This is a genomic window from Erythrobacter sp. F6033, assembly GCF_023016005.1.
Lineage (GTDB): Bacteria > Pseudomonadota > Alphaproteobacteria > Sphingomonadales > Sphingomonadaceae > Erythrobacter.
The window spans coordinates 2,000,361-2,055,922 of record NZ_JALKAZ010000001.1; the positions used below are offsets into that span (position 1 = coordinate 2,000,361).

Here is a 55,562-nt window from a genome sequence, read left to right on the forward strand (position 1 = left end):
GACACTGGCGCTCACAAGGCACCGCTGCCCGCCAATCTTCTGGCCGAGCGCGAAGGCAAATGGACCGTCAACGCGACCAAGGCACAGATCGATGGTATGATGGCTGCACAAAAAGCCGAAGCTGATGCGAAACGTGACGCCGCTCTTGTCGAAGGCGCGGCAGTTGTCAGCGCAGACGGCCAGCCTGCTGGTACCGTTTACACCGTCGACAGCGAAGGCACCGTAATCATTAGGCGCGAAGGCGGCATTATGACGCTGACCAAAGACACTATGGCCGTCGACGCGAATGGCGCTCTTATGGCGCTCTACTCGCTCGAACAGATCGCAGCGAACACTGTCGAAGTGCCCGAAGGCGCCGAAATCCTGACACCAGCGCAAGCCGCTGAAAAGCAGGCCGCCGCCGCTGCAGAGCGTGACAACGGACCGACTGGCCGTCTCAACATGTAATCCGATCGCTCAATGAGCGAACAAACAGGGCCGCGATCTCATGCTAGAGATCGCGGCCCTTTTGTATTCGGTTCACTCGAAGCGGTTGTTCTTTGGGAAGCCTTGCGGCGGCAAACGTCCGGCTGCGCTGCGCGCGACTTTCCATTGCCATATCTCGTTCTCGGTACGGGTACGGTCGCCCGAACCGCCCATTTTCCAGCTTAGACCATCTTCCAGCTTGAACGTTGTTGCGTCCGACAACCCGCCATCGCGGTACCGCTGCAGCATAACGCCCTGACCCCGCGCCATGACTGGCATTTCTTCGAGATTGAACACGATCAGTTTGCGGTTGTCTCCAACACACGCAACGTGATCATCCTCTGCGCCGATTTCGCGGATAACGCGGAGTTCCGCATTGCCTTTGAGGTTCACGACCTGCCGCCCTTTTCGGGTCTCGGCCATCAGCTCGTTGGTTTCCGCGACAAAGCCTTTGCCGATGGTCGAAGCCAGCAGCAGCTTTCCGCCGGGCTTGTGCACCAGCATTTTGACGATGCCCGTGTCCGCTTCGAGGTCGATCATCGTCCGCACCGGCTCGCCAAAGCCGCGAGCGCCGGGCAATTTGTCACAGCCCAGCGTGTAGAACCGGCCATTGCCCGCTGCGATAAGCAGCTTGTCGGTCGTCTGTGCGTGCAGGATAAAGGCAAGCGCGTCGCCTTCTTTATATTTGAATTCCTGCTCCAGATCGACGTGACCTTTGGCGGCGCGGATCCAGCCTTTTTGGCTCAGAATGATCGTGGCCGGCTCTTTTTCGATCATCGCATCCATGCTGAATTCGACAACCGCTTCGGCCTCTTCAATCCGTGTCCGGCGAGCGCCGATCTTGGTGTCCTCGGCGTAATCCTTGCGAAGTCCGCGCAAGTCTTTCTTCAAACGGGTGCGCTGACGAGCCGGACTATCGAGCAGTTTTTGAAGGTCGTCCTGCTCGGCGAGCAGCGTGTCTTTCTCAGTGCGCAGCTCCATCTCTTCCAGCTTGCGCAAAGACCGCAGCCGCATGTTGAGGATCGCCTCAGCCTGACGATCGGTGAGGCTGAATTCCTTCATCATCACCGCTTTGGGCTCATCCTCATACCGGATGATTTCGATCACCCGGTCGAGATTGAGGAAGGCCGTGATGTAGCCTTCAACCAGTTCCAGCCGCCGCGCGATCTGATCGAGCCGAAATTGCGTGCGGCGCTGCAAAATCTCAATCTGAGCCGCCGTCCAGTTTTGCAGCAGCTCTTTCAGCCCCATCACCATCGGCGTGCGCGTTGCGTCGAGCACGTTGAGGTTCAGGCCAAACCGCGTTTCCATATCCGTGAGCTTGAAAATGCTTTCCTTGAGCAATTCAGGATCAACATTGCGGCTCTTCGGCACGAGCACGATGCGGATTGTCTCATCGCTTTCATCGCGCACATCTTCGAGGATCGGCAGTTTCTTATCCGCAATCGCCTGAGCGATCTGCTCTATCAGTTTGCCCTTCGCGACCTGATACGGGATTTCGGAGATGACCAGCTGCCACTGTCCGCCGCCCAGCCGCTCGATACCCGTCTTCTGATCTTCCGCTTTCTCAGCTTCCGGCGCTTCGAACACGCCGCGCACCCGGAAGGAGCCGCGACCCGTTTCGTAAGCGTTGGAGATCACTTCTTTGCTGTCGATGATCTGGCCGCCGGTCGGCAAATCTGGCCCATGAAACAGCTCCATCAGCCGCTCATGTTCAACATGCGGATTGTCGATCAGTTCAAGCGTGGCATCAATAATCTCGGCAACGTTGTGCGACGGGATATTGGTCGCCATGCCCACCGCAATCCCGCTTGCGCCATTGGCCAACAGGTTAGGGAACAGGCCCGGCATCAATTCCGGCTCTTCTTCCTCACCATTATAGGTCGGGATGAAATCAACCGTGCCCGCGTCCAGACCGTCCATCAGATGCATTGCCGTCTTCGTCAGGCGGGCTTCCGTGTAACGATAGGCGGCGGCATTATCGCCATCGATATTGCCGAAATTCCCCTGCCCCTCGACCAGAGGATAACGCAGCGAGAAATCCTGAGCGAGGCGCACCATCGCATCGTAAGCGGCGGTGTCGCCATGCGGGTGATATTTACCGATCACCTCACCCACAACGCGGGCGGATTTCTTAAAGGTGTTGGACGGGTCCAGCTTTAGCTGGCGCATAGTCCACAGCAGCCGCCGGTGAACCGGCTTCAACCCGTCGCGAAGGTCCGGCAGAGAGCGCGCCGTGATCGTGGATAGCGCATAGACCAGATATCGCTCGGACAGCGCGGCATCGAACGGCGCATCAACAATCGCGTCGAACGGATCAGAATCGTCGGTAGTCGTAGGATCAGCCATCGCGCTGACTTAGCAACGCATCTCCTCAGGGGGGAGAGGCATTTCCACAGGAATAGCGCAGAGAGATCGAGAGGCCGGACAGCTGTAGGGAACACATGACACATTCTCCAACATGTCATACGGTGCCTACAGAGTTAGTGATTTGTTTTTATTGACGAAATGCACTGTAGGACACGGGTGACAAATGTCCAACTTGAACGGCATAGATGCGCGCGAGCCTTTGGCACAGAAGAGAGCATCGACGATTGGAAAGAGCCAGTGCGGTCTTAGGGGCCTATGCTGGTGTAGGAAATGTGTGATGCTCCTGGTCCCGCTGTTCTGACAAGAGGAAATTGCCGATCGCAAAAGGCGCATGATGCGAGGCCATTGAGATGCCCGGACGGTTAGAATAATTCTGATTAACAAAATGAAATTATTATTTCACAATAAAAACATGTTGCATTTCGAGAAATCTGGGCATAGTACGATTCGCGCAGTCACATTTGGAGCTCGATACTAAGAAGACCCCCGCAAGACCGGTTTGAACCCATTCCTTTTCGCAAGGCATGCGTCAGCCCAAACAGCAGCTCTCATCCGAAAATGTGGATCCAGCGCGCACCGATTTGCGCGGCGGATTTCTGCGTCCAAATCAAATCCAAGGAAAACAAAATGAAAATTCACAAACACCCCCTGTTGCTCGCTATGGCTGCCGTTACCGCAGTCACTGTACCCCATGCTGCGCATGCGAATGACGACGACGAGAATTTTGAAGGCGTCAGTGTCGGCGTACAAGGCGGCTATTCCCGCCAACGCATCGACGAAACCGTCCTTACAGGCGCCGATGCCGTCACAATAGATGCACGGCAAAGCGGCGTCACGTATGGCGGTTACATCGGCTATGACGCACAATTTGAAAACTTCGTCATCGGTGTCGAAGCGGGTTTCAACCCCAGCGAGCGCAAGCTTACCGACACCGTCACGAGCGGCGGCTCTGTTGAGCTGAACCCTCAATGGTCAGCTGATGCGTCTGTTCGTGCCGGGATCGTCCTGAATGATAGAATCCTTGCCTATGGCCGGGTTGGCTACAGTCGCTCGCGCTATAAACTCAGTCGGTTCGATGGCGTCAATACAGCGGCGACCGTTTCCGAACGTGAAAACGGAGACGGGGTCATGTTCGGCGGAGGAGCTGAATTTGCCGTGACACACTACGCTGCGCTGCGGGTCGAATATCGCCGCAACAATTTCGGTGACACATTCCGGTCCGACCAAGTCTTGGCAGGTGCGACACTGCGATTCTGACTTGGCCATTGTCGCTGGGAGGGCTCTTCTTCCCCCAGTCTTGGTCCCTCCCAGCGGCATAGCGGAGAGCATGGTGCATCAATCTGTGACGCGCCGCCCATCCCAACAAACTTGCCTTTTCTATGGCCCCTCAGCCTCGCCTGAATTGGCCCAGAGAATGGAGATTCAAATGAAAATTATTCTTAGCGCGCTGCCGATGGCAGCTCTTCTTACAGGCTGCGTCAGCCTGAGCGACAAACAGATTTCCCGATTTGATCGCATGTCGTGCAGCCAGCTGGCAGTGGCGCTCGACTATGAGCAACGCGGGCAGCGCGACGCAGAAACCAGCGGTGCCCTCAATTCGTTATCCGGCCTCTTGAGCAAAGGAGAGGCGTCGGATCGCGCGGAACTCGATGCATTCGCAGATGACCTCGACGCGGATGAGCACCGCGCCGCGAAAGATTACATTCGGGACCGTCAGGACTATCTTGATTGCTAGCGTTTTTCCTCGACATGACATCGCCCTGCCATGCGCGGCCTAGTTCCAGGCACGGCAGGGTCGTCACAAGGACATTTGAAAAATGGGAAACCATCCGGAAGCGGAAAAGATTACACAAACGAGAAACGCGATGTATGCCGAAGCCGAGTTTATGTGAGAAGGGTTGAGATGGAAGATAACCGGACAGTCCCAAGCCGTCTGTTGTACCGTTTGCTGCGGGCATTCGCTGGTATCATGACGACGATTGCCGGACTGGTTATTTCCTATGCCTGTATCACGGCATTGTTCGGTGAGCAGGAACTGCTGATCGAATTTATCGATGAAGATGTAGCGTCGTTGTCCATGAATGCACCCACCATTCTGTCAATCGCTGTGACGAATGTATTGGCCGTCAGCTCTCTTGGCCTATTGTTCTTTTCGACAAACCGATTTCTCAAACACGCAGAGCGAGGCGAACTGCTGCTCGAATCCGCACGTAACGCTTTGAAGCGCCTGGGTATCGCAATGGTGATGCTATATCTGACAACGCGATCTATCGCCGTGCTCGTACCAGTGCTTGGCATTCCGGGCTTTTGGGACGAAAACAAGTTCGTCTTGCCTTTGTATTTTCTTGACTTGGACTTCCTGTATCTTGTGGTCGGCGTTGTTTTGATGGCATTGGGACGGGCATTGCGTGAAGGGCAAGCTGCCAAAGAAGAGGCGAAGCAATACGTCTGATGGCTATCGAAGTAACTCTGGACATCATGCTGGTCACGCGGAAGGTTAAGTCAAAGGATTTGGCTGCTCACGTCGGCATCACGGACGCGAACTTATCGCTTCTGAAATCTGGCAAGGTCAAAGGCGTGAAGTTCGAAACGCTTTCGAAAATTTGCGACTATCTCGAATGCGAGACGGGCGACATTTTGCGCCATGTGCCCGATACAGATGCGGCGGATACCGACAAGTAGCTCGCCGATATTGGCTCTTGGCTCGGTGGCTTTGCGATCTCACATTCTCGCGACTAGCCTTATCGATCCCGCAATTTCGCAATCTCGCTCCTGAGCGCCCGCAGCTCATCGATAATCATCTCGCGCTCGCTGTGCGCGTCGTCTTCGGTGGCTTCGGCCATCGCGTTGACGATCACACCGATAAACAGGTTCAGCACGATAAAGCTGGTGAGCAGGATAAAGGGCACAAAGAACGCCCATGCCCACGGGAACACCTCCATTACTGGGCGCACGATGCCCATGGACCAGCTTTCCAGCGTCATGATTTGGAATAGCGAATAGAGCGATGCACCAAGCGATCCGAACCAGTCCGGGAAGGCTCCGCCGAACAGCTTCGTTGCCATCACCGCGCTGATATAAAACAGCAGGAGCAGCATCACGATGACGGTCCCGATACTGGGGATTGCGCTGAACAGCCCTACGATCACCTTGCGCATGCTCGGCACGACAGAGACGAGCCTAAGCGCCCGCAAAATGCGCAGAGCGCGCAAGACCGAAAATTGATCGCCCGCAGGCACCAGAGCCGCGCTGACGATTGCAAGGTCGAAGATGTTCCAGCCATTGCGGAAGAATGCGAGCCGGTACGCGAACAGTTTCAACAGCAGCTCGACGACAAAGATCGCAATTGCGATCCGGTCCAGTTGCTCAACAACTCCGCCAACCGCATTCATCACGGTCGGCGATGTTTCCATGCCCAGACCAACCGCGTTGATCACGATCACCGTGATGATGAAACGTTCGAACCAGCGCGCCTCAACGAGGGCTTTCGCGCGTGCTTGCAATGTCATTTATTGAAAACTCCGGAGACTGTCGCAGGCTTTAAAGGCGTCAAAACAGCTCGCCTTACCATTGCAACGGCTCGCCGACCACAGCGGAACGCGTTGCCCGTCCATCCATTCGAATTACATAGCAAATACAAAAACATATAAGGAGACACCGCGCAATGAAACGCATCCTCATTATCGCCACCGACGGATTTGAACAGTCAGAATTGATGGAACCGAAGGCACGTCTGGAAGAAGATGGAGCCGATATCACCATTGCCAGCTTGGAAGACGGTGAGATTACCGGCTGGAAAGACAGCAATTGGGGCGAAAGCGTCCCGGTCGACATTACCGTCGAAGAAGTTTCGAGCGGCGATTATGACGCGCTCCTTCTGCCCGGCGGACAGATCAACCCCGATATTCTGCGCATGAACGAAACCGTGATCAATCTGATCAAGGATTTCGACAAGGCAGACAAACCCATCGCCGCGATTTGCCACGCCCCATGGCTGCTTGCCGAAGCCGATATCGTAAAGGGCAAGGTCGTCACCAGTTGGCCATCCTTGCGCACCGATTTGCGCAACGCAGGTGCCGATGTTGTCGACCGCGAGGTAGCCGTTGATGGCAACCTCATCACAAGCCGCAATCCGGAAGACATCCCCGCATTCACCGCCGCGCTGAAAGACGCAATGGCGATGGAACGCATCCCGGAAAACGCATAATCCGTATCTATAAGTGAAGCCGGTCATGGCCTCCCGTCATTTGTCCGGTTCCGAACCCCGTCGTGCGACTGCGCGGCGGGGTTTTTGTTACGCTGCCGCAGCATCCCCACCTTTGGCTTTGCAATGACCAACCAGCCGGTTAGAAATCCCACTCTATCGGGAGGGGGGCCAATGCGCACTTTATCAGCAATCATATGCGGAACATCGATCTTGCTGGCAGGTTGCTCGGAATCGCAGCAGTTGTCGGAGCCACCGTCGCAATCGCGCGAGTTGATCGAAACGATGCAGACAGCCAGCGCTGACGCGCCTCAAAACGAATTCGGTTTCTGGAAGGCTCAGGAATCCAGCTTCGACCTGTTGGGCAGTGACGCCCCGAGCGCCCGATCCGTAGCGATGAACGCTGGGGCGAATGCGGCATCGCCGGAGCGCAGTGCAGAGCAATCTCAGCCATCACCGCAGGACCTTGACAGGATTGCTTACACATACGGTTTCGGTTTCCAGATCACCGGCGATGCAATCGAGAAACTACAATCCCAACACATCGCAATGTGCGACGCGATGGGAAAGGACTGCCGCGTCATCAGGTCCTCTCAGGCCCGTACAGATGACTGGGATGCCTACGGCTCAGTAGAAATGCAGATTGCGGCAAGCAAAACGGGCTCACTTGCCGAAGACCTCTCACAATCGGCCGAAGAGCTGGGCGGCACGTTGATTTCGTCAGTGCGCGATGGCGAGGACCTCTCTGAGAAAATCATCGATAGCGAAGCACGGTTGCAGTCGCGATTGATACTGCGCGACCGTTTGACCGAGGTGTTGAAAACCAATGGCGGATCAGTTGCGGAACTGGTCGCTGCGGAAAAAGCCGTGGCGGACGTCAATCAAGAAATCGACGCAACGCGTTCAAAATTGCAGGAATTCCGGATCCGCATTCAATACAGCGAAGTGCGCCTCGAATACCAACCGGCCTATGGAGAGAGCCAGATTGGTTTCCTTCGCCCGGTGACCACATCTTTGCGCTCGATTGGCTCCACTCTAGGTGTGAGTGTGGCGGCTATGGTTTATGTGCTCACGGCTCTCCTACCGTTTTTGCTTTTGCTGTTTGCTTTTCGCTGGTTGCTTCACCGCTTTGGCCTGCGGCTGCAGTTCTGGAAACGAAAGAACAGCGGTGCTTCTCTTGAGGCAACCTCTCTCGAGACTGGGACCGCGACGGAAGAAGACTGATCGCGGCTATCGCTTGACCCGAAGGAAGGCTTGCCTGAGAGACTACGCTGACCTCAAAGCGATGGTGAAGGATTTGATTGATGCGCAGTAGCTGGTTGGCACGATTTTGGGCATTGCTTGCTGTGGTCGCGTTTGCCGCTCCGGTCGCCCACGCCCAGTCCTTTCTCGAAGGCAATTTTGACGCTTCGATCCCGACGCTGACAGAGACTGTCGGGCATGAACCCGGCACGCGGATCACTTCGCCTGAGGAAACTTTGCGGTATCTGCGCGCCTTGGCCGACGCTGCGCCCGACCGGATGCGGATGGTCGAATATGCGAAAAGCTGGGAAGGCCGCTCGCTCAACTATGTAATCCTCACCGCGCCCGAAAATATGGCCCGCATTGACGCGATCAAAGCGGACTTGGCGAACATCGCCGCAGGCCGGACGAGCAACGGCGATGCCCTGCCGGTCACGTGGCTGACCTATGGCGTCCACGGCAACGAAATTTCCTCCACCGACGCATCGCTGATGATGGCCTATCACCTGCTGGCTGCCCAAGGAGACGAACGCGCGGCTCAGATCATGCGCGAGACCGTCGTCATCCTCGATCCAATGCAGAATCCCGACGGGCGCGCGCGCTTCGTCAACCATTTCCGCACCGCGCGCGGTATTGAGCCTGCTGGTGACCGTCAGGCGGCCGAGCATGACGAGCCTTGGCCCAGCGGACGGGTCAATCACTACATGTTCGATCTCAACCGCGACTGGTTCACGTTGAGCCAGCCGGAAACACGCGGCAAAGTCGCGGCGATCCGCCAGTGGAGCCCGGTTGTGGTGGTCGATGTTCACGAGATGAGCGGCGATGACACTTATTTCTTCAGCCCCGCCGCACGTCCGGTGAACCCGAACATCACCTCGCAGCAGCGCCAGTCATACGAGCTGATCGGGCGGAACAACGCTGCGTGGTTTGACCGGATGGGTGAGCCGTATTTCACGCGCGAAGTCTATGACCTGTTCTATCCCGGCTATGGCGACACATGGAACGCGCATCAGGGCGCGATTGGCAGCACATACGAGCAAGGATCATCGCGCGGCCTCGTATGGGATCGCCGCGATGGCACCACCCTCACCTACGCCGACACCGTGCGAAATCACTTCATCGCCAGCTTCTCGACATCCGAAGCGGTGGCGATGAATGCGGGCCGCTTCCTGTCGAACTATGCGCAATACCGATCCAGCAACGCCAATGGCGCAGCAGGCCGAGGCGCCTATGTGATCGATCTGGCCTCGCGCCGCTGGAATGCCGAAGCGTTGGGCCGTCGCCTAGCCGCGCAGGGGATCGCTGTTGTTCGGCGCGATGGTCCAGCCAATGCCTGCGGGCGCAGCTATCCGTCAGGCTATCTCGCCATTTCACAGGCGCAGCCCGCAGCGCGCCTAATCCGCAGCCTGCTCGATAAAGACACGCCGCTGGCCAGCGACTTTCTGGAAGAGCAGGAAAACCGCCGTACGCGTGATCTTCGTCATGAGCTTTATGACGTGACCGCATGGTCGGTCGGATACATGTCTGGCGTCGAAGTCCAACTGTGCAGCGGCGCGGTTTCCGGCGAAGCACTCTCCGAAAATGCGCCGATCGCGGCCAAAGCCGAAGGGTCAGGCGATTTCGCTGTCGCCGTTCCGTGGAGCGATAGCGGCCAAGCGCGGCTCGTCACCCTCGCCCTGCGCGAAGGGATTGAAGGCCGCGTTACCGACACCGCCTTCACCAAAGATGGCCGCGAATATCCGCGCGGTTCGGTGATCTTCCCCGCTGCTGCTAACGACGCCGATGCCATGGCGCGGCTCGCTGAACTGGCGCGGGAAATAGGTGCGCACACCGTCGCATTCGATTCCAGCTGGGTCGAAGACGGGCCGAACCTCGGCAGCGAGAGTTTCGTTCGCCTGACCCTGCCCAAGGTCGCGATTGCATGGGATGATGGCATCTCGCAACTAAGCGCAGGCGCCACCCGTTATGTGCTGGAGCAACGCCTTGGCCTGCCAGTTGTCCCCATCCGCACAAACCGTTTCGCACAGGCGGATCTGTCCGACTATGATGTGCTGATAGTACCAAACGGAAACCCGGCAGGAACGCTGGGCAAAGGCGGCCTCGCGACGATCAGTGACTTTGTGAAGGGCGGCGGTGTCCTCGTGACGTTCGAGCAATCGATGAATGCCTTCGCCACCGGCAAATCACCGCTCCTTGCGATCAAACGCGAAGCCGCATTGGGTCTCGACCCGTCTGAAAGCTCGGACGGCGATGACGAAGACGCACCGAAGCTCGCCGAGGGCCGCGAGTTTGGCAGCGAAAGCGAATATCGTGAGGCGATCCAAAACCAGCAGGCCCTGCCCGACACTTTGCCGGGCGCATTGCTCAATACCGTGGCCGATCCTGATCACTTCCTGTCTGCGGGATACGATAATGGTGCTGTCGTTATGGCCAGCGGATCGCAAATCTTCACTCCGCTGGACCGCGCGACAGGCACCAATGTGATGCGCTTTGCCGCTGCCGATGATCTGATCGCGAGTGGTTATGTCTGGGACGAAAACCGCCGTCAGATGGCTTTCAAACCCTATCTGATGGCGCAGCCCAGCGGGGATGGTCTGACAATCGGCTTTGCCAACGATCCAACCAGCCGTGCCTATCTCGACGGGCTTGATCTGATGCTGGCCAACGCCGTGCTGATCGCGCCGTCACGGGTGCGATAAGCCAACTTTACATTTTTCGGGCGTCGTTGCTTTCGGAAGGAACGCTGACGGTCATTCCGTCCAACTCGGGTGTCAGATCAATCTGGCACGACAGGCGGCTCGTCCGGCGCGCTCCTGCGGCGAAATCGAGCATGTCTTCTTCCTCTTCAGTAGCCTCGGTCAGCTTGTCGAACCATTCGGCTCCGACGATGACATGGCAAGTCGAACACGCCATTTGCCCCTCGCATGTCCCCTCCAGCGGGAGGCCGGCGGCCTGACCGACGCGCAGCAAGTTGTCGCCTACCTCACCGCTCGCCTCGACCGCATTTCCGCGCGGATCGATGAAAGTGACTTTCACGCTCATAGGCCCTGATCCTTCACCGCAGCATTGATCGCAGCTGCGCCTTTTTCGAGTTGCTCCATCGTCGTGTAGCGACCGAAACCGATGCGGATCGAACTTTTCGCCTGTGCATCGGTCAGCCCGATGGCTTTGAGCACATGGCTGGTCTTGCCAGAGCCGCTCGCGCAGGCGCTGCCCGCCGAGAACATCACATTGCGGCATTCGGACATCAGGCGGTTCACGTCCAGCCCATCGCGCCGCATATTGAGATTACCCTGCCAGCGCGCGTCCTCGCTGCCATTCAACTCCCACTCGCTGAACAATTCGCGGGCGCGGTTCCACAGATTGAGAATATGCTCGCCGTCGCGCTGGCGTTGTTCTTTCGCGAGATGCGCCGCTGCGCCCATTCCGGCAACAAGCGCCGGAGAAAGCGTGCCGGACCGGTCGCCCTCTTGCAGTCCGCCGGTAATCTGCGGATCAAGCTCAACCCCGTCCCGCACCCACAGCGCGCCGATACCTTTCGGTCCGTGAAATTTATGCGCGCTGATCGCGATCATATCGGCTTGGGTGATTTCCATTTTGCCGTAAGCTTGCACCGCGTCGATCAGGAACAGGGCATTGTTCTGCTTTGCCTTGCGGTGCCAATCGATGGTTGGCTGGATCGTGCCGATCTCGTTATTCACCTGCATCACCGCGATCAGACGGCAATCATCGGGCACGTCCTGCGCGGTGTTGCACTGCCCCTCTTTCGAGACATTGAGGATATGCGCTCCTCCCAAAGCCTTGGCCGTGTCATAAACAGCGGCGTGTTCAATCGCAGATATGGAAATGGAGCCGCCGCTGCCGGAACCGCGCATCGCAAGGTTCAGCGCCTCGCACGCATTTCCGGTAAAGATCACACGCCCGCCAGGAGGTAGCAAAGCCGCGACACGTTCCCGCGCAAGCTCAACGGAAGCCTTTGCCTGACGCCCCATTTTGTGCGCCGAATGCGGGTTGCCGAACGCCGAGCCATCCGGCCCATCAAGCCAGCGCAGCATCGCATCGCGCGCTTCGGGCGCGAGCGGCGTGGTCGATTGGTAATCGAGATAGATCATGAAAGCGAACCCCACGCATCGGCAAATCGTTCCAGATCTTCCGGGGTTGTGTTCCAGCCGATGCTCACCCGGATTGTGCGCGCGGCGACATCGTCCGAAACGCCAAACGCATCAAGCACCCGGCTCTTTTTGAGAGTACCGGACGAACACGCGCTGCCTGCGGAAACTGCGAAACCCTGCCCGTCGAGCCGGATCAGGAGCGCCTGTGCGCTGTTGGATGGATGGGTGATTGCGAAGATGTAGTCGGCTTGGTCACCGATAGAGAGCGTATCTGCGGCCATCCGCTCGGCGAACTTGGCCCGATCGTCTGGCGTCGTCGCCCACGCTCCGGCTTCGAGCGCAGCGGCCATCCCCATCGCGCCGGGCAGGTTTTCCGTGCCCTGACGGTATCCGCGCTCATGCCCGCCAATCGGCTCAAGCATGTTGAAATCGCGCACCAGCAAGGCACCGATCCCGATGGGACCGCCGAATTTGTGCGCCGAGATCACCAGCATGTCCGCATCAGGCAGATCAAGCTTCCCTGCGGATTGCGAACAATCCGAGAGAACCAGCGCGCCAGTCGGGCGGATAGTTTGGGCCAATTGATCGACCGGGTTGATAACGCCAGTTTCGGAATTGACGTGCTGCACGGCAAGGACGGTGCGATCATCGAAGACAGTGTCGTCCGATGAAATCTCAGAATCGGGTGCCGCGCGGAACACCGCGTCATGCTCAACCGCGCTGACAATGCGCCTGTCCACCTTGGCCTGTTGCAGACCAATGGCCAGAGCCTCGCTTGCGCCGCTTGTAAAGATCAGCTCGCCTGACCACCCGAGCGCCGCTTTGATACGGTCGCGCGCATCCTCCAGCGCGGCCTTTGCCTTACGCCCTTCCCCATGCGGAGAAGACGGGTTTGCCCACAGCGCGAAGCCATCTTCCATCGCCGCGCGCGCCTCAGGGCGCAGCGGCGATGTAGCGGCATGATCGAGATAGATGCGAGTGCTCAAGAATACCCTTATTGCGAACGATTCTTAAAAAATTGCGTAATGCGATGCGACTCGTATATAGAGCTCTCAACCGCAGGTGCCAGCCGGCACTTCGCGCACTCCATTTCTGCAAGGATTCCGATGCCCTCAGTCATCTTTCCCGGCCCTGAAGGCCGCCTCGAAGGTCGTTTTTCGCCTCCACCGCGCCCACGCGCACCAGTCGCCATGATCCTGCATCCGCATCCGGAAGGCGGGGGAACCATGAATGATCGCATTGTTCAGCGGCTCTATAAGACGTTCGCTGATCGCGGATTCGCGACCTTGCGCTTCAACTTTCGCGGCGTTGGCCGCAGCCAGGGCAGCTTTGATAACGGCATCGGCGAATTGTCCGATGCCGCCAGCGCGCTCGATTGGGTGCAGTCAATCCACCCGGAAGCGCAGACCACTTGGGTCGCGGGCTATTCGTTCGGCGCGCTTATCGGGATGCAATTGCTGATGCGCCGCCCCGAAGTGCGCGGATTTATCTCGATTGCGCCGCCTGCGAACATGTATGATTTCAGCTTCCTCGCACCGTGCCCCGCATCGGGCATCTTTGTGCAGGGTGCGGCTGACACAGTGGTTCAGCCGAATGCCGTGCAAAAGCTGGTCGATAAGCTGCGCACGCAAAAGCACATCACGATCCACCACGACGAGATCCCGCGCGCCAATCACTTCTTCGAAAACGAAACCGAAGACATGATGAAGTCGGTCGACAACTATCTCGACTTCCGCCTCTCGCCGGATTGTCCGATTAAATAGCGACAAGCTATTTAGTCGTTTTTTGTTTGGCGCCCTCAAGCGCCGGGCGCGGGCCATCCGGCCCGCTTGGCTACGCCGCATAAGCGGCGACGCGCAGTCGCGCTTGCGACGCCTGTGGCATCGAACCGTGCGCATCTCAACAACATAGCTGAGGGGCTCGGTCAGCATAGCTGACCGCAAGCCCGACCGGGCGCCCGCAGCGCCGTAGGCGCGAGGAAATCGCACGCCGGATGGCGTGCGGAATATAAAAAGGTCCCAAATAACAACGCGAAAGTTCTTGTCTTGCAAATGTAATGTTGTAACATTGCAAATGAGAGGTGCCTGTAGCGTCCTCCATTGTTCTACGCTGCTGGCGCCTTCTCACACAAAAAAGTGAGAGAGAGGAACAACGCCATGAGCTACGCAAACACAGCCAACCGGGCGAACCCCGCCGCCATGCTTGGCGCTCTGGGGATACCCGGGGCTTTCGGAGCAGTCCTTGTCTTGGGATTGGCAGTGACAGTCACAGGGCCAACCAAGGATGATGAGCTGGCTGGATACCAAATTCCAATCGACGATATTGAGCCACCGCCCCCGCCAGAAACCAAGCCGGAACCGACCGAGGTTACGCGCGATATGCCTGCTACCGTCACCCCGCCCACACGGCCGGATAGCGAATTGACGCTGAGCAATAGCAGCCCGATCAAGACATTCACCGAATCCGATGATTACGTAATCGGACCTGTCGAAGTCGTCACAACCGGAGGCACAGGCGACATAGCACCAATGCCTTCCCTGCCCGACCCCATTGCTGCTTCGCCGCGCAACGCACCAGGTCGCTGGGTCACAGATGCCGACTATCGCAGCAACTGGATCCGCAGAGAATGGTCCGGCGTCGCGGGCTTCGCTGTCACGATCGACACCAAAGGCAGAGTCAGCGATTGCACGATCACCAGCTCAACGGGGCACGCACAGCTTGATGAACGGACTTGCTCCTTGATCGAAAAACGCGCGCGCTTTAATCCGGCGAAGGACAGCTATGGCAATCCGATTGCGGGCACATACCGCAATTCCGTGAACTGGCGCCTGCCACAATAGGATGAAGGAGCTGGGGCCTATTCGGCCCCGGCTTCAACTTTTTCTGCCGGAGAATCTCCGTCAGCGGTCGGCACCGTCCAGATCAGCACGTTACCGATTGCAATGATTGCGAGGATAACCATCAGCGCAGGCTGCTTCACCTCACCCGTCCTCCTCCAAAAGAAAAACGCTCCAGCGATCAACGCGAACGCGGCCAGCATAACAATCGAAAGCACGATATCGGTCATCGCGGCAATTACCCCATTTTACAAATGCGCAGCGGCTTGTCCTTGCGCTTGTAACAAACTCTCTACATCATGGCTGCAAGAGTTTGACTCGGCAATCGGGTCAAGCCGTCATGCAGCATAAATGGAGGATCACATGGGAATTTTCAGTTCAATCAAAGGCGCAATTTTCGGTTCAGACGAAGAAGAGAAGACAGAAGCAGCGCCAGCCGCAGAAGCTCCGAAAGAGCGCGCAGCGATCGCCGAAGTCGATGTGGTTGCACGCATTGGCTCAATCCCTGGCTCTGACAAGCTCAACTGGCAGTCTTCAATCGTCGATCTGATGAAACTGGTTCAGATCGATCCAAGCTATGCCAACCGCAAAGAACTCGCAGGCGAAGTCGGCATCGCCGGATACGAAGGCACTGCAGAACAGAACATCGCGCTTCACAAGGCTGTGATGCAGAAAATCGCCGACGCTGGCGGCATCGTTCCTGACGATCTGAAAAACTGATTTGTCCGAACAACTAAATTGACAGTCTAACGACGCGGAGTATCACTTCGCGTCATGACAGACACAAACTTTACACTCACACGCCGCCACGCCCTTAAGGGGCTTGGCGGCGTTTCTGCTTTGGCGCTCATTCCGGGTTGCTCGGATATCCTCGGAAGCGCACCTGCCCTCGCTCCCGACGCGATGCTTGAGAAAATCGGCTATGACATGCTGGAGCATGAGCCGGGCCGCGCAACAGGCTTGGGCGTCGACACGGGCGACTATGCGGCATGGCGCGGCACGTTCGGAATTCCCGGTGAGGAAGGCCGCGAGAAGTACAAGGCGACGCTCACACGGCTGCGCGATGAAGCGCGCGATTATCCCAAAGACGGGCTGACGGCTGACCAGCAGGTCGGCTTTGATGTGGTTGAAAGCGCCTTTGACAAAGCAGTTGAGGGTATGAGCCTTCCTTACGGTGAGGTCGCCGTGGGCAGCTGGCGCAACGCGCCCTACTCCGTGATCCAGAACGTTGGCGGCTATATCGACTTCCCGCGCTTCTTTGGCTCAACGCAGCCTTTGCGCAGCGAAGAAGATGTCGACTTCTACCTGTCACGCCTCGGAGAGGTTGAGGGCATCCTCGATGCGGAAACCGAGACGATGAAGGCGACCCGCGCGCACGGTGTGATCCCGCCTGACTTCCTGCTCGACAAAACCATAGCGCAGATGGAAACCAATATCGCTGATGCAGCCAATAAAGGCGGCGCCTACACAGCGCCGCTCGCAGCGTCAGATGTCGGTGCGGCTAACGAAGCAACCGATCAAGCGGCGAAATTGGTCAATGACGGCCTGCTGCCCGCACTCCAGCGTCAACTCGAAGAACTCAAATCTCAACGTGCAGACGCCAAATCCGATGCCGGAATGTGGGCGCAGCCCGATGGCGATGAATGGTATGCATGGTCCACCAGCGCATCGACCACCACTTCCCTTTCGCCAGATGAAATCCACCAACAGGGCCTTGATGAGCTTGAGGAACTGCATGGCCGGATGGACCCGATCCTTCAGGAAATCGGATATACCAGCGGCACCGTCGGAGAGCGGATGCAGGCGTTGGGCGATGATCCGCGCTACAAATTTGCCGCCGGCGATCCGGGCCGCAAAGAGATTTTCGACTTCATCGATGAACGTATCGAATGGATCAAAGCGCAGATGCCGCGTGCATTCAACGAGCTGGTCGATCCGAACATGGAAGTCGTCCGCATCCCGATCAATGAGGAAGCGGGCGCGCCCGGTGCCTATGGCGGCGCAGGCAGCAAGGATGGCAAAATCCCGGGCCGGTTCTGGATCAATCTGCGCGACACCGATCTACACCGCAAATACGATCTCGCCGATCTGACCTATCACGAGTCCATTCCCGGCCATGTGTGGGAAGGCGAATACTCAAACCGCCTGCCGCTGATCCGATCAATCCTCGCCTTTGGCGCATTCTCGGAAGGCTGGGCGCTTTATGGCGAACAACTCGCGGACGAGCTTGGCGCGTATGATGACTTCAAAGTCGGGCGGCTCGGCTATTTGCAAAGCCTTGCCTTCCGCGCCTGCCGTCTGGTGGTCGACACTGGCCTCCACTCCAAACGCTGGACACGCGAACAGGCGAACCAGTTCTTCGTCGAGCGCAACGGTTCAAAACCGCAAGAGGTCGCGGGCGAGGTGGACCGCTATTGCAGCTGGCCGGGACAGGCGTGCTCTTACAAGATCGGTCACAGCGAAATCGTGCGTCAACGCGCCCGCGCCGAAGCCGAGCTCGGCGATGCCTACGATTTCAAAGCGTTCAACACCGCTGTGATCCTCGGCGGCAATGCGCCGCTCGATGTCGTCGATAAGACCGTAAGCCGCTACATTGCAGGAGCAAGTGCCTGACCCCACATAGCCTCCATCGGCAATAGCAGGAGACGCGCGTGGAACAGCTTGGACAAGACCTCGAAACCATGCGGCGCGTCCCGCTGGCGGACGACCATGTCGACGCGATTTGCGAGATTGGCGTAGAAAAGACCTATCCTGCGGGCACAATCGTATCCGACCTCGGCGATCCGATGGATACTTTCGTTTATGTGATCGATGGCGAGCTGGAGGTTGTCGATCCGAGAACAGGCGAGCGGCTGCTCGAAGCGAGCCTTGGCCCGACGCAGTTTATGGGAGAGATCGGGTTCCTCAACGCCGGTGTGCACTATCTCAAAATGCGCGCTGCGAAAGAGACACGGGTTATCGAAGCGCCGCGCACGGCGATGCTCGATCTGATGAGCCGCATTCCCGAACTGTCCGATCACATCATCACCGTTTTTTCTGCGAGGCGCCGGAAGCAATTTGAACTTCGCAACTCGGCGGTAAAGATCATCGGTGCCGATCGTGATCCAAAAGTTCAGGCGGTAGAACAATTCATGTCACGCAACCGCATTCCGTTTCAAAGCTTCGATATGGATGCGCGCGATGCGGAGACTGCAAAGGTCTGCGATCTGACAGGCCACGAGCCTTCCGTCATGCTCGGCACAGATCAGAAATTGGATGACCCCACCCCGCGTAAAGTCGCGCAATATCTGGGCCTCGATCTCAATATCTGCTCACAGCGCGATTTTGATCTGTTGATCGTTGGCGGCGGCCCCGCTGGTGTGGCCGCAGCGGTCTATGCCGGATCGGAAGGTCTGGACGCGCTTGTTATCGAAGACACAGCCATTGGCGGGCAAGCGGGCACATCCAGTCGGATCGAAAACTATATGGGCTTCCCGACCGGTATCAGCGGCACCGATTTGGTTTGGCGCGGTCAGATACAGGCGATGAAGTTCGGCACACGGTTCGTGATGCCGCGCCGCGTTAAAGGCCTGACGAAACGCGAGGACGGATCGTTCTGCGCTACGCTGGATGACGGTGACGAAATCTGCGCCAAAGCCATATTGGTCAGCACCGGCGTGCAATACAGGCGATTGCCGCTTGAAAAGCTTGAAGAACTCGAAGGTGCGGGCGTGTTCTATTCAGCCACCGAAATGGAAGCGCGGTTTTGCTCTAACACCGAAGCGGTTGTCATCGGCGGTGGAAATTCCGCCGGGCAAGCGGCGATGTATCTCTCCCGCAGCGCAAAACACGTTCACCTGATCGTGCGCTCCGGCTCCCTCGCCGCGTCCATGTCCAGCTACCTTTCAAGCCGCCTCGAAGCGGATCCCAAAGTCACAATTCACTACCACACCAGCGTAAGCGAGCTGCATGGCGAAAGCTGGCTGGAAGGCGTCACGCTCAAAACACCGGATGGCGAGACACGGCAAGATACGACAGCGCTGTTCATCATGATCGGCGCTGCACCCAACACCGATTGGCTTTCCGGCTTGGTCGAGACCGACGACAAAGGTTTTGTTCTGACCGGTGCATGCGTGGATCGGGAGACACCGTTCGAAACCGGCACTGACGGCATCTTTGCAGTCGGCGATGTGCGCAGCGGATCGGTGAAACGGGTCGCCAGCGCCGTGGGCGAAGGATCGGTCGTGGTCAGCCGCATCTGGACTTATCTGGATGAGCTTCAGACAACCGCTAAGTCCACGTAATTGCGCCCATTTCGGGCTAGCCAACACGGCTGAAATTCATATAGTCCCCTTAATCATTGCAGTCTTTAGCTGTGATTAGGGGGCTATCTTGATTTCGATTCGTTACGCCGGATTCATTACTTTCATCATCGGTTGTCTGTTCTTTGCGCAACCAGCCTTTGCCGAATGGCATAAGGCTGAAAGTGATCGGTTCGTCATCTATTCTGACAGCCGTGCCGGTGACCTAAAACAGTTTGCCGAGATGCTGGAACGCTATCATGTAGCGATGGAGCTCGAGAGCGGCCGGAAAGTCCCGGTTCCCAGCCCGTCCAACCGGCTGACAGTCTATATGGTCGGCAGCAGAGACAATCTGCGCGATGTCTATGGCAATCCAAATTCATCGGTTGCGGGCTTTTATATCCCACGTGCGAATGGATCGGTCACCTTCGTACCGAACATCAAAATCCGCGCCCGCGATACAAGCCGCCAGGGTACAGGCAGCCGCTTTAGCCGCGGCTCAAGTGGTGGGGCACTCGATCGGTCTTTTTCGATCCTGTTGCATGAATATGCGCACCACTTCCTCATATCATCGGCCCGTCACGCGATGCCCAGATGGCTTAGCGAAGGAGGCGCTGAATATTTCTCGTCTGCCCGTTTCAATGATGACGGGTCGGTCGATATCGGCCTGCCCAATAATGAGCGCGCCTACGAAATCAGTCAGGCCGCGCCCGTGCCGGTTCAGGAATTGCTCGATTATGAGCTCTATCGGGAAAATCGGGGCAATCGATATGACGCGTTTTACGGTCGAAGCTGGCTGCTGTTTCACTATCTGCGCTTCAATCCTGAACGTTCGGGTCAGTTGGTTCGATATTGGCAGGCTGTCGCATCAGGAGCCGACAGCATGGAGGCAGCGGATGCGATATTCGGCGACCTTAAAAGGCTCGAATCCGAACTAAAAGACTATGGTCGCCAGCGGTCTATGGCCGGCATGCGGTTTAGCGGTAACGACATCTCGATCGGTGCGGTCACTGTTTCCGAAATCAGCGATGGCCACGCCAAGATGATGGATGTCATAATCCGGTCGAAACGCGGTGTTAGCGACGAGAAAGCGCAGGAAGTTGTCGCAAAGGCGCGAGAGGTGGCTGCTGCATTTCCCGCCGATGCCGCCGTTCAGGAGGCTCTCTCTGAGGCGGAATACGACGCAGGCAATGATGACGCCGCCATTGCCGCTGCCAAACGCGCAATCAAAGCCGATCCTTCGCTGACCAATGCCTATGTCCAGCAAGGTTATGCTCTGTTCCGCAAGGCAAAGGATGCCGAAGATCAGAAAGCCGCATATTCAGCCGCGATGAAACCGTTCGAAGCGCTTAATGCCATTGAGGCCGATCACACGCAGCCTTTGATCTATTATTATCGCAGCTTTGCACAACGCGGGATTGAGCCGCCAGAAAGCGCGAAATTTGCGCTAGAGCGTGCCACCCAGCTGGCTCCTTTTGACAAGGCGCTCGCAGTTGACGCGGCGGCGATGAAAGCTGCCGAAGGCGATCCTGATATTGCCCGGTATCTTTTAGCGCCAGTGGCCGCCAACCCGCATGGCGGGAAGCAAGCGAGCATGGCGCGGGCATTGATGGATTACCTTGCGGATATCGAGCAAGGGACACCCGTGAATATCGGCGCAGTCCGGCAGCAGATTGAAGAAACCGGCAATGGCGGCGACAGTGATGGTGAAGAAGCGTCTTAACTCATAGCAAAAGGGCGCACCGGTCTAAGCCGACGCGCCCTCTTAAACACTGAATTCTAAGTCAGCGTTTCATCATGCCGCTGACAATCGATCCCAGGATGCCGCCAAGCGGGTTTCCGCCGGACGATCCGCCAGCGGGTGCGCCGCCACCGCTCGCCTGTTTCGCCATGTAACCGGCCACGGCCATCGCGAGGATAGGCAGCATTTTCTTGAGCATGCCTTCGTCAAGGCCGGTCATCGCCGCGACTTCACCCGCGACAGAACGGCTCACATCTTTGCTGCCAAAGATATTGCCAAGTATGTCGTTGCCAGGCTGACTTGGCGTCGGATCATTGCCGAGCACCGCATCCAGCAAACCGCCGCCAAGGCCGCCTGCCAATACACTGCCAAGACCGCCGCCCGACGAAGAACCGCCGCCGCCAAGGATGGCTCCGGCAAGTCCGCCGAGGCCGCCCATCGGGTCTGGCGTACTTGATCCGCCAGTCGCGCTGCGGCCCATGCCGGCCACAATCGCGGGAAGCAGAGCGCCCGCCGCCGACTTGGCTGTCGCTTCATCGACGCCCAACTCCCGCGCCATCGACGCGATGGCTCCGGATTGCTGCAACATTTGTCCTAGGCTCATAGCTCTCTCCTTGTCCTGTCTTGTGCGCTTATTTCTTGCCGAACAGACCAGACGCCATGCCAGCAATATCGTTCAACGGATTGCCGTCGCCGTCCTGGTCCAGCATCGATGCAAAGCTCGAAAGCGAGCCTTCGCCGCCAATTTGCTCAACGATCTGGCTCAGTACGCCGCTGTCGAGGCCGGTTTCCTTCGAAGCGAGTTCAACAGTGTCGCCGTCTTGCTGGTGCGTCTTACCAAGCACCGCGATTGCTTTCTCTGCCATGGCCGGATCAATGCCGATTTTCTCGGCCAAGTTGGCTACGTCATCAGGTGCGCCGCCAATGTTTTTCAGAATTCCGTCGAGCAAGCTCATGATTGTTCTCCATCATAAAAATTTGTTGATGCGATTCGCCTAGCAAGTGTGACGGAAACTCAGGGTAAAACAACGTAAAAGCCCCGCACCGATCTTACGCCGGGCGGGGCTTCCTCTCCAACTGGGAATAGGGTTTTACGCGGCGACGGGTGTCGCCGGGGCTGCCTGACGCACGCCTTCATCGACGTGGGCAGCAAATTCTTCGAAGTTGTCGATGAACAATTGCACAAGCTTGTGCGCAGTTGCGTCGTACTCCGATTTGTCGGTCCAGGTGCTGCGCGGATCAAGGATCGACTGATCGATGCCTTGGGCCGCGAGAACCGGCACGTGCACCGGCACTTCAAAGCCGAAATTGCCGTCTTTGCGGAATTCAACGTTGTCCAGATCACCGTCGAGCGCGGCGTTGAGCAGTGCGCGGGTCGCCTTGATCGGCATACGGTTGCCAACGCCATATTTGCCGCCGGTCCAACCGGTGTTGAGCAACCAGCACTGCACACCGCCGCTGGCGATGCGCTCTTTCAATAGGTTGCCATAAACGCTCGGGTGACGCGGCATGAACGGCGCACCGAAACAGGTCGAGAATGTCGCTTCCGGCTCGGTCACGCCAATCTCGGTTCCGGCAACTTTCGCGGTGTAGCCCGACAGGAAGTGATACATCGCCTGATCCGGCGTTAGCCGCGCAATCGGAGGCAGCACGCCAAACGCATCGGCGGTGAGCATCACAACATTGCTCGGCACAGGACCGAGGTTCTTCTCGCTGGTATTCGGGATGTAGTGGATCGGATAGGCACCGCGGGTGTTCTCCGCGAGCGTGTTGTCGTCGAAATCAAGCTCGCGGGTCTGCGGGTCCATCACGACGTTTTCGAGCACAGTGCCGAACATCTTAGTGGTGGCGTAGATTTCCGGCTCTGCCTCTTCGGACAGGCGGATCATCTTGGCATAACAGCCGCCTTCGAAATTGAAGACCGCTGTGTCGGACCAGCCGTGCTCGTCATCACCGATAAGAGTGCGCGATGCGTCGGCGGAAAGAGTGGTTTTGCCCGTGCCCGAAAGCCCGAAAAACACCGCCGTCTTGCCGTCGGCGCTCACATTGGCGGAGCAATGCATCGGCATCACGCCCTTGGTCGGGAGGAGATAGTTGAGAATGCCAAAGACACTCTTCTTCATCTCGCCCGCATAACGCGTGCCGCCAATCAGGATAAGTTTTTCGGTGAGGTTTACAGCGATCACAGTCTCGCTGTTTGTACCGTGACGTGCAGGATCGGCCTTAAAGCTTGGCAGATCGATGATCGTGTATTCCGGCGCAAAATCCGCTAGCTCATCCGCAGTAGGACGCACCAGCAGCGTGCGGATAAACAGGTTGTGCCAAGCCAGCTCGTTAATCACGCGCACATTGACGCGGTGCTCTGGCTGAGACCCGCCGAACAGATCGGCGACGTACAGCGTTTCTTTGCCTGCAACCGCAGTCATAAAGTCGGCTTTGAGATTGGCGAAATGCTCCGGCGTCATTGAGGCGTTGACCTTGCCCCACCAAACCGTGTCCTCGGTCGTCGCATCACGCACGATAAATTTGTCCTTTGCGCTGCGTCCGGTTTTAGCGCCCGTCTGCACTACCAAAGCGCCGTTTTTCGACAGCGAGCCCTCTCCGGCAGCAACTGCGGCTTCGACCAAAGCCGGTGTGCCAAGATTTGGGTGAATTTTGGCCTGAGTATCAATTCCCTGATCAGGCAACGATTGGGCGAGAGGCGTCAACGTATCTACTCCGCGAAAATGAATCGACTGCCGGTGGCAATCATGTGGGGTACTGGATTCGCGCCGCATTTCGCATACGTATGCATAAAGGTCTAGGCCGGATTGCTACATCTGCCCAATCCTGTGTGAAAAGCACGGCGGTGCGAGACATTCACAAAGCCTACGCGTTGTTTCGGCGCATCGAACCCGCTAGCAATTGCGTATGCACTATGCCCATGTGGTACGGCCCCTGCGGTACAGATTGCGCGTGAGAGGACACGAATGACCGAAGATATGGCAGTAACAACGGGCAATGAAGACGCGCCCGTCATCGCCTTGGTCGATGATGACCGAAATATTCTGACAACGGTTTCAATCGCGCTGCAGGCAGAGGGGTTTGTTACCCGCCTTTATTCCGATGGTGAGACCGCGCTCAAAGCGTTGATTGAAAACCCTCCTGCGCTCGGTGTTTTCGATATCAAAATGCCCAAGATGGACGGGATTGAATTGCTCAAACGGGTTCGCGAGCAAGTCGCGCTTCCAGTTATTTTTCTTACCAGTAAGGATGACGAGGAAGACGAAGAGATCGGCCTGGAAATGGGCGCAGATGATTACATCGCCAAACCATTTAGCCAGCGCCTGTTGATCGCGCGCATTCGGGCGATCCTGCGCCGCGCTGATCCTATTCGCGAAGTGATCGGCGATAGCAGCAGCGCCGTTCCGGCGGCGGTGAACGAGATTGCGCGAGGTAGGCTTAACATGGACCCGGCCCGCCACCACGTGACCTGGGATGGCAAACCCGTCAGCCTGACGGTCACCGAATTTCTCATTCTGGAGGCACTGGCAGCGCGCCCCGGAGTGATCAAAAGCCGCAACCAGTTGATGGATGCGGCTTACCCGGACGATATCTTCGTCGATGACCGCACCGTTGATAGCCACATCAAGCGGATGCGGCGCAAATTCCGCAGCGTTGATAATGAGTTCTCTTCGATCGAAACTCTTTATGGAGCAGGATACAGCTTCAACGATGGCTGAAGAATCTACGCCGACAGTCAGCGACGAAACGCTCAGTCCGGTTGGCCGGTTCTCCCTAACCGCGCGCATTCTGGCGGTGAATATCCTGCCGCTCGCTTTGCTTGGCGGTGGTCTGTTCTACATCGACAGTTACCGCAACCAGTTGATTGACGAGCGCTTCAAGCTAGCGCGGATCGAAGCGCAGATCACTGCAGAGGCGCTCGCCGGGGCGACGCGCGAACGGCAAGAAGCGTTGCTGGTCCAGATCGGCAAGGAACAGGGTATGCGGCTTCGCATGTTCGATGCCGAAGGTCAGCTTTGGGCCGATAGCTTCGCGCTGGATGAACCCGCGTTCGAATTTGACGATATCAGCGATGACACCTGGGATCAGCAATTTGCGCGTTGGATGGACCGGACGGTTGATGCGATTGTTAGCTCCGAACCGGTCACCGATTTTGTCGAACCCGAAGGTCAAACCGCCGACGCGTGGCCAGAATTGATTGCTGCTCGTGAAGAGGCGGTGAGCCAGATCAATCTGTATGATTGGGTCGATGGAACGCCCGTTATCACCGCTGCCGCTCCCGTCGGATTGAACGGGGCGACCTTGCTGACAGTGCGTAACGCGGTCGACATTACGGCGACAGTGCGTTCTGCCCGTTCAACCTTGGTGACTGCGGTTTTGCTTGTCCTGTTCGCCTCGGCAATGCTGTCACTGTATCTGGCCCGAACAATCGTGACGCCGCTGCGGCAGCTATCGCGTGCAGCAGTCAAAGTCCGGCAAGGGCGCGAGCGTGACGTCGAGGTGCCGCGTCTGCCAGAGCGCAACGACGAAATAGGGCTTCTGGCCCGTGCCGTTTCCGATATGACAGGCACGCTGCGGCAACGGATCGACGCCGTCGATAGTTTTGCTGCCGACGTCGCCCACGAAATCAAAAACCCGCTCGCGAGCCTGCGCAGCGCGGTTGAATCGCTTCCGAAAGTGACCGACCCGGACACGCGCCGCGAGCTTGAGCAAATCGCCAATCACGATGTCCGGCGGATCGACCGGCTTGTTACCGAAATATCAGACGCCAGCAGGATTGATGCCGAAATGTCCCGCGCGACGCGGGAGGTGATCGATATGGCAGACCTTGTCCGCGCTATCGCCGGGAACCGCGAATATCGCGCTGAGAACCGGAACCACCGGATCGAACTCAACACCGTTGGCTTTGCCGCCAAGGTTGTCGGTGTAGGCGCCCGGCTCGAACGGGTGGTCGAAAACCTGTTCGACAACGCTGTTTCGTTCTCTCCGCCTGAAGCTCCGATCGAAGTCACAATCGACAATGACGGCAATTGCGTGATGCTGACCGTGTGCGATTCTGGTCCCGGGATTCCAGAGGCGTCGCGCGAAAAAGTGTTCCAGCGGTTCCACTCCGTCCGGCCCGAGCGCGAAGATTTCGGCAATCATTCCGGTCTTGGTCTAGCCATTGCACGCGCCATTGCGGAGGCCCATGACGGCTCCCTGATTGCGGAGGCTCGCCCAGACGGCAAACAAGGGGCCTGCCTCAAACTCACATTGCCGGCGGCATGACAATTGACGCACCTTTCGTGATGCAAGCCACTGCCGTACAAATCGGCGATCGAGCCCTTATCCTGGAAGGACCACCGGGCTCTGGAAAATCTTCTCTTGCGCTCGCTCTGATTGATCGCGGTGCGATGCTGATCGGAGATGACGGGGTTTCTATCCGCCGCGAGCAAGATCAGATTATCGCTTCACCGCCGCCGAATATTCGAGGAAGCCTGGAAGTTCGCGGGCTTGGCTTGTTCACCATGCCGGTCGTCGATGCTGCGCCAGTGGGATTAATTCTGACACTGGGCGAACAGGGCGAACGCCTCCCCGGAACGATCCCGAAACGCGATATCATCGGACTTCGCATTCCTGTACTTCCGTTTCTTCCCGGCGCGATTGCTCCCGCCGTCAGAGCGGAATACGCCATGTCGATGTACAGCGTTTGAGCAGATTGCGCTTCCAAAAGAGAAGTAAGCGAAAAAGTCACTTTCCATTCGCGCAAATCGCCGCGAGACTACCCATATGGAAAGCGTGATCCCTTCCGATTCCCAAACCGACGCGGCCAGTCCGCAACGTATCCTGCTTGTTACGGGGCTGTCAGGCGCCGGAAAATCGACCGCACTCGATGTGCTTGAGGATTTGGGTTGGGAAACAATCGACAACTTTCCCGTGCGCCTGCTCAAACGTCTTGTCGGAAAACCGGATGATCAGGGCGGCCATGAACGCGGCCCACTGGCGATCGGGTTTGATTCCCGCACGCGCGGTTTTGTGCCTGCGAACATTATCTCTCAGCTCAAGAATCTCAGCGAGCGCGATGATCTGTCGGTAAGTTTCATGTTTATCGATTGCGCCGATGCCGAGCTTGAGCGGCGGTATAACGAAACTCGCCGCCGGCACCCGATGACGCACGGCCGCCCTCTTCTCGACGGTATCGGGGCAGAACGCGAATTGCTCGAACCGCTGCGCCGCTGGGCTGACATTGTAATCGATACCAGCGACATGTCGGCCAACGATCTGCAGGGCCATGTCCGCGATCTTTTCGAGCAGCGCGATGATGGAGCGATGACGCTGACCGTGTCCAGCTTCGGCTTTGCCCGCGGGATGCCGCCGCTCGCAGACCTTGTTTTCGACATGCGCTTCCTCGACAATCCGCATTGGATAGAGGGCCTGCGTGAGTTGACCGGACAGGACGCCCCCGTTGGCGAACATATCCAGAAAGATCCCGCGTTCGGCACCGCATTTGAGCAAATTCACGACCTGCTACTGACCCTGCTTCCGCGTTATCAGGCGCAGGGAAAATCATATGTTCACGTCGCATTTGGTTGTACCGGCGGGAGACACCGATCCGTCTTTACCGCAGAACGAATGGCCCAAGGCTTGCGTGAGGCTGGATTTTCGCCCACTGTCAGGCATCGCAATTTAGGATCGCGTGCTGCAGACGAAATCGAACGCGGCAAGCGCCAAGGTAACTAACGGACCCACCCCCGCATGATTGGTTTGATCCTGGTCACTCACGGCCGCCTCGCGGACCAATTCGTCGAAGCGATGGAGCACGTCGTTGGCCCTCAGGCAAATGTCGTCACAGTCTGCATTGGCCCGAGTGACGATATGGAACTGCGGCGCGAAGAGATCGCGAATGCTATCGGCAAAGTCGATAGCGGCAGCGGAGTCATCATTCTAACCGATCTGTTTGGCGGAACTCCTTCAAATCTCGCGATTTCACTGCTCGATGCTGGTAAAGTCGAAGTGATTGCAGGCATTAACTTGCCGATGCTCATCCGCCTTGCTGGCGCACGCAAAAAAATGAATGTGGTCGAAGCGGTCGAGGCTGCCCAACATGCGGGCCGCAATTACATTACCGTGGCGAGCGAGCTGTTGGGCGAAAGCGCCGAGCCAGCTGCGGCGAAGGGGTAATCGGGCAATGAGCGAACTTCGCCAAACCGTCACCATCGTCAACAAACGCGGCCTCCATGCCCGCGCGAGCGCCAAGTTCGTCGGTGCAGTGGCGGAATTGCCAGAGGGCGTTTCAGTACGCGTTGCAAAGGATGCGAATGATGCCGCAGGCGGGTCAATCCTCGGCCTAATGATGCTAGGTGCCGCCAAAGGCGACAGCGTTGATGTCATCGTCTCAGGCGACAATGCAGAGGGCGTTCTGGGTCAGCTCGTGGGCTTGATCGAAGACGGGTTCGGCGAAGATTAACGCAGACACTGATGCGCAGGCAGATCACCGGATTTTCCAACCCGACCGTCAAGTATCTGCGGTCACTAAGGGACAAGAAGCACCGCAAGCGCGCCGGCCAGTTTCTGGTCGAGGGCTTGCGTTTGCTGGAGGATGCGCGCGAAGGCGGCCGGTTGCCGCGCCAGATAGTGATGGCTGAAGGCCGCGATCCCCACCCACTTATCGACCGGCTCGAAGCAGACGTCGATGCGGCTGGCGGGGAGGTCATCGAAACCACTCCCGACATTCTCACCAAGATCACCGGCAAATCGAATTCCCAAAGCGTTGTTGGCGTATTTGACGAATGGGACACCGGCCTTGAACATCTGAACCGCGACGCTGCGCAAATCTGGCTGGTCGCACAGGCTCTGCGCGATCCGGGCAATCTTGGCACAATGCTGCGTACCGGAGACGCGGTGGGCGCTGGCGGACTGATCCTGATCGACGATTGCGCCGATCCGTTCAGCGCCGAAGCCGTGCGCGCAAGTATGGGCGCGGTGTTCACACAATCCGTTGCACAGGCACGCTGGGAAGATTTCGTGCCGTGGTTGCGAAGCGGTTCTGGTCAATTGGTCGCAGCGTCTTTGCGCGACGCGGTCCCCTATCGCGCAGCGCCCTATGCCGCGCCGTGCTTCATCTTGGTCGGCAATGAATCGCAGGGGCTGCCCGAAGCGTACGAAGCCGAATGTGACCTGCGCGTAACCATGCCAATGCGCGGACGTGCCGACAGCCTGAACGCAGCCATAGCAGGCGCAGTGCTGGCCTATGAAGTGCTGGACAATCTGTAGGGGCTACATGCCAGATCAGTAAGAATTGGGACGCGACGCCGATCTCTTTAGCGCTGTAAGCAACTGTTAATCGGCAACGTCCATTGTTCCCGCCGGTCCGGTTTTTGAAAGCAACCACTGGTGCGCCCATCTCGAAAAATCCTCGGCATTGGCCTGATAGCCTTACTCCTGGGCTGCAACGAGATACCCGAATTGCCAGAGGATTTTTGCGCCGAAGAGCGGCGGCGAGTGACCAAGCAAGAACGGATTATCAACGCTTTAATCGCGATTGAAGTGCGCGAAATGTATAAGACGCGCTTGAAACATTATAGCCAGTTCCGCGCTCGCAAGATTGCAGATCAACCCAATATTTCACCGCGTGATTTGGCCGAGTTGTACTTCGCAGATTATCCCGATTGCTGCGAACTTCGAAAGCCGTGGCCGTTTGAGTATTACCCTTTGACCGGTGAAACCGAGTTCGCCGATGAGCAAGTCGCTCACGCCTACAAGATCAAGTGGACACACAATGTGATTGTCCGCGATCCTGCGGGCGAGCAAATTCCGTTCGCCGATAAAGACATCCGCGACGGCGAGTTAACCGACCCAATGTATCGCCGGGCCATCGTTAAGTCCTATGCCTGCGGAGAAACTGAGCGACCAAAAGACGCCTGAATTGAGCAGAGGTTGAGACGGACGGAAGCGAAGAAAGTGACTCCCCTCTGCGTTCGTAGTATTCATGCCCCATGAAAGCATGGTTCACACGCCGCTATCTCGATATTCTTGGGTCGATCTACATTTACAATGAGCATCGCGGCTACACCGCGCTTGATCGTGTTCTAGAGGCCGTGCGGCGTAAGCATCCCGAAGCAACCGAGTTCATCGCCGCAGTCGAGAAACACCGCGCGGATGAGCGCAAGCACTACGTGATGTTCAAGCGCTGGTTTGAATTGCAGGGCAAAAAGCCAATCGCGGTCGACCGGACATTTGGCCACATTGATCGCTTTATCGAAATTACCTTCGGCACCTCTATCGATGATCTCGATACCGATGCGATCATTGCGAGCGATGATTTGTTCGAGCGGCTCTGCCGGGTCATTTCACTGACCGAGAAACGCGGTTTGAAGCAGGTGGATATCCTGCTTGATCATCCGCTAGTGAATTCGGACAAAGCCCTCAAACGCATTTTTGAAGTGGTGCATATTGATGAACCTAGCCATTTCGAACCTTACGATGATTGGCTGGCCAAAAACGCGCGGCGCCAACCGAGCAGCCGCGAACGCTGGATTGACCGGATGATCCATTCAGAACTGCTCTTCATCAAGCTGCCCCTGCTGTTCCTGTGGTTTGGCGCGCCGCGCCGCACCGAATGGCGCGATGCGGGCGAGAATAACCCGCGCCCTGCCCTACGCAGCGCTGTTAGCGCCTAAAACGGTCTGCAAGATTATCGCATTCAAAAGACTATGATTTCTCGCTTCTTCACGCGCCGCGCAGGCGGCATGTTGGTCCGCAATACGGTCGTCAGCACCGGCGTCTTCATCGTCGGTTTGGGCGTGTTGTGGCTGTTAGTGGAAATGGCGGGCGTTGACCCGGTTCTTGCGACCGCGATCAGCTTTCTGATCGCGAACTCGATCCATTATGTATTCGGCAGAACATGGATATTTGCAGGGTCCGATCGGAAAGTTTCGACCGGTTATCTGCTGTTTATCATAAACGCCCTTGTCGGCCTTGCCGTGACGGTCGGGCTGTTCTGGATACTCACAGAATACACCGCGATAAACTATCTCGTTGCGCGGGTGATCGTATCCGTTTTCGCCGGGTTGGCAGTGTTTGCCCTAAACGCAGCGTTCAATTTCAAGAAGGTGTAGCTGACACGCCCTTATACGGCGGCGGGTCAAAACCGTTGGTTAGAATGGCAACATCGCAAGCCTACCAACGCAGGATGTCTGCGCTGATAGGCTGCAATGTTTGTCAGCAATTAAGCAGCAAGCAGCTCGTCATAAGCTGCACAAGCTTCAGCAACGCCGAAGGAGCCATCAGCGGCACCGGCGGTTACTTTTTCTTGGATTTCAGTCATCTTTGCAGCCATTTCCTGCATTGCTTCCGGATCGCTCGCGAGGCCCTGCATTTTTTCGCCAAGCTCGGTAGCTTTTGCGACCATGGTGTCTTCGGTGCAATCTTCAGCAGCAGCTGTTTCTTCGATTGCTTCTTCAGTTGCAGTCGCATCGGTTTCTTCGGCTGCTCCGCCACATGCGCTGAGCAGAAGAGCACTCGAAAGTGCGGCTGTAATTGCGATTGATTTCTTCATTTTGACCCCTCCAAATGTGTCAATTCCTAAAATAGGAAAGGGGCTGGTATCAGCATCACACCACACGTCAATCGAGTTAACCAATTGAGAAGTGTACCAACTTGAGCGGTTCGCAGTATTGGTATTCAGAGCTTTGCTTGAGCTCTGGTCAATCACCTGGCTTCTTAGGCAATGCCTCCAATTCGCGCAGGCCGGCGGTCAAAATTCATTCCGCCGCGTCTCGCTTGTCCTCGATCGCACTGGCATCGTCGGCATCTGCAGCGTTGTAGTTCGGAGTGCTCTCTACCAAAGGCACTTCTTCGATCTCGGCCTTGCCGATTTCGATGCCCTTCTCTGCAAGGCGCTTGCCCGATGACAGCACGTTGCGCTCAAAGCTGCCTACAAACTTGTTGTAGTTTTTAACCGCGCTATCCAACCCGCCACCGACGCGCTTCAAATGCTCGCCCGCTACGCGCAGTCGATCATAGAGCTCCGCGCCCATCCGGCCGATTTCCTGGGCTTCTTTGGCAAGTCCATCCTGCCGCCAGACCTGCGCAACAGTTCGCGCGATAGCGACAAGGTTGGTGGGCGTCGCAAGCAGCACGCGGCGCTCGAATGCGAAATCCCACAATGTCGGATCGGCATCCAAGGCGGCTGTCACAAAATGCTCACCCGGGATGAACATGATGACGTAATCGGGCGCTTCCTCGAACTGGCTCTGGTAGCTCTTTGCCCCCAGAGTCTGAACATGATTGCGCATACTTTTGGCGTGGGATTTCAATTGGAAATCGCGCGTATCGTCATCATCGGCCTCGAACGCGGCCTGATAGGCGTTGAGCGAGACTTTGGAATCGATCACCAGCTTCTTCTGGCCGGGCACATTGATGATTGCATCGGGGCGCAGTCGCCCTTCCTCGGTATCAACCGAATGCTCCATCATGAAATCGGTGTGTTCTGCGAGCCCGCATTGCTCGAGCAGATTTTGCAACGCCCGCTCTCCCCAACGCCCGCGCGCCTTGGGCGCATTGGTCAATGAATTGCCGAGCCGCTGCGCCTCGCGCCGGACCTCTTCCTGCCCTTCGCGCATAGACTGGATCAGACCGTTTAGCTGGCCGAACGCATCAACACGCTGTTTCTCCAGCGTTTCGACCTGTTTCTCGTATTTCTCCAGCCGCTCGCCCACCGGATTGAGCAACGCCTTGATCTTCTGCTCGCCGGTTTCCTCGGACTGCTTGAAGCGCTCATCCGCGCGGCGCAGAAACGCCTCCTGCGCTTTGCCAAGCACCTGAGCACCGGTGTTTTCAAATTCCTTGAGCAGCTTGTCACGCGATTCCTCGAGCAGCTTTTTCTGTTCGGCAAAGCCAGCGCGCTCAGCCTTGAACGCGGCGTTTTGTTCTCGCGCGGATTCGAGCTCAGCGGCCAGCGCATCGGCGCGACTAGCGCGTTCCTGCGCGGCGGACAGTTTCACCTGCGCATCACCCAGTTCGGCGATGGCGGCCTTGAACTCGCCTTCGCGCGTTTCCAGTCGTTCGCGTAAGTCCGCTACAGGCCGTGAAGCAAAGAACCACACTGTCCCCATGCCGATTGCAAGACCGACAATAAGTGCCCCTAAACCAACAACTGTCGTATCCATCAAATTTCCTTGCGACTGTGGAGGTGACGGTTGCGCCCCGCCACCTCGCGTCAGTCTTAGCTTGGTGAGTCTCTATGACTTACCGAAATGCCAAGTGAAATCAGCCCTTGCCTCGTCCTCGGTATCGAACCCGAATGGAGATTGGTGCACACATTTCGTGTCGCCGGATGACAACAGAACCCAGTACCAAAGGCCAAAACTCGGACGCACCACATGGGGCGGCAGATACATGCCACTCTCCTATGCTTAGCGCTTCTGGATAGCCAAATTCTAAGATTGCTCGGGGAACTTGTGTCTCTCACCACATAAATGCGGTTCACCACAAATGTCTGATCCGAGGCGGTTTGTCAGAACCCAGCCTTATGTTGGTATTATTCGCCCCACGGCGTGCCATCAAATCAAGAGCACCTCCATCACTAAGAACAGAGAGCGAACGTATCATAGGGCTTGCACGAATCCAACATCGCTAGATTCTGATCTGTGGAAAGCGAAAACTACGCAGCCTGACGGATCTTCTTCAGCTTCTTCAAGGCCATGCTGCGCTTCAAGCGGCTGAGATGGTCGATAAAGAGGATACCTTCGAGGTGGTCCATTTCGTGCTGCAAGCACGTCGCGAGCAAACCTTCGAGGCTTTCCTCATGGGTATTGCCCTCGAGGTCTTGGTATTTCACCTTGCAGGTCGCGGGGCGATCCACATCGGCATACACCTCAGGGACGGACAGGCAGCCTTCCTGGTAGGTCGACAGCTCATCTGCCGGATCGACAATCACTGGATTGATGAAAACGCGCGGCTCATTCTTGGTCGGCTGGTGCGTATGCGCATGGCCGTCATGCCCATGATCGTGGTCGCACTCGACCGGCTCGGCATCGGGGTCTTCGGGTTGAAGATCGATCACCAGCACCCGTTTGGGGACGCCCACCTGTATCGCCGCCAGACCAATGCCCGGCGCGTCATACATGGTTTCAAACATGTCCTCGACGAGCGTTTTGAGATCGTCGTTGAACTCGTCTGCTTCGACGGGAACGGATACGGTTTTGAGCCGGGGATCCGGAACTTCAAGGATTTCGCGAATAGCCATGTGATGTATTTAGTGCGTGGGGATACGCCCCGCAAGCGCGTTGGTTCGATTTGAGTAATCGAACTATCCAACGGGTCTCCGCGCCCTTAGCGCCTGTGCCAGCGTTCCTTCGTCGAGATAATCCAGCTCTCCGCCTACCGGCAGGCCGTGCGCCAGCTGTGTTATGCGGACATTGTGCACTTCCAGCCGCTCGGCAAGGTAATGCGCGGTCGTTTGCCCTTCGAGGGTGGCGTTCATGGCGAGTACGACTTCATCGACTTCACCGCCAGACACTCGGTCCAGCAGGGTGGCGATATTGAGGTCTTCGGGTGCAACCCCGTCCAGCGCCGACAATCTGCCGCCCAGCACATGATAGCGGCCTTGAAACAGCCGCGCGCGGTCCAGCGCCCAGACATCCGCGACATCCTCCACCACGCAAAGCGATTTCACATCTCGGCGCGGATCGGCGCAGATGCCGCACGGATTGCTGGTGTCGACATTGCCGCATGTTTCGCACTCGACCAGCGTCTCGGAAACGGCATCCAACGCTTCGAGCAATGCAGGCAGCGCCTGTTCGCGGTTCTTGACCAGCCACAGCACCGCACGCCGCGCGCTGCGCGGTCCCAGCCCCGGCAGACGGGCCAATACGCCCGAAAGCGCTTCGATCTCTTGCGATGCCATGGGGGTAGAGATAGGGGCTGCAGCGGAAACGAGAAAGGCCGACGCGACCTGTCATGCGCATAATTTTTATGGGAACGCCCGATTTTGCGGTGCCTGCGCTCGCTGCGCTGCATGAAGCGGGGCATGAGATCGTGTGTGTATACACGCAGCCGCCGCGACCGGCAGGACGGGGTAAGAAGCTGCGTCCCTCCCCTGTGCAGGCGAAGGCAGAGGCGCTCGGGCTGGAGGTGCGATCCCCAAAATCGCTGCGTAATGAGACCGCGCAGACCGACTTTGCTGCGCTGAATGCCGATGTCGCGGTGGTTGCGGCCTATGGTCTTATATTGCCGCAAGCGGTGCTCGATGCACCGACGCATGGCTGCCTCAACATCCACGCCTCGATCCTACCGCGCTGGCGCGGTGCCGCGCCGATCCACCGAGCGATTATGGCGGGCGATGAGGAGACCGGTGTTACCATCATGCAGATGGAGGCTGGTTTGGATACTGGGCCAATGTTGCATATCGTGCGCACTTCGATCGCCAACAAGACGACCGGCGATTTGACGGCAGAGCTCGCCGAACTTGGTGCAGGCGCGATGGTGGAAGTGCTTGCTGATCTCGACAGCTACAAAGCCGAGCCGCAGGACGACGGCGACACCACTTACGCGCCAAAGATCGACAAAGCCGAAGCACGGATCGACTGGAGCCGTCCGGCAAGCGAGCTGGTGCGCCATGTGCAAGGCCTCGCCCCGTTTCCCGGTGCATGGTTCGCGCTGGAAGGCGAGCGGATCAAACTGCTCGCGGCAGAGCAGGTTAAGGGCTCCGGCGAGGCTGGAACAGTGCTCGACGATGCACTCTCCATAGCCTGCGGTACCGGAGCCATCCGTCCGCTGCGCCTGCAACGCGCCGGAAAACCCGCAATGAGCTCAGAAGACTTCCTGCGAGGGCGAGCCGTTCCGCAAGGGACGCAAATCGATTGACCCGCTTCGCGCTCACATACGAATTTGACGGCACGCCATTTCAGGGGCTCCAGCGCCAGAAGCATGGGCCAAGCGTCCAGCAGGCGATCGAGGAGGCCCTGTTCAAGGTGACGGGCGAGGAAGTGACTCTTCTTTCCTCCGGCCGGACCGATGCTGGTGTGCATGCGATGGCCATGGTCAGCCATGTCGATATCGAGAAAGACTTGACCCCGTTCCGTCTGATGGAGGCGGTGAATGCGCAGCTGCGCCCAAACCCCATCGGCGTGAACCGCTGCGAGATCGTGAGCGAGGAATGGCACTCGCGCTTTTCCTGTATCGGGCGGCGATACCTCTATCGCATATCCAACCGCCGCGCGCCCGCCGCATTGGCTAAGAATCGCGTTTGGCAAGTCGTGCCCCAACTTGACGCAGAGGCAATGCACCGCGCAGCGCAGTCGCTTGTCGGCTTGCACGATTTCACCACGTTCCGCTCCACCATGTGCCAGGCGAAAGACCCAGTGAAGACGCTGGACCGGCTGGATGTCGAGCGGGTCGAGGGTCTGTTCGGGCCGGAAATCCATATCCACGCGGAAGCACGCAGTTTCCTCCACCATCAAGTCCGCTCAATGGTCGGCTGCTTGAAACTGGTGGGTCAAGGCACGTGGCAGGAAGAGCGAATTGCGGAGGCTTTGGAGGCCCGTGACCGTCAGGCGCTGGGCATGAATGCGCCGCCGCATGGTCTCTATTTTGTCGAGGCAATCTATCCGGAGGGGCAAAAGTAAGATGTCGAAATGGTATAAGATGCCGCCGAGCTATCGGATCACCGATGGCGAATACAAAGCCAATGTCGACGGGATCAATATCGTATTCGGAGCAGTGCTGGGCTTCGTCCTCGTTGGCGGAGAAGGCCTGCCTGTCCGCGATTTCGTAGCACTCCTGATGCTCAGCGCGGCGGTTGTGGTGATGATCCTGTATCTCAGCCAGAGCGAGTACAAACTGTTCTATATCGTCCTGACAGCCGCCACCATCGTTGCTTTTCCGTATATCGCCGAGGACTTCTTCAAACTCGCAAGAGTGCCAAAGCTGCAACCGACGCTGGCCGTCTGGGCTCTCATGGTGTTGCTCGTCGAATTGATACCGCGTGAAAAGGACGCTGAAGGCGATACTTGACCTAACGTCACCCTAGTAATGCGGGCAGCGGTGTCCTAGCTCGACTGCAACGCATTTACAGGAGACGGATAATGACAACGACCGGCAAACAGCTTTTCTCGACGCTCAGCGCGGATGGCAAACTCACCCTCGAAATCAGCGAAGAGACTTTCCCGGAGCCAACCGGCAACCAAGTGCTCGTCAAAATGGAAGGCGCGCCGATCAACCCGTCCGACCTCGCGATCCTGACCAGTGCAGCCGATTTCGACAATGCCGAATATTCAGCGGGCAAAGTTGTCGCGACCATGCCGGAGCCGTTCCTTTCGGGACAGCGTGGCCGCCACGGTCAGCGTCTGCCAGCCGGTAACGAAGGCGCAGGCACCGTTGTTGCAACAGGCGACGGCGACATGGCGAAAGCTCTTATGGGTCAGCGGGTCGCTTGCGTGCCCGGCAACGCATTCAGCCAGTACGCCATCGCGGATGCCATGATGTGCCTGCCGCTGGGCGACCACACCGCCGAAGAAGGCGCATCCAGCTTTGTGAACCCGATGACAGCGCTTGGTTTTGTCGAAACCGCGAAGATGGAAGGTCACGACGCCATTGTGCACCTCGCTGCGGCATCGAACCTTGGTCAGATGCTCAACAAGATTTGCCAAGAAGACGGCATGAAGCTCGTCAACATCGTGCGCAAGCAGGAGCATGTCGATCTGCTGAAAAGCCAGGGCGCGACTTATGTCGTGAACTCGTCTGACGATGATTACATGAAGCAGCTTCGTGCGGCGATCAAAGAGACCGGTGCGTTCCTGGGCTTTGACCCGATTGGCGGCGGTCAGAACACCGATCACGTGCTGAAAGCGATGGAGCAAGTCGCCTCCAGCCAGATGGAAGAATATTCGCGCTACGGTTCGAACCAGGACAAGAAGATGTACCAGTATGGCCGTCTGGACCTCCAAAACCCGACCATCCTGACCCCGTCTTACGGTCTGCAATGGACTGTCTCTGGCTGGCTGCTCACACCGTTCCTCGCGAAAGCGGGCATGGAAACAGTCGTGAAGATGCGCACCCGCGTTCAGCAGAACCTCGGCTCCACATTCGCCTCCAGCTATAAAGCGAAAGTCGATCTGGAAGGCATGCTGACTAAGGAAGCGATCACGGACTATCGCCAGATGAAAACCGGCGAGAAATATCTCGTCACGCCTTGGGGCTGATCGACTAGGCAGGTCGCGGGAGCGCAAAGATGGTGCTGATCGCCGCAATGATAATTGGTGGTTTCCTTGCAGTCTGGGTGCTGCAAGGGATCATCGATTGGGCGATCACAAGCCGCTTCATGGAAAACCCGCTCAACGGGAAAATCCTTGCGACAATCGCGGCCTATTTCCTCGCAGCCCTGCTCTACTGGATGAGCAGGGATACGATGCTCGGTTTCGCGACCTATCTACCCGGAGCGATCCTCGTTGGTATCATGGAAGTGCGCGGTGCCCGTAAAGTGCAGGCGCGGATTGACGCTCAGGATCAAACTTCGACTTTTGAGTAAGCTGCAGATTTGACCGGTTAGCGCCGGTCAAACTCAATCTGGATTGCGGCGGGATCGGAAATGCCCGCTGCGACCAGCAATTGCAGCAGGATGCGCGCTTTTGCCGCGCCTAGAGCGCGCGCGGCGACGAAGCCGTTCACGTCGTCTTCCGGTTCGCGGTCGACCAGACCTTCACCCAAGCGGCTGGCCCGCACCACATGCAGACCCTCCTTGCACAGCTCCACAAGGCGCTGACGAACCGGATCGGGCATATTGCCCTCACCCACCCCGCAGACGATGATCCCGCGTGTTTCGGGCGTCACCAGCCGGTCGACATAATCAGGCGTGATGCCGGCATGGATGAATAGCACCGGCACATCTGGCAGATTGGTGCTGAATTTGAACCGCGCCGCCTCGTCGCTGCGCCACGGCGCGCCGAACCAGTCGAGCGCGCTCGGCGTGACCAGACCAACAGCATCACGCGGAAAGCCTGCGAATGCGTCAGTTCCGCGTGTGCGATTTTTGCGAATATCTCGCGCAGCAAACACACGGTCGCCCATCACCACCAATACGCCGCGACCCGCTGCATGGGGATCGCTGGCCACCCGCATCGCATTGGCAAAGTTGCGCAGCCCGTCATAACCCACAGCTGTCGCGGGGCGCATCGCTCCCACCAGCACAACGGGCTTTGTGGTCGGCAGCGTGACATCAAGCAGAAAAGCCGTTTCCTCAACCGTATCGGTGCCGTGCGTGATGATGATGCCATCGCATGATGGATCGGCGATTCCCGCTGCGGCAGCCCTATGCAGGTCTTTCCAAATTGCGGGCGACATATCTTCCGAGCCGATATTGGCGATCTGTTTTCCGGTCAGGTTCGCTTCGATGCCCAGCTCTTCGACTCGGTTCAAAAAGTCATCAATGCCAATCTGGCCAGGGCGATAATCGTGGCGTGTGGCCGAATCGGCAGCGCCTGCGATGGTGCCTCCGGTGGCCAAAACGAGAAGATTTGGGGTGCTCATACGGTGCGCCTTTACCCGTGAAGTGCATTTTCCACCACATCAGCGATTGATTTTGAATCTTTTGCCGCTAGATAGCGCTCTCTCGCTCAGCTATGAGCAAGACAACGTGGGGCGATTAGCTCAGTTGGTAGAGCATCTCGTTTACACCGAGAGGGTCGGCAGTTCGAGCCTGTCATCGCCCACCACGTTTCCCTGAACATTCGCGATAATCGGCGCTGCTCTAGTCAGACAGCGCTTCTCGTATTGCGGCAATGGCCTCTTCCGAATCCCATTCATACCCTCCTGCAACGCGCAAAACCTCTTTGCCATCGGCATCGAACAGGATTGTGACCGGCATCAGCCCCTCTTCGTTCAGTGCTTGGTTCAGCTGCGCATCGGGATCGAGCCATTGTTCAAGATTGACGAATTCACGCTGCGCGAAGAATGGCGCGACCACATCGGCCCCGCGGACATCCTGACTCACAGTGAGAATTTTCACTTCGCCTTCAAGCGCGGTGCCGAGCGCGTCCAATGTCGGCATTTCGATCACGCATGGCGCGCACCATGTGGCCCACAGGTTGAGCAAAACTGGCGTGCCCTTCAGATCGGCGGTGTTCAATGTTGCCCCTGATGGATCGCGGAAAGTCAGCTCAGGCAGCTCGGTCCCTTCTTTGAAACGCACAATCTGACCGGGCAGCGGGGGCGGCGGCGGCGTATAGCTCGGGCCAACAGCCTCTTCCGCCCGTTGCGAAAGGTCTTCCAGCTCACTATCGCACCCGACAAGAACACACGCCGATGCGGCGAGAATGAGCAAAGACCGGATCATGAGCGAAACCTCCAAGACTTCCAGCGCGCAAGAAAGCACCCAATCGAATGCGATGTGGGGCGGCCGGTTCGCAGACGGGCCTAGCGCGATCATGCGCGAAATCAACGCCTCAATCCCGTTTGACAAAGCGCTTTGGCGGCAGGATATCGCCGGATCACTGGCGCATGTGGCCATGCTCGCAAAGCAAGGGATCGTTAGCGAGGCCGATGCCAAGGCGATCCGTGACGGCCTGAACCAAGTTTCCGCTGAATACGAAAAGGATGGCGTTCCAGAAGATTGGGACCTTGAAGACATCCACATGACAACCGAAGCGCGGCTCGCGGAAATCGTCGGGCCAGCAGCAGGCCGTTTGCACACCGCGCGCAGTCGCAACGATCAGGTGGCGACCGATTTCAAACTGTGGGTGCGTGAGGCGCTCGACGATATGGATGCAGGCCTCGCCGCGCTCCAATGCGCACTCGTAACGCGTGCAGACGAGCATGCGGACAGCATTATGCCCGGCTTCACCCACTTGCAGACCGCTCAACCGGTAACGCTCGGCCACCATCTACTCGCCTACTACGAGATGATCCGCCGAGATCGTTCGCGGATTGCGGATTCGCGTGCCCGACTCAACGAAAGCCCGCTGGGAAGCGCCGCGCTGGCTGGGACCGGTTTCCCGATTGACCGCGATATGACGGCATCAGCACTTGGCTTTGACCGACCGACGGCAAACTCGCTTGATGCTGTGTCGGACCGCGATTTCGCGCTCGATTTTCTCTATGTTGCCAGCACATGCGCGCTGCACCTTTCGCGTCTGGCGGAGGAAATGATCATCTGGGCGAGCCAGCCATACGGTTTCGTGCGCATGCCCGATACGCTTTCCACTGGCAGTTCGATCATGCCGCAGAAGAAAAACCCTGACGCCGCCGAGCTTGTCCGCGGTCATGCCGGGCGCGTGATCGGGTGCAGCACCGCCCTGATGATCACGATGAAGGGCCTGCCGCTCGCCTATTCAAAGGACATGCAGGACGACAAACCGCCTGTTTTCGAAGCAGCGGGTCTTGTGGCGCTCAGCATTGCAGCCATGACCGGAATGGTTGCGGACAGCACGTTCAAGACAGACCGGATGCGCCAGGCCGCAGAGCTGGGCTATGCGACCGCGACCGACCTTGCCGATTGGCTGGTGACCGAGGCCGACATCCCGTTTCGCGAGGCACACCACATTACCGGCGCGGCGGTGAAGCTCGCCGAAAGTCGCGGTGTTGCGTTGGATGAGCTACCCTTGACGGACTTGAAAGAGATCGATGCGCGCATTGATGACCGGGTGTTCGCAGCGCTCAGCGTCGATGCATCGGTCGCCGCACGATCAAGCTATGGCGGAACCGCTCCTAAGCAGGTACGTATTCAAGTATCGCGCGCCCGCGCAGAATTGGGTATGGATTGATAATGCGGACTTTGATTGGCTTGGGAATGGTGTTGACGCTCGCGGCGTGCGGAACCGTTGCGCCGCTTGCTCCGACAGAAGGCACAAGCTTGCCGCCAGCCCCATACGGCGCGACTGAGAAACCCGCGACCGACGAACTGCTGGAGCTTGATGCTCTCGCCGCTCCGGAGCGCAGCGTCGAGCTGCGCCGCCGATCCGAAGAACGCGGCGATGATCCGTTCGACCTTCCTCCCGAATAGACACACGAGACAATGGACCATTTCGCACTCAAAGACGGCGTGATGCACGCCGAAGACGTACCGCTGCCGCGCATCGCGGACGAGGTGGGCACCCCTGTTTATGTCTATTCCCGCGCCACGCTGGAACGCCATGCGCGTGTTTTCCGAGAGGCTTTGGACGCGGTACCGGACAAGCTGATCGCCTTTGCCGTGAAGGCCAATCCGAACCTTGCGGTCCTCAGGGTGCTTCAACAGCAGGGATACGGCGCGGATTGCGTGTCCGTGGGCGAAATGCGCCGCGCGCTTGCTGCCGGTATTGCGCCGGAAAAGATCGTGTTTTCGGGCGTCGGCAAGACCGCCGCTGAACTGGTTGCCGCTTTGGAAGCGGGTATTGGCCAGTTTAACATCGAGAGCGAAGAGGAAGGTCTGGAGCTGGCAGAAATCGCCGCTGAGATGGGCCTCGTCGCGCAATGTGCACTGCGGATCAATCCCGATGTCGATGCGGGCACGCATGACAAGATTTCGACCGGCAAGGCCGATAACAAATTCGGCGTGCCCATCGATCAGGCGGGCCAGATCTTTGGCAAACTCGCCTCGCACGCGAGCGTGAATTTGCGCGGTGTTGCGGTGCATATTGGCAGCCAGCTTGCCGAGATCGCGCCGCTGGAGCGCGCGTTTGAAAAGCTTGGCGCGCTGGTAAAGGCTTTGCGCGGAGCCGGTCACACGATCACGCATGTCGATCTGGGCGGCGGACTGGGTGTGCCATACCGCAAAGGCGAAGTTTTGCCCGCTCCGGCAGAATATGGCGAAATGGTCGCGCGCGTCACAAAGGATTGGGACGTCGCGCTGATCTTTGAACCGGGCCGCGTGATCGCTGGCAATGCCGGCGTATTGCTGACCCGAGTGGTTCGCGTGAAGCGTGGGCTCAACAATCCGTTCGTGATTGTTGATGCTGCGATGAACGATCTTGCCCGCCCAGCACTCTACGGCGCGTACCACCATTTCGAAGCGGTCGAACCGACTGGCGCGGAGATGACCGCGAACATCGTCGGCCCGATCTGCGAAACGGGCGACACCTTTGCCATGGGCCGCGAGTGCGATGCGCTGCAGAGCGGCGAACTTGCCGTGTTCCGCACCGCAGGTGCTTATGGCGCGACGATGGCCTCCAGCTACAACTCACGCGGTTTTGTTGCCGAGGTGCTCGTCGATGGCGACCAGTTTGCGGTCGTCGCAGACCGGATTGACGCCGGATCAATCATGGATGCCGAAAGAGTACCGGACTGGCTCGCATGACAGGTTCAACGCCTGAACTGGAAAGCCTGCCGCTGTTCCACCAGATTGCGGGTCAACAGGTTCTTGTTCTGGGCGAAGGCGAAGCCGCCGAACCCAAACGCCGACTGGTGAAACGCGCGGGCGGCGTGGTCGTCGATGACATCCAACGTGCGATTGATGAAGGCGTGCGGATTGCCTTTGTCGCCTATGACGATGCGAAGGCGTGTGAAGCGGCGGCGATCAATCTGCGCTGCGCTGGTATGCTGGTGAATGTTGTCGATCGACCTGAACTGTGCGATTTCACCACGCCGAGCATTTTGGATCGCAATCCATTGCTTATCGCCGTTGGAACCGGGGGCGCGTCAGCTGGCCTTGCGAAACATGTGCGGCTCAGGCTCGAGCGGGTTTTGCCCGAAACACTGGGCAAACTTGCTCGTGCTCTTTTTGCCGCCCGCCCGGCCCTGCGTTTGAACTATCCCGATGGAACCGACCGGCGGCGCGTGATCGACGAGGCACTGCGCGAAGGCGGCGTGCTGGATCCACTTGATGCGGGATCGCATGCCAAGGTTGAAAGCTGGGCTAGCGGCGGAGCAGATGCGCCGGAAGCGCGCGCCGAGGCCTTCACTTTGGCGAGTGATGATCCGGACGATCTTACACTCAAGCAAGCGCGCTTGTTGGGAGAAGCAGACGTTGTCTGCGCCGACGGCGATGTACCTGCAGCTATCCTCGCCCGAGCCCGCGCTGACGCCGAGCGTTTCCAATGCGATCAGGATGACTGCCCAAGTGCCGGGGGTCCAGCGACTGAAACCCGATCCTGTCCAAAGGCGGCTTCCCTACTTACCGATGCAAAGTTAACGGTGATCCTGCGCAGCACGCCTAAAGACTAAATAGCTAGCTCAAGCCGGTTTTATCGGTTGCCTCAGGATAGTTCTAAGCTTTTCAGGTGGCGTTCTACGCGGGTCGCTCAAATATATTTCGTGATGCGGACCGTTAAAGGTCATCCCAAGCGATGGCATAAGGTCATCATGCAAATATTTCAGGACGGGCGCTTCATCGGCATAGCTGCCGATATGCAGCTTTTGCAACGACAGCCCTTCTTCCAGCGAATCCATCCTGAGGGCTGAAAAATCGAGATCAGCCTTCTTGCGCGAAACGCCCTCCATTGCGCGCGCGAAGTCTTCCCCAGATATCCAATTAGGGACCATGATCATCATGGTCCAACACCACTCATCCCGGCGATCCTGAGTGAATGCGTCGAGGTCCTCGGACCACCACAGACCCTCCATCGGGGGGACCACATAATCGCGCCCGAGTTCCTGCTTGCTGAAGAATTTGAGGCCGTAAGCGGCAGGATAAAGAACACCAAGCGCGTCGAGATAGGCTTGCGACGTTCCGGGAGCGCCCTGCCCGTCTACCATCAGGAAGTTCAAACGAGGAAGAACCACCTCCTCGAAACGGCCAGTGGATGCCGTAAAGAGCTGTTTCAGGGTCGTTTTAAAATCAGTCTTGGAACTCGCGGCCATTGATCCAGCCTCTACGCAGCCAATCTGTGCTCAACACCAACCTCAGCGAAATATCGCGCCATCGCCTCAAGCGATTGATCGCTGAGCACGACAAAGGCGCGGCGCTTGTCGGCAGGATCAGCCACCCGCTCAAACACGCCAGTTTCGACCAATTGTTTGATCCAGCGCAGCGCCGTGGTGGCTGGAACACCCGCCGCAATGCAAAGTGACGTTACGCACACACGTTGATGCTCTGCATGGGCCGCAGTCAGGTCCAGCAACATGTCCCATGCCGGATCGGCAAAAAGCTCCGCATCGAAGAAACGCGAACGCGCCTGACGATTGGCAATGATCTGCCGAACGGTGGAAGGATCGGGTAGCGGCAACCGCGCCGCGCTCTGCCTCGAAGATACCGGCTCATTCTTGCCGCGGAAACTCTGTTTGAAATCGGAAAGCCGTTGAGGCTCGCTATCATTGGAAAGGGATATTTCATCAAGCTGCTGAGCAATGGCGTCCACTTGCTGCGAGAGACGCAGTAAAGCAATCCGATCCTCTTCGCCCATCTCGCGCACACGCTCGTTCGAAACATCGGCGAGCACCCTACCGACGGCGACGACTCGCTCAGCACGACTAGGTTCGACAAGGATTTGCGGCTTTGATTGATCGAGCGCCGCAAACACATCGTCCAGTGCATTCAAAGAGGTGGCGACAATCAATTGCGCTCCGGTGCGCGCAACTCGCATATCCAGCCTGCTGAGAGCCGCCATGCCCGCTGCATCAACCATCGGGCAATCAACCATCACCACATCACCAAGGAGCGTCAGCGGCCCCTCGAGCAGGTCAGAGATCGCACCACCTTGCGCACAGCGGAACCCCGCGCCGGCCAAATCCTCCGCAATCTGCGCGCGGGTGACTTCTCGATCGGCAAAAATCGCCACACGCGCCGGCAAGCCCGCCGCATCGCGCGCGCCATCATATGAAAAATCCTGAGTGGTGTATTCAGCCTGCGCCATCGAATCGCCTCCAAATTGAAGAACGAGAGTAGAACAAATAGAGATCAGGTCAAGATAATGGGCTGCTTTCTATCTTTTGAACGAGGGCAATTGAACCATTTGTGCCTATCCACGGACTACCCATGTGATGAACGAAACCGCCCGACCTTCTCCGCCCAAAACAGGCGTATTGTTCGACGAGCTGCTCGTCGTGATGGTGCAACAGGGCGATCGCGGCGCGTTGAATCGGCTTTATGCGAGGTGGGAGAAACGACTTGTTCGTGCGGCCTATCGCTATACCGGCGATGCCGAACTGGCTCGCGATCTTGCGCAGGAATGCTGGATCGGCATCTGGAAAGGGATCGGGGGCCTTCGCAATCCGGCGCGGTTTCGCAGCTATGCCTTCGCCATATTGCACCGGCGCGGCGCCACTCATCTGCGCAGCGCGATACGAGAACGCGATCGGCTGTCGGAACAAGTGATCGAGAATACTCAGGATGCGCCGCAGGATGACACCCTCGCTCTGCAACAGGCATTTGCCACATTGCCACCTAATCAACGCCTCGCCGCGCATCTGTATTTTGTCGAAGGCCTAACCCTAGCGGAAATCGCAGATGTCCAATCCATTCCGACAGGCACCGCGAAAAGCCGCCTGTTCCACGCGCGTCGCAAATTGAAAGCGGCGCTTAGTCCAGACTTCACCGAAGGAGACTTGCCATGAGCAACACCAACCCAACAGACGTCAAAATCACAGAGGCATTGGGCAGCGATGATCACGAATTCCTCGCAAGCCTCGATGCAGATCGCGGCATGTTCCAACAAATCGGCGATAGCTGGCACGGGCCGCTGGGCGGCTGGGCGCGCTTTGCCTTTTTCATCGCGATCGTGATCGGTATCGGCCTTGCCTACAGTTTTTACCGCGCGGTCACGGCAGACAGCACCGACATCCTGTTAGGCTGGGGGCTGACCGTAATCGGTTTGCTGGTAATGCAGGGATTTCTGAAAGAATGGATGTTCGCCCGGATGAACATGCTGACCTTGTTGAGCGAAGTGAAGAAGCTGCAGGTTCAGGTCGCAATGCTTAACGACAAAGACAGCTGATCCGCGTTTAGCGGCGGATTTCGATCGGGGTGCCGTCGGGCACGATGCTCCACAGCTCCTCGATCTCTTCATTCGTCAACGCGATACAGCCATCGGTCCAGTCGCCTTGCAGTGGCGGCCCGCGATAGCCTGTTGGCTGACCGTGAATGAAGATATCTCCGCCCGGCGAGCGTCCGTATTGCGCGGCAAAGGCGCGGTCATAGGTATTGGGGTAGGAAATACGCAGACTCAGATGATAGCTGCTGCGCGGGTTGCGGGTGTCGATCGTATAAATGCCTTCCGGCGTCCTCTCGTCCCCTTCAAACCGTTTGTGTCCCATCGGCGCGTCGCCAAACTGTATCCCGCGATAGGCGCGGATCGGCTGACCATTGCTATAAGCGACCAACAGCCGCTCTGATTTATCAACGATCAGATAATCGGCCAGCACCCGCGCGGCGGGCCTGTTTGGCTGATAATCAGGAATGGAACGCGCAGCAACACGCGGCTCAGAAACAGGCGCGTTGACTGTCTCATTCGCCGGTGAAGAACAACCAGCAAGGGTAACCAGGAGCAAGAAGGCAACTGCGCGTTCCATGCCCAAAGGATTAGCGCGGGAGGTCGCCCGGCACAATTGCGCCTGTTGGCCTATGTCCCATGCAAGGACTCGCTAACCGCGTTTTGCAAAAGGCGCTTAATCCTCGAACGGATCGCGCATCAAGATCGTATCGTCACGCTCCGGGCTTGTGGAGACCAACGAGACCGGACATTCGATCAATTCCTGCACACGCTGGATGTATTTGATCGCATTGGCCGGAAGATCGGCATAGCTGCGCGCACCGACAGTGCTTTCGCTCCAGCCTTCCATCTCTTCGTAGATCGGCTCCACCGCCGCTTGATCACCGGCATGGCTGGGCAAATAGTCATAGACATTGCCGTTAAGCCTGTATCCGGTGCAGATCTTGACGGTTTCGAGACCATCCAGAACGTCGATTTTGGTAAGGGCGATACCGGTCACGCCGCTGATCGAGCATGTCTGACGCACAATGACCGCATCGAACCAACCCACGCGGCGCTGACGTCCGGTTACAGTGCCGAATTCATGGCCGCGCTCGCCAATACCTTGGCCGATCTCGTCGTTGAGCTCTGTAGGGAACGGACCGGAACCGACGCGGGTGGTGTAGGCCTTCACAATGCCCAGCACGAACCCGGTTGCATTGGGGCCAAGGCCGCTGCCTGCCGCCGCTGTGCCGCTGACGGTGTTGGAGCTGGTGACGAAGGGATAGGTGCCGTGATCGACATCCAGCAACACTCCCTGCGCGCCTTCGAACAGAATCTTCGCGCCCGCTTTGCGAACTTTCTTGAGCCGCTTCCAGACCGGCTGCGCAAACCGCATCACAAACGGAGCGATTTCACGCAGTTCGGCAAGCAAAGCCTCGCGATCCACCGGTGGCTGATCAAAACCGGCACGCAGCGCATCATGGTGCGCGCATAGGCGATCAAGCTGCGAATCCAGATCATCCAGATGCGCCAGATCGCATACGCGGATCGCGCGTCGGCCCACTTTGTCTTCATAAGCAGGGCCGATACCGCGACCGGTGGTGCCGATCTTGCCGCTGCCCGCAGCGGTTTCGCGCAGACCATCAAGATCGCGGTGCAGCGGCAGGATCAGAGGACAATTGTCCGCCACGGCGAGATTGTCATCATCAATACGGACGCCCTGCCCTTCGAGTTTGGTCACCTCGTCGCGCAGTGCCCAAGGATCGAGCACAACACCGTTACCGATCATGCTCATTGTCCCGGATACGATGCCAGATGGCAGCAGGCTGAGTTTGAAGACGTTGCCGTCAATCACCAGAGTGTGGCCAGCATTGTGTCCGCCCTGGAACCGGACAACGGCGTCAGCGCGGCTGGCGAGCCAATCGACAATCTTGCCTTTGCCTTCATCGCCCCACTGGGCACCGATTACAGTTACGTTAGCCATGGGTATTCCTTCACCCCTGCCCGGGGATCCTCAAACGTCCTTCGACAGGACTCGACGTAGGGGATGAAATGGACGGGCAAAGAGGCCCGAAATGCGGGTGCGGACTAGAGCGGCGAGAGCCCTGCTGTCAAGCAATGCCGACTGCCTTGTACTCGCCGGACTTTGACGCCGTGGGCATTACAATTTGCGACGCAGATGTTCTTGGCAGGACGGCCCCTATGCGCAAAGCTGCATTTCAACGGGGGCTGACAAAGGAGAATGCGGATGAAACGCATGCACTACGCTTTGGCAATTCTTGCCTCCACTGCCGCAATCGCGACCCCGATTTTGGCGCAGCAACGCGACCGGCCATCGCGCGAATGTATGCGCGAAGTCAGGGAGTTATGCGGACGGGACCGCTCACAAATGCGCAGCTGTTTGCAGGAAAAAGCGGACCAGCTTTCAGGCGAATGCTCGAGCGAACTTCGCGACCGTATGCAGCAGCGCCGCGGCGAGCGTGGCCGACGCGATCAAACCGCCGCGCAGACAACGAAAAGGCCTGAACGCACCATCATCTATGGCAATGATCAGCGTCAGCAGATCGATGTGTTCGAGCCAGAAGGTGCAGTGGATGAATTGCCGCTTGTGCTCCATATTCACGGTGGCGGCTGGTCGTTCGGCAATCACAAGCTCGTCCAATCAAAGCCCGCGCACTTCACGAGTGCAAATTACTATTTCGCATCGGCAGGATACCGGTTGATGCCAGATGCTCCTGTCGAACAGCAGGCGGCCGATATCGGCACGGCGATACAGGCACTGCGCGGTCAGGCAGCGGCCATCGGCTTCGACCCGGATCGTATCGTTGTGATGGGCCACAGCGCGGGCGCGCATCTCGCCGCCCTAGTCAGCACCGATCCGCAATATGCCGGCGACGCGTTTGATGCTATTCGCGGTGTTATCCTGCTCGACGGCGCTGGTTATGAAATCACCAGCAGCTTGGCTAACGCCGATGCGCAGGCAAAAACGCTTTATAGAAATGTCTTTGGCGAAGACACCGAGCGCCACCGGGCACTGTCGCCCGTGGCACATGTCGGCAGCGAGGATGCTCCGAATTGGTTGGCGCTCTATGTCGCCGAACGTGCGCGCTCAAAATCGCAGTCAGAATTGCTCGTCGCAGGTCTTGGCGATGCCGGAGCGAATGCCGAAGCGGTCGCGATCTCGAACACAGATCATGGCCGCATGAACCGAGAAATCGGAACCGAAGCTGGAGCGCAGCAAACGAAGGCTATCGACGCGTTTCTGCGCCGCGTGTTTAACTAAAGCGGCTTTGGCTCGCCATTCTCAAGGATATGGGTGCAACCCATCGCCTTAGGGTCTTCGCTGCCTGAAAGCTGCGCAACTGTGCGCCAGCCATCGGCGCGAAGGCGCTTTGCTTTGCTGTCGCTGAAACCGGTTGGCAGATACACGGTTTGAGCCACCTCCCCTTGCGGCGCGGCGTCGGCCAGCGCGTCGACGTAAAGGGTGAACCCGGTTGCAGCTTCGTCGCTTCCGCCGATTTTGTAGGTGCCGCCCCGCCCCGCTGCTCCGCGAACATTCGCGGCGTAGAGGGTAAAGCCGAACCAGCTTTGATATTCAAAACCGTGGCGCTCAGTCGGGTCGAGCGTGATGCGCGCCGTATCGCCTACCTGCGCGGCAATCGCCTCAAGCCCGTCCAGCCGCGAACCAAGCGGTCCGCCCGCATCCAGATCGCGCAGCTTCGCCATCGCATCGGCAAACGAGCCGGTTGCATGGATCAGTGGCAAATAGGCTTCTCCGCCTGCTGACTTAAGGCCGCCTGCATCCTTGGTATCCAGTTCGCGCCGGATCGCTTCAATCGATTCAAGCGTTATCGACGCGTCTTGAGCCGCAAGCGTATCCACCAGATCGGGCATCGTGAAATCAACCGAAATGCCGCTCAATCCCGCTGCCGCTAGAGCCCGGATAGCCAGAACAACGATCTCGCCCGCCGCAGCGGCCGTATCCGCACCGATCAGCTCGGCGCCCAATTGCAGACGCTCACGCGCCGGATCAAGCTGGTTTGCCCGGATCACGGCGGTGTCACCACAATAGGCGAGGCGCAGTGGGCGTGCGGCATCTGCCATGCTGGTCGCGGCAATACGGCCGATCTGAGGCGTAATGTCGCTGCGCAAAGCAAGTGTGCGCAAGCTCGACGGATCGACAAAGCGGAACATCGAGCGCGTCGAAATCCCCTGCATCCGGCGGCTCAGCGAACCTTCAAATTCAAGCAACGGAGGACGCACACGGTCATAGCCATGGCTGTCCAGCACATCGAGGCAGGCACGCATAGTCTGAGTGATCCGGTCCGCCGATGCAGGCAGACGGTCTTCTAGGCCTTCAGGCAAAAGATCGGTTTTGTCAGTCATTTCGCGCATCCGCCTGTCCGGAACGCGGCCCCCGGTCAAGCCCGAGCCCGCATTCCGAACAGATTTCAGTCAATTAAAAGACGAGCGATGTCACCGTCTTCACGCCATCGACCTTTTCGGCCTCGGCAATGGTTTCGGCGGTTGGCGCTTCGTCGAGGCTCAACAGCAGCACGGCTTCCCCGCCGGCATCGCGCCGACCGAGGTTGAATGTACCAATATTGATGCCGTTATCGCCGAGCAGCGAGCCGATGCGCCCAATAAAGCCCGGTTTGTCGTCATTGACGATGTAGAGCATGTGGCCATCCAGCTCGGCTTCGATACCGATACCGAAAATCTCGACCAGCCGCGGTTTGTCACTGCCAAAGAGTGTGCCCGCGACAGAGCGTGGTCCGGCTTCGGTTTCAACGGTCACACGGATCAGCGTGTTGAACGCACCGTCGCGCTCATGGCGGATTTCGCTCACTTCAAGGCCGCGTTCCTTGGCGAGATATGGCGCGTTGACCATGTTCACGGTGTCGGAGTAGCGACGCATAAAGCCCGCCAGAACAGCGCCCGTAATCGGCTTACCATTAAGCTGTGCAGCGGCGCCTTCGCGTTCGATGCTGATCTTGGTCAGATTGCCATGGGCCAGCTGACCCACCAGCGAACCCAGACGCTCTGCCAGCGCCATGTAGGGCTTCAGCTTCGGCGCTTCTTCGGCAGAGAGCGATGGCATGTTGAGCGCGTTGGTGACGCCGCCATTGACGAGGTAATCGGCCATCTGCTCGGCAACCTGCAGCGCAACATTGACCTGCGCTTCAGTGGTCGATGCACCCAGGTGTGGCGTACAGATGAAGTTCGGAGCGCCGAACAGCGGATTTTCCTTCGCCGGTTCTTCAGCGAATACGTCCAGAGCCGCGCCAGCAACCTGGCCGCTTTCCAGGCAGTCTTTCAGCGCAGCTTCGTCGATCAATCCACCGCGTGCGCAATTGACGATCCGGATGCCCGGTTTCGCATTTTCCAGCCGCTCACGGCTCAGGATGTTGCGCGTCTGATCGGTCAGCGGAGTGTGCAACGACACGAAATCGGCGCGTGACAGGAGATTGTCGAGATCGACTTTCTCAATGCCCAACTCCACCGCGCGGTCTTCGGTCAGGAATGGATCGTAAGCGATCACTTTCATCTTCAGGCCCTGAGCACGGCTGGCGACGATCCCGCCGATATTGCCCGCACCGATCAGGCCGAGCGTTTTGCCGGTCACTTCGATGCCCATGAAGTCTTTCTTGGGCCATTCGCCGCTTTGCGTGCGCGCATTGGCAGCAGGGATCATGCGGGCCAGCGCCATCGTCATCGCGATGGCATGTTCAGCCGTAGTGATCGAGTTGCCGAACGGCGTATTCATCACGACAACGCCTTTGCCGCTGGCATAGGGAATATCGACATTGTCGACCCCGATGCCAGCACGGCCAATCACTTTCAGGTTCGTCGCCGCATCCAGAATTTCTGGTGTCACAGTGGTCGAAGAACGGATCGCAAGGCCGTGATACTCGCCGATGCGCGCCTTCAATTCTTCCGGGCTTTCACCGGTAATCACATCAACATCACAGCCGCGCTCTTCAAAAATGCGCGCTGCATTCGGGTCCATCTTGTCAGAGATGAGCACTTTGGGTTTGGTCATTGGGTTTTCCTTTGGCCAGCCGCGCGCCCTTTCAGGCGTCGCGGTCTGTAAATCTCAATTAACAGGGGAGGCAGCGGCCCGAACATGCCGGACCGCGCACCAATCAGCCGTTCTTGACGGTCTCGTAAGCCCACTCGATCCACGGCAAGAGGCGCTTAATGTCCTCCTGCTCCAGAGTGCCGCCGCACCAGATGCGCAGCGATGGCGGGGCGTCTCGATAACCGTTGAAGTCATAGCCGACATCCCGCTCTTCAAGCATCGCGACGATTTTCTTCGGGACGGCGGCCTGATCTTCAACCGAGAGGCTTTCATACCACTCACCCTGAAACACCATGCAAACACCGGTATTGGTGCGCAGCGCCGGGTCCGACGCCATATTGCGCAGCCACGGTGTCGCCTCGATCCAGTCCTTCACGATGTTCGCATTGGCATTGGCGCGGTCAAACATCGCCTGACGCCCGCCAATCGATTTCGCCCATTCAAGCGCAGCGATATAATCTTCGGTCGCCAGCAACGAAGGCGTGTTGATTGTCGCGCCTTCAAAGATACCGCGATTGAGCTTGTCGCCCTTTTTCATGCGGAACAGCTTGGGCAGAGGCCATGCCGGATCGTAGCTTTCGATCCGCTCCACCGCCTTGGGTGAGAGGATCAGCATGCCGTGCTGAGCTTCGCTGCCCATCACTTTTTGCCAGCTGAAGGTCGTCGCATCGAGCTTCGCCCAGTCCATCTCCATGGCGAAGATGGCGCTGGTCGCATCGTTGATCGTGATGCCCTCACGGCCCGGCTCAAGCCAGTCCGTGTTCGGGATCATCGCGCCCGAAGTCGTGCCATTCCATGTGAACACAACATCATTGCGCTGCGGGATGGTCGAAAGGTCGGGAATTTCGCCATAATCGGCGGAAAGCGTTTGCAGGTTCGGCAGTTTGAGCTGCTTCACCGCATCCTGAATCCACACATTGCCAAAGCTTTCCCACGCTGCGACCGTTGCCGGGCGCGCAGGATCAAGCATCGTCCACATCGCCGCTTCGAGAGCGCCCGTGTCCGATGCTGGCATGATGCCAACAAGGTAATCGTCCGGCACACCCAGCAGCTCACGCGTCAGGTCAATCGCGTATTTCAGCCGGCCTTTTGCGAGCTTTGAACGATGCGAACGCCCAAGCGATTCAGTTTTGATTTTGTCGAGGGACCATCCGGGAAACTTAACAGTCGGGCCGGATGAAAATTGAGGACGTGCCGGCTTTACTGCCGGCTCGGCAGGTACGTTAGTCATTGATATTCTCTCCTTACAGAGAGCTCGCGCGGCGTTGGGACCGCGTGGCCCACTGGCCGCACTAAAGATGCAGGTTTGAGAGTCAACGCCCGAAATGGGTTTGATCAACCGAAAGAGCTTTTTCCCGTGCCCTCTCGCAAATCGCGCACGGCTCGCCTAAACGGGGCGCGATATGGAAACATCCGATCTGCGCATTGCCCTGTTTAGCGGCAACTATAATTACACCCGCGACGGGGCGAATCAGGCTCTCAATCGGCTTGTAGGGTCGTTGCTGGCCAAAGGTGCGCAAGTACGCGTCTATTCGCCTACGGTGGATGAACCAGCGTTTGAACCGACGGGCGATTTGATCGGTGTGCCATCCGCAGGCGTGCCATTCGGCCGCGGTGAATATCGCATCCCGACAGGCCTCGGTCGCAAAGTGAGGCGCGATCTGGAAAAGTTCGCGCCAAACATCGTCCACCTGTCTTCACCAGACCCCGCCAGCCACGCCGCGCTGCGTTGGGCGCAAGATCACGACATTCCCGTCCTGGCTTCCGTTCACACCCGGTTTGAAACCTATCCGCGCTATTACAAGCTCGGCTTTCTCGAGCCGCTGGTCGTGAAATTGCTCAAAAGGTTCTACAATAGATGCGACGCCTTGGTTGCGCCATCCGACAGCATGATCGAAGAGCTTCTGGAACAGAAGATGCATGACGATATCGGTCTATGGAGCCGGGGCGTTGAACGCTCTGTCTTTTCGTCCGAAAAACGCGATCTGGAATGGCGTCGCTCGCTCGGCTTGGCCGATGATGATGTCGCGATTGTCTTCCTTGGCCGTCTGGTCATGGAAAAGGGATTGGACGTCTTTGCCGAAACTATCGTCCAATTGCGCAAGCGACAGGTTCCTCACAAAGTCCTCGTGATCGGTGATGGTCCGGCGCGCGAATGGTTTGAAACGAACCTACCCGGCGGGATTTTTGCAGGCTTTAAGACAGGCCCTGATCTGGGTCAGGCGCTGGCAAGCGGCGACATTTTCTTCAACCCGTCAATCACCGAAACATTCGGCAATGTCACATTGGAAGCGATGGCCTGCGGCCTGCCTGTTGTCGCAGCCGGAGCGACCGGCGCGGCCAGCCTCGTCAATCACGGCGTTACAGGCCAGCTTGTGCCGCCGACCAAGGACAAAGACACCAACGCGGTCGCCTTCGCCGAAGCCA

General features: G+C 57.9%; 60 protein-coding genes and 1 tRNA gene (2 of these 61 cut by a window edge). 38 read left to right on the forward strand and 23 right to left on the reverse strand.

The features are described from left to right. Positions 1–447 carry the 3' portion of a hypothetical protein gene (locus tag MWU39_RS09595; protein WP_247159767.1) on the forward strand. 150 nt of this gene lie to the left of the window's left edge, so only the last 447 of its 597 coding nucleotides appear in the window; its start codon lies off the left edge, out of view; its stop codon occupies positions 445–447. Between the two features lie 72 nt (positions 448–519). Here the strand turns inward: MWU39_RS09595 and parC are convergent, their stop codons facing one another. Beyond that, positions 520–2,814, reverse strand: a complete 2,295-nt coding sequence (gene parC / locus MWU39_RS09600; protein WP_247159768.1) for a DNA topoisomerase IV subunit A — start codon at positions 2,812–2,814, stop codon at positions 520–522. 648 nt (positions 2,815–3,462) lie between these two features. Here parC and MWU39_RS09605 point away from each other — a divergent pair. The 4 genes from MWU39_RS09605 (at position 3,463) to MWU39_RS09620 (ending at position 5,517) form a co-directional block, all read left to right on the forward strand. Next, positions 3,463–4,092: an outer membrane beta-barrel protein gene (locus MWU39_RS09605; protein ID WP_247159769.1), complete on the forward strand. Its 630-nt coding sequence runs from the start codon at positions 3,463–3,465 to the stop codon at positions 4,090–4,092. 169 nt (positions 4,093–4,261) lie between these two features. Then, the gene (locus tag MWU39_RS09610) at positions 4,262–4,570 is read left to right on the forward strand and encodes a hypothetical protein (RefSeq protein WP_247159770.1); all 309 of its coding nucleotides are present in this window, start codon (positions 4,262–4,264) and stop codon (positions 4,568–4,570) included. Between the two features lie 168 nt (positions 4,571–4,738). Beyond that, a complete protein-coding gene (locus tag MWU39_RS09615; protein WP_247159771.1) occupies positions 4,739–5,287 on the forward strand; it encodes a DUF2975 domain-containing protein in 549 nt (182 codons plus the stop codon). After that, a complete protein-coding gene (locus MWU39_RS09620; protein ID WP_247159772.1) occupies positions 5,287–5,517 on the forward strand; it encodes a helix-turn-helix transcriptional regulator in 231 nt (76 codons plus the stop codon). The genes MWU39_RS09615 and MWU39_RS09620 overlap by 1 nt, the downstream gene beginning before the upstream one ends. 59 nt (positions 5,518–5,576) lie before the next feature. On the opposite strand, the gene MWU39_RS09625 is transcribed toward MWU39_RS09620, so the two are convergent. Further along, a complete protein-coding gene (locus MWU39_RS09625; RefSeq protein WP_247159773.1) occupies positions 5,577–6,344 on the reverse strand; it encodes an ion transporter in 768 nt (255 codons plus the stop codon). 155 nt (positions 6,345–6,499) lie between these two features. Between MWU39_RS09625 and MWU39_RS09630 the strand changes: the two genes are divergently transcribed. The 3 genes from MWU39_RS09630 (at position 6,500) to MWU39_RS09640 (ending at position 10,980) form a co-directional block, all read left to right on the forward strand. Further along, entirely contained in the window at positions 6,500–7,042 is a 543-nt protein-coding gene (locus tag MWU39_RS09630; RefSeq protein WP_247159774.1) for a type 1 glutamine amidotransferase domain-containing protein, read from the forward strand. A 171-nt stretch (positions 7,043–7,213) separates the two neighbouring features. Next, complete coding sequence (locus MWU39_RS09635; protein ID WP_247159775.1) at positions 7,214–8,263, forward strand: DUF4349 domain-containing protein; 1,050 nt, start codon at positions 7,214–7,216, stop codon at positions 8,261–8,263. An 80-nt stretch (positions 8,264–8,343) separates the two neighbouring features. Then, positions 8,344–10,980 carry a M14 family metallopeptidase gene (locus tag MWU39_RS09640; RefSeq protein WP_247159776.1) on the forward strand — a complete coding sequence of 879 codons (2,637 nt, stop codon included), beginning with the start codon at positions 8,344–8,346 and terminating at the stop codon, positions 10,978–10,980. Between the two features lie 7 nt (positions 10,981–10,987). Here MWU39_RS09640 and MWU39_RS09645 read toward each other — a convergent pair whose 3' ends face one another. From MWU39_RS09645 to MWU39_RS09655, 3 genes are read right to left on the reverse strand one after another with little or no spacing between them, the layout of a single operon-like run. Further along, on the reverse strand, positions 10,988–11,323 hold the full coding sequence (locus MWU39_RS09645; RefSeq protein WP_247159777.1) for a 2Fe-2S iron-sulfur cluster-binding protein: 336 nt from the start codon (positions 11,321–11,323) through the stop codon (positions 10,988–10,990). Further along, positions 11,320–12,393, reverse strand: a complete 1,074-nt coding sequence (locus MWU39_RS09650; protein ID WP_247159778.1) for a cysteine desulfurase family protein — start codon at positions 12,391–12,393, stop codon at positions 11,320–11,322. The genes MWU39_RS09645 and MWU39_RS09650 overlap by 4 nt, the downstream gene beginning before the upstream one ends. Beyond that, on the reverse strand, positions 12,390–13,379 hold the full coding sequence (locus MWU39_RS09655; protein WP_281501099.1) for an aminotransferase class V-fold PLP-dependent enzyme: 990 nt from the start codon (positions 13,377–13,379) through the stop codon (positions 12,390–12,392). The genes MWU39_RS09650 and MWU39_RS09655 overlap by 4 nt, the downstream gene beginning before the upstream one ends. Before the next feature lie 120 nt (positions 13,380–13,499). On the opposite strand from MWU39_RS09655, the gene MWU39_RS09660 reads away from it, so the two are divergent. After that, positions 13,500–14,156: an alpha/beta hydrolase gene (locus MWU39_RS09660; protein WP_247159779.1), complete on the forward strand. Its 657-nt coding sequence runs from the start codon at positions 13,500–13,502 to the stop codon at positions 14,154–14,156. 393 nt (positions 14,157–14,549) lie between these two features. Beyond that, positions 14,550–15,233: an energy transducer TonB gene (locus MWU39_RS09665; RefSeq protein WP_247159780.1), complete on the forward strand. Its 684-nt coding sequence runs from the start codon at positions 14,550–14,552 to the stop codon at positions 15,231–15,233. 17 nt (positions 15,234–15,250) lie between these two features. Here MWU39_RS09665 and MWU39_RS09670 read toward each other — a convergent pair whose 3' ends face one another. Beyond that, the gene (locus tag MWU39_RS09670; RefSeq protein ID WP_247159781.1) at positions 15,251–15,460 is read right to left on the reverse strand and encodes a hypothetical protein; all 210 of its coding nucleotides are present in this window, start codon (positions 15,458–15,460) and stop codon (positions 15,251–15,253) included. A 133-nt stretch (positions 15,461–15,593) separates the two neighbouring features. Between MWU39_RS09670 and MWU39_RS09675 the strand changes: the two genes are divergently transcribed. The 4 genes from MWU39_RS09675 to MWU39_RS09690 all read left to right on the forward strand — a co-directional run bounded on the left by MWU39_RS09675 (position 15,594) and on the right by MWU39_RS09690 (position 21,233). Further along, a complete protein-coding gene (locus tag MWU39_RS09675) occupies positions 15,594–15,950 on the forward strand; it encodes a DUF3597 domain-containing protein (protein WP_247159782.1) in 357 nt (118 codons plus the stop codon). 54 nt (positions 15,951–16,004) lie between these two features. Beyond that, the gene (locus MWU39_RS09680) at positions 16,005–17,843 is read left to right on the forward strand and encodes a DUF885 domain-containing protein (RefSeq protein WP_247159783.1); all 1,839 of its coding nucleotides are present in this window, start codon (positions 16,005–16,007) and stop codon (positions 17,841–17,843) included. Between the two features lie 38 nt (positions 17,844–17,881). After that, positions 17,882–19,513 (forward strand): cyclic nucleotide-binding domain-containing thioredoxin-disulfide reductase, encoded by a 1,632-nt coding sequence (locus tag MWU39_RS09685; protein ID WP_247159784.1) that lies wholly within the window; start codon positions 17,882–17,884, stop codon positions 19,511–19,513. A gap of 88 nt (positions 19,514–19,601) precedes the next feature. Then, a complete protein-coding gene (locus tag MWU39_RS09690; protein ID WP_247159785.1) occupies positions 19,602–21,233 on the forward strand; it encodes a DUF1570 domain-containing protein in 1,632 nt (543 codons plus the stop codon). Between the two features lie 61 nt (positions 21,234–21,294). Here the strand turns inward: MWU39_RS09690 and MWU39_RS09695 are convergent, their stop codons facing one another. The 3 genes from MWU39_RS09695 to MWU39_RS09705 form a co-directional block, all read right to left on the reverse strand. Beyond that, positions 21,295–21,855, reverse strand: coding sequence for a DUF937 domain-containing protein (locus MWU39_RS09695; protein ID WP_247159786.1), 561 nt, complete (start codon positions 21,853–21,855; stop codon positions 21,295–21,297). A gap of 28 nt (positions 21,856–21,883) precedes the next feature. After that, entirely contained in the window at positions 21,884–22,207 is a 324-nt protein-coding gene (locus tag MWU39_RS09700) for a hypothetical protein (protein WP_247159787.1), read from the reverse strand. Between the two features lie 135 nt (positions 22,208–22,342). Beyond that, complete coding sequence (locus MWU39_RS09705; protein ID WP_247159788.1) at positions 22,343–23,959, reverse strand: phosphoenolpyruvate carboxykinase; 1,617 nt, start codon at positions 23,957–23,959, stop codon at positions 22,343–22,345. 261 nt (positions 23,960–24,220) lie between these two features. Between MWU39_RS09705 and MWU39_RS09710 the strand changes: the two genes are divergently transcribed. The 10 genes from MWU39_RS09710 (at position 24,221) to MWU39_RS09755 (ending at position 31,351) form a co-directional block, all read left to right on the forward strand. Beyond that, positions 24,221–24,973: a response regulator transcription factor gene (locus MWU39_RS09710; protein ID WP_247159789.1), complete on the forward strand. Its 753-nt coding sequence runs from the start codon at positions 24,221–24,223 to the stop codon at positions 24,971–24,973. Beyond that, positions 24,966–26,522 (forward strand): HAMP domain-containing sensor histidine kinase, encoded by a 1,557-nt coding sequence (locus tag MWU39_RS09715; RefSeq protein WP_247159790.1) that lies wholly within the window; start codon positions 24,966–24,968, stop codon positions 26,520–26,522. Before MWU39_RS09710 ends, MWU39_RS09715 begins: the two co-directional genes overlap by 8 nt. A 20-nt stretch (positions 26,523–26,542) precedes the next feature. Next, positions 26,543–26,947: an HPr kinase/phosphatase C-terminal domain-containing protein gene (locus MWU39_RS09720; RefSeq protein WP_247159791.1), complete on the forward strand. Its 405-nt coding sequence runs from the start codon at positions 26,543–26,545 to the stop codon at positions 26,945–26,947. Positions 26,948–27,023: 76 nt separating this feature from the next. Next, positions 27,024–27,974, forward strand: coding sequence for an RNase adapter RapZ (rapZ, locus tag MWU39_RS09725; protein WP_247159792.1), 951 nt, complete (start codon positions 27,024–27,026; stop codon positions 27,972–27,974). 15 nt (positions 27,975–27,989) lie between these two features. After that, a complete protein-coding gene (locus MWU39_RS09730; RefSeq protein ID WP_247159793.1) occupies positions 27,990–28,415 on the forward strand; it encodes a PTS sugar transporter subunit IIA in 426 nt (141 codons plus the stop codon). Positions 28,416–28,422: 7 nt separating this feature from the next. Then, positions 28,423–28,701, forward strand: coding sequence for an HPr family phosphocarrier protein (locus MWU39_RS09735; protein ID WP_247159794.1), 279 nt, complete (start codon positions 28,423–28,425; stop codon positions 28,699–28,701). 11 nt (positions 28,702–28,712) lie between these two features. Further along, entirely contained in the window at positions 28,713–29,507 is a 795-nt protein-coding gene (locus MWU39_RS09740; RefSeq protein WP_247159795.1) for an RNA methyltransferase, read from the forward strand. Positions 29,508–29,735: 228 nt separating this feature from the next. After that, the gene (locus MWU39_RS09745; RefSeq protein WP_247159796.1) at positions 29,736–30,158 is read left to right on the forward strand and encodes a hypothetical protein; all 423 of its coding nucleotides are present in this window, start codon (positions 29,736–29,738) and stop codon (positions 30,156–30,158) included. Positions 30,159–30,229: 71 nt separating this feature from the next. Beyond that, entirely contained in the window at positions 30,230–30,913 is a 684-nt protein-coding gene (locus MWU39_RS09750; protein ID WP_247159797.1) for a ferritin-like domain-containing protein, read from the forward strand. 33 nt (positions 30,914–30,946) lie between these two features. Beyond that, positions 30,947–31,351 carry a GtrA family protein gene (locus MWU39_RS09755; protein ID WP_247159798.1) on the forward strand — a complete coding sequence of 135 codons (405 nt, stop codon included), beginning with the start codon at positions 30,947–30,949 and terminating at the stop codon, positions 31,349–31,351. A 110-nt stretch (positions 31,352–31,461) separates the two neighbouring features. Here the strand turns inward: MWU39_RS09755 and MWU39_RS09760 are convergent, their stop codons facing one another. From MWU39_RS09760 to recR, 5 genes are all read right to left on the reverse strand, one after another. Then, positions 31,462–31,947 (reverse strand): hypothetical protein, encoded by a 486-nt coding sequence (locus MWU39_RS09760; protein WP_247159799.1) that lies wholly within the window; start codon positions 31,945–31,947, stop codon positions 31,462–31,464. A gap of 49 nt (positions 31,948–31,996) precedes the next feature. Further along, on the reverse strand, positions 31,997–33,403 hold the full coding sequence (gene rmuC / locus MWU39_RS09765; RefSeq protein ID WP_247159800.1) for a DNA recombination protein RmuC: 1,407 nt from the start codon (positions 33,401–33,403) through the stop codon (positions 31,997–31,999). Positions 33,404–33,475: 72 nt separating this feature from the next. Next, positions 33,476–33,634 carry a hypothetical protein gene (locus tag MWU39_RS09770; protein WP_247159801.1) on the reverse strand — a complete coding sequence of 53 codons (159 nt, stop codon included), beginning with the start codon at positions 33,632–33,634 and terminating at the stop codon, positions 33,476–33,478. Between the two features lie 263 nt (positions 33,635–33,897). After that, on the reverse strand, positions 33,898–34,482 hold the full coding sequence (gene def, locus MWU39_RS09775; RefSeq protein WP_247159802.1) for a peptide deformylase: 585 nt from the start codon (positions 34,480–34,482) through the stop codon (positions 33,898–33,900). A gap of 63 nt (positions 34,483–34,545) precedes the next feature. After that, positions 34,546–35,142 (reverse strand): recombination mediator RecR, encoded by a 597-nt coding sequence (recR, locus tag MWU39_RS09780; protein ID WP_247159803.1) that lies wholly within the window; start codon positions 35,140–35,142, stop codon positions 34,546–34,548. 53 nt (positions 35,143–35,195) lie between these two features. Between recR and fmt the strand changes: the two genes are divergently transcribed. The 5 genes from fmt (at position 35,196) to MWU39_RS09805 (ending at position 38,763) form a co-directional block, all read left to right on the forward strand. Beyond that, entirely contained in the window at positions 35,196–36,101 is a 906-nt protein-coding gene (fmt, locus tag MWU39_RS09785) for a methionyl-tRNA formyltransferase (RefSeq protein ID WP_247159804.1), read from the forward strand. After that, positions 36,098–36,862 (forward strand): tRNA pseudouridine(38-40) synthase TruA, encoded by a 765-nt coding sequence (truA, locus tag MWU39_RS09790; protein WP_247159805.1) that lies wholly within the window; start codon positions 36,098–36,100, stop codon positions 36,860–36,862. The genes fmt and truA overlap by 4 nt, the downstream gene beginning before the upstream one ends. A 1-nt stretch (position 36,863) precedes the next feature. Continuing rightward, positions 36,864–37,250 carry a hypothetical protein gene (locus MWU39_RS09795; RefSeq protein WP_247159806.1) on the forward strand — a complete coding sequence of 129 codons (387 nt, stop codon included), beginning with the start codon at positions 36,864–36,866 and terminating at the stop codon, positions 37,248–37,250. A gap of 71 nt (positions 37,251–37,321) precedes the next feature. Next, complete coding sequence (locus tag MWU39_RS09800; protein WP_247159807.1) at positions 37,322–38,437, forward strand: zinc-binding dehydrogenase; 1,116 nt, start codon at positions 37,322–37,324, stop codon at positions 38,435–38,437. A 29-nt stretch (positions 38,438–38,466) separates the two neighbouring features. Further along, the gene (locus tag MWU39_RS09805; RefSeq protein WP_247159808.1) at positions 38,467–38,763 is read left to right on the forward strand and encodes a hypothetical protein; all 297 of its coding nucleotides are present in this window, start codon (positions 38,467–38,469) and stop codon (positions 38,761–38,763) included. A gap of 17 nt (positions 38,764–38,780) precedes the next feature. Here the strand turns inward: MWU39_RS09805 and MWU39_RS09810 are convergent, their stop codons facing one another. Further along, entirely contained in the window at positions 38,781–39,761 is a 981-nt protein-coding gene (locus MWU39_RS09810) for an asparaginase (RefSeq protein WP_247159809.1), read from the reverse strand. Positions 39,762–39,870: 109 nt separating this feature from the next. Here MWU39_RS09810 and MWU39_RS09815 point away from each other — a divergent pair. After that, positions 39,871–39,946, forward strand: a tRNA-Val gene (locus MWU39_RS09815). Positions 39,947–39,981: 35 nt separating this feature from the next. Here MWU39_RS09815 and MWU39_RS09820 read toward each other — a convergent pair. Further along, complete coding sequence (locus MWU39_RS09820) at positions 39,982–40,566, reverse strand: TlpA disulfide reductase family protein (protein ID WP_247159810.1); 585 nt, start codon at positions 40,564–40,566, stop codon at positions 39,982–39,984. 52 nt (positions 40,567–40,618) lie between these two features. Here MWU39_RS09820 and argH point away from each other — a divergent pair, with 52 nt between their 5' ends. From argH to MWU39_RS09840, 4 genes are read left to right on the forward strand one after another with little or no spacing between them, the layout of a single operon-like run. Continuing rightward, entirely contained in the window at positions 40,619–41,992 is a 1,374-nt protein-coding gene (argH, locus tag MWU39_RS09825) for an argininosuccinate lyase (RefSeq protein WP_247160358.1), read from the forward strand. Positions 41,993–41,994: 2 nt separating this feature from the next. Further along, positions 41,995–42,231 (forward strand): hypothetical protein, encoded by a 237-nt coding sequence (locus MWU39_RS09830; RefSeq protein WP_247159811.1) that lies wholly within the window; start codon positions 41,995–41,997, stop codon positions 42,229–42,231. A gap of 12 nt (positions 42,232–42,243) precedes the next feature. Further along, positions 42,244–43,503 (forward strand): diaminopimelate decarboxylase, encoded by a 1,260-nt coding sequence (gene lysA / locus MWU39_RS09835; protein ID WP_247159812.1) that lies wholly within the window; start codon positions 42,244–42,246, stop codon positions 43,501–43,503. Then, on the forward strand, positions 43,500–44,369 hold the full coding sequence (locus tag MWU39_RS09840; RefSeq protein ID WP_247159813.1) for a bifunctional precorrin-2 dehydrogenase/sirohydrochlorin ferrochelatase: 870 nt from the start codon (positions 43,500–43,502) through the stop codon (positions 44,367–44,369). Before lysA ends, MWU39_RS09840 begins: the two co-directional genes overlap by 4 nt. A 9-nt stretch (positions 44,370–44,378) precedes the next feature. Here the strand turns inward: MWU39_RS09840 and MWU39_RS09845 are convergent, their stop codons facing one another. Continuing rightward, complete coding sequence (locus MWU39_RS09845; protein ID WP_247159814.1) at positions 44,379–45,005, reverse strand: GyrI-like domain-containing protein; 627 nt, start codon at positions 45,003–45,005, stop codon at positions 44,379–44,381. Between the two features lie 11 nt (positions 45,006–45,016). Continuing rightward, positions 45,017–45,997 (reverse strand): winged helix DNA-binding protein, encoded by a 981-nt coding sequence (locus MWU39_RS09850; protein ID WP_247159815.1) that lies wholly within the window; start codon positions 45,995–45,997, stop codon positions 45,017–45,019. A 127-nt stretch (positions 45,998–46,124) separates the two neighbouring features. Here MWU39_RS09850 and MWU39_RS09855 point away from each other — a divergent pair, with 127 nt between their 5' ends. Together MWU39_RS09855 and MWU39_RS09860 are read left to right on the forward strand one after the other, a co-directional pair. Beyond that, a complete protein-coding gene (locus MWU39_RS09855; RefSeq protein ID WP_247159816.1) occupies positions 46,125–46,697 on the forward strand; it encodes an RNA polymerase sigma factor in 573 nt (190 codons plus the stop codon). Beyond that, positions 46,694–47,077, forward strand: a complete 384-nt coding sequence (locus MWU39_RS09860) for a DUF6768 family protein (RefSeq protein WP_247159817.1) — start codon at positions 46,694–46,696, stop codon at positions 47,075–47,077. The genes MWU39_RS09855 and MWU39_RS09860 overlap by 4 nt, the downstream gene beginning before the upstream one ends. A 7-nt stretch (positions 47,078–47,084) precedes the next feature. On the opposite strand, the gene MWU39_RS09865 is transcribed toward MWU39_RS09860, so the two are convergent. Then, positions 47,085–47,651: a L,D-transpeptidase family protein gene (locus MWU39_RS09865; RefSeq protein ID WP_247159818.1), complete on the reverse strand. Its 567-nt coding sequence runs from the start codon at positions 47,649–47,651 to the stop codon at positions 47,085–47,087. A gap of 96 nt (positions 47,652–47,747) precedes the next feature. Next, positions 47,748–49,037 carry an adenylosuccinate synthase gene (locus MWU39_RS09870; protein ID WP_247159819.1) on the reverse strand — a complete coding sequence of 430 codons (1,290 nt, stop codon included), beginning with the start codon at positions 49,035–49,037 and terminating at the stop codon, positions 47,748–47,750. Positions 49,038–49,301: 264 nt separating this feature from the next. Between MWU39_RS09870 and MWU39_RS09875 the strand changes: the two genes are divergently transcribed. Further along, the gene (locus tag MWU39_RS09875; RefSeq protein ID WP_247159820.1) at positions 49,302–50,336 is read left to right on the forward strand and encodes an alpha/beta hydrolase; all 1,035 of its coding nucleotides are present in this window, start codon (positions 49,302–49,304) and stop codon (positions 50,334–50,336) included. Here MWU39_RS09875 and MWU39_RS09880 read toward each other — a convergent pair. From MWU39_RS09880 to MWU39_RS09890, 3 genes are all read right to left on the reverse strand, one after another. Next, a complete protein-coding gene (locus MWU39_RS09880) occupies positions 50,333–51,439 on the reverse strand; it encodes an ATP phosphoribosyltransferase regulatory subunit (RefSeq protein ID WP_247159821.1) in 1,107 nt (368 codons plus the stop codon). The genes MWU39_RS09875 and MWU39_RS09880 overlap by 4 nt on opposite strands. A 73-nt stretch (positions 51,440–51,512) precedes the next feature. Continuing rightward, complete coding sequence (gene serA / locus MWU39_RS09885) at positions 51,513–53,096, reverse strand: phosphoglycerate dehydrogenase (RefSeq protein WP_247159822.1); 1,584 nt, start codon at positions 53,094–53,096, stop codon at positions 51,513–51,515. 103 nt (positions 53,097–53,199) lie between these two features. Next, entirely contained in the window at positions 53,200–54,366 is a 1,167-nt protein-coding gene (locus MWU39_RS09890) for a phosphoserine transaminase (RefSeq protein ID WP_247159823.1), read from the reverse strand. A 172-nt stretch (positions 54,367–54,538) separates the two neighbouring features. Here MWU39_RS09890 and MWU39_RS09895 point away from each other — a divergent pair, with 172 nt between their 5' ends. Next, positions 54,539–55,562, forward strand: partial view of a glycosyltransferase family 1 protein gene (locus tag MWU39_RS09895; RefSeq protein ID WP_247159824.1) — the 5' portion only. Its footprint extends 179 nt past the window's final position; only the first 1,024 of its 1,203 coding nucleotides appear in the window; the start codon lies at positions 54,539–54,541; its stop codon lies beyond the right edge, outside the window.

Excerpts from the sequence above, each read along its gene's own strand:
- MWU39_RS09700 (WP_247159787.1), bottom strand. The coding sequence starts at position 22,207 with ATGAGCTTGCTCGACGGAATTCTGAAAAACATTGGCGGCGCACCTGAT.
- MWU39_RS09810 (WP_247159809.1), bottom strand. The coding sequence starts at position 39,761 with ATGAGCACCCCAAATCTTCTCGTTTTGGCCACCGGAGGCACCATCGCA.
- MWU39_RS09880 (WP_247159821.1), bottom strand. The coding sequence starts at position 51,439 with ATGACTGACAAAACCGATCTTTTGCCTGAAGGCCTAGAAGACCGTCTG.
- MWU39_RS09805 (WP_247159808.1), top strand. The coding sequence starts at position 38,467 with ATGGTGCTGATCGCCGCAATGATAATTGGTGGTTTCCTTGCAGTCTGG.
- MWU39_RS09875 (WP_247159820.1), top strand. The coding sequence starts at position 49,302 with ATGAAACGCATGCACTACGCTTTGGCAATTCTTGCCTCCACTGCCGCA.
- MWU39_RS09730 (WP_247159793.1), top strand. The coding sequence starts at position 27,990 with ATGATTGGTTTGATCCTGGTCACTCACGGCCGCCTCGCGGACCAATTC.
- rapZ (WP_247159792.1), top strand. The coding sequence starts at position 27,024 with ATGGAAAGCGTGATCCCTTCCGATTCCCAAACCGACGCGGCCAGTCCG.
- MWU39_RS09640 (WP_247159776.1), top strand. The coding sequence starts at position 8,344 with ATGCGCAGTAGCTGGTTGGCACGATTTTGGGCATTGCTTGCTGTGGTC.
- MWU39_RS09635 (WP_247159775.1), top strand. The coding sequence starts at position 7,214 with ATGCGCACTTTATCAGCAATCATATGCGGAACATCGATCTTGCTGGCA.
- MWU39_RS09860 (WP_247159817.1), top strand. The coding sequence starts at position 46,694 with ATGAGCAACACCAACCCAACAGACGTCAAAATCACAGAGGCATTGGGC.
- MWU39_RS09710 (WP_247159789.1), top strand. The coding sequence starts at position 24,221 with ATGACCGAAGATATGGCAGTAACAACGGGCAATGAAGACGCGCCCGTC.
- MWU39_RS09755 (WP_247159798.1), top strand. The coding sequence starts at position 30,947 with ATGATTTCTCGCTTCTTCACGCGCCGCGCAGGCGGCATGTTGGTCCGC.
- MWU39_RS09820 (WP_247159810.1), bottom strand. The coding sequence starts at position 40,566 with ATGATCCGGTCTTTGCTCATTCTCGCCGCATCGGCGTGTGTTCTTGTC.
- MWU39_RS09800 (WP_247159807.1), top strand. The coding sequence starts at position 37,322 with ATGACAACGACCGGCAAACAGCTTTTCTCGACGCTCAGCGCGGATGGC.
- MWU39_RS09735 (WP_247159794.1), top strand. The coding sequence starts at position 28,423 with ATGAGCGAACTTCGCCAAACCGTCACCATCGTCAACAAACGCGGCCTC.
- MWU39_RS09750 (WP_247159797.1), top strand. The coding sequence starts at position 30,230 with ATGAAAGCATGGTTCACACGCCGCTATCTCGATATTCTTGGGTCGATC.
- MWU39_RS09610 (WP_247159770.1), top strand. The coding sequence starts at position 4,262 with ATGAAAATTATTCTTAGCGCGCTGCCGATGGCAGCTCTTCTTACAGGC.
- MWU39_RS09740 (WP_247159795.1), top strand. The coding sequence starts at position 28,713 with ATGCGCAGGCAGATCACCGGATTTTCCAACCCGACCGTCAAGTATCTG.
- MWU39_RS09870 (WP_247159819.1), bottom strand. The coding sequence starts at position 49,037 with ATGGCTAACGTAACTGTAATCGGTGCCCAGTGGGGCGATGAAGGCAAA.
- MWU39_RS09855 (WP_247159816.1), top strand. The coding sequence starts at position 46,125 with ATGAACGAAACCGCCCGACCTTCTCCGCCCAAAACAGGCGTATTGTTC.
- recR (WP_247159803.1), bottom strand. The coding sequence starts at position 35,142 with ATGGCATCGCAAGAGATCGAAGCGCTTTCGGGCGTATTGGCCCGTCTG.
- MWU39_RS09840 (WP_247159813.1), top strand. The coding sequence starts at position 43,500 with ATGACAGGTTCAACGCCTGAACTGGAAAGCCTGCCGCTGTTCCACCAG.
- MWU39_RS09795 (WP_247159806.1), top strand. The coding sequence starts at position 36,864 with ATGTCGAAATGGTATAAGATGCCGCCGAGCTATCGGATCACCGATGGC.
- MWU39_RS09650 (WP_247159778.1), bottom strand. The coding sequence starts at position 12,393 with ATGATCTATCTCGATTACCAATCGACCACGCCGCTCGCGCCCGAAGCG.
- MWU39_RS09625 (WP_247159773.1), bottom strand. The coding sequence starts at position 6,344 with ATGACATTGCAAGCACGCGCGAAAGCCCTCGTTGAGGCGCGCTGGTTC.
- MWU39_RS09630 (WP_247159774.1), top strand. The coding sequence starts at position 6,500 with ATGAAACGCATCCTCATTATCGCCACCGACGGATTTGAACAGTCAGAA.
- MWU39_RS09645 (WP_247159777.1), bottom strand. The coding sequence starts at position 11,323 with ATGAGCGTGAAAGTCACTTTCATCGATCCGCGCGGAAATGCGGTCGAG.
- MWU39_RS09620 (WP_247159772.1), top strand. The coding sequence starts at position 5,287 with ATGGCTATCGAAGTAACTCTGGACATCATGCTGGTCACGCGGAAGGTT.
- MWU39_RS09695 (WP_247159786.1), bottom strand. The coding sequence starts at position 21,855 with ATGAGCCTAGGACAAATGTTGCAGCAATCCGGAGCCATCGCGTCGATG.
- MWU39_RS09660 (WP_247159779.1), top strand. The coding sequence starts at position 13,500 with ATGCCCTCAGTCATCTTTCCCGGCCCTGAAGGCCGCCTCGAAGGTCGT.
- lysA (WP_247159812.1), top strand. The coding sequence starts at position 42,244 with ATGGACCATTTCGCACTCAAAGACGGCGTGATGCACGCCGAAGACGTA.
- MWU39_RS09890 (WP_247159823.1), bottom strand. The coding sequence starts at position 54,366 with ATGACTAACGTACCTGCCGAGCCGGCAGTAAAGCCGGCACGTCCTCAA.
- MWU39_RS09850 (WP_247159815.1), bottom strand. The coding sequence starts at position 45,997 with ATGGCGCAGGCTGAATACACCACTCAGGATTTTTCATATGATGGCGCG.
- MWU39_RS09830 (WP_247159811.1), top strand. The coding sequence starts at position 41,995 with ATGCGGACTTTGATTGGCTTGGGAATGGTGTTGACGCTCGCGGCGTGC.
- def (WP_247159802.1), bottom strand. The coding sequence starts at position 34,482 with ATGGCTATTCGCGAAATCCTTGAAGTTCCGGATCCCCGGCTCAAAACC.
- MWU39_RS09720 (WP_247159791.1), top strand. The coding sequence starts at position 26,543 with ATGCAAGCCACTGCCGTACAAATCGGCGATCGAGCCCTTATCCTGGAA.
- parC (WP_247159768.1), bottom strand. The coding sequence starts at position 2,814 with ATGGCTGATCCTACGACTACCGACGATTCTGATCCGTTCGACGCGATT.
- MWU39_RS09605 (WP_247159769.1), top strand. The coding sequence starts at position 3,463 with ATGAAAATTCACAAACACCCCCTGTTGCTCGCTATGGCTGCCGTTACC.
- MWU39_RS09865 (WP_247159818.1), bottom strand. The coding sequence starts at position 47,651 with ATGGAACGCGCAGTTGCCTTCTTGCTCCTGGTTACCCTTGCTGGTTGT.
- MWU39_RS09680 (WP_247159783.1), top strand. The coding sequence starts at position 16,005 with ATGACAGACACAAACTTTACACTCACACGCCGCCACGCCCTTAAGGGG.
- serA (WP_247159822.1), bottom strand. The coding sequence starts at position 53,096 with ATGACCAAACCCAAAGTGCTCATCTCTGACAAGATGGACCCGAATGCA.
- MWU39_RS09845 (WP_247159814.1), bottom strand. The coding sequence starts at position 45,005 with ATGGCCGCGAGTTCCAAGACTGATTTTAAAACGACCCTGAAACAGCTC.
- MWU39_RS09715 (WP_247159790.1), top strand. The coding sequence starts at position 24,966 with ATGGCTGAAGAATCTACGCCGACAGTCAGCGACGAAACGCTCAGTCCG.
- rmuC (WP_247159800.1), bottom strand. The coding sequence starts at position 33,403 with ATGGATACGACAGTTGTTGGTTTAGGGGCACTTATTGTCGGTCTTGCA.
- MWU39_RS09665 (WP_247159780.1), top strand. The coding sequence starts at position 14,550 with ATGAGCTACGCAAACACAGCCAACCGGGCGAACCCCGCCGCCATGCTT.
- fmt (WP_247159804.1), top strand. The coding sequence starts at position 35,196 with ATGCGCATAATTTTTATGGGAACGCCCGATTTTGCGGTGCCTGCGCTC.
- argH (WP_247160358.1), top strand. The coding sequence starts at position 40,619 with ATGTGGGGCGGCCGGTTCGCAGACGGGCCTAGCGCGATCATGCGCGAA.
- MWU39_RS09675 (WP_247159782.1), top strand. The coding sequence starts at position 15,594 with ATGGGAATTTTCAGTTCAATCAAAGGCGCAATTTTCGGTTCAGACGAA.
- MWU39_RS09770 (WP_247159801.1), bottom strand. The coding sequence starts at position 33,634 with ATGTATCTGCCGCCCCATGTGGTGCGTCCGAGTTTTGGCCTTTGGTAC.
- MWU39_RS09670 (WP_247159781.1), bottom strand. The coding sequence starts at position 15,460 with ATGACCGATATCGTGCTTTCGATTGTTATGCTGGCCGCGTTCGCGTTG.
- MWU39_RS09615 (WP_247159771.1), top strand. The coding sequence starts at position 4,739 with ATGGAAGATAACCGGACAGTCCCAAGCCGTCTGTTGTACCGTTTGCTG.